56 protein-coding genes and 4 pseudogenes are annotated in these 52,466 nt (G+C 64.2%); 29 read left to right on the top strand and 31 right to left on the bottom strand.

The genetic code is table 11. The annotated features are described in order from the left end of the window. Positions 1-458, top strand: a pseudogene (locus AS156_RS18775) (hypothetical protein); the annotation flags it as partial. 106 nt (positions 459-564) lie between these two features. On the opposite strand, the gene AS156_RS18770 reads toward AS156_RS18775, so the two are convergent. Both AS156_RS18770 and AS156_RS18760 read right to left on the bottom strand, forming a co-directional pair. Next, the gene (locus AS156_RS18770) at positions 565-780 is read right to left on the bottom strand and encodes a hypothetical protein (RefSeq protein ID WP_066507327.1); all 216 of its coding nucleotides are present in this window, start codon (positions 778-780) and stop codon (positions 565-567) included. Positions 781-1,071: 291 nt separating this feature from the next. Beyond that, positions 1,072-1,638: a L,D-transpeptidase gene (locus AS156_RS18760; RefSeq protein ID WP_136626296.1), complete on the bottom strand. Its 567-nt coding sequence runs from the start codon at positions 1,636-1,638 to the stop codon at positions 1,072-1,074. 227 nt (positions 1,639-1,865) lie between these two features. On the opposite strand from AS156_RS18760, the gene AS156_RS18755 reads away from it, so the two are divergent. Then, positions 1,866-2,249: a hypothetical protein gene (locus AS156_RS18755; RefSeq protein ID WP_066507314.1), complete on the top strand. Its 384-nt coding sequence runs from the start codon at positions 1,866-1,868 to the stop codon at positions 2,247-2,249. Between the two features lie 11 nt (positions 2,250-2,260). Here the strand turns inward: AS156_RS18755 and AS156_RS18750 are convergent, their stop codons facing one another. Together AS156_RS18750 and AS156_RS18745 are read right to left on the bottom strand one after the other, a co-directional pair. Further along, complete coding sequence (locus tag AS156_RS18750; protein WP_066507311.1) at positions 2,261-3,043, bottom strand: SDR family NAD(P)-dependent oxidoreductase; 783 nt, start codon at positions 3,041-3,043, stop codon at positions 2,261-2,263. Between the two features lie 24 nt (positions 3,044-3,067). Then, complete coding sequence (locus AS156_RS18745; protein ID WP_066507305.1) at positions 3,068-3,658, bottom strand: NADPH-dependent FMN reductase; 591 nt, start codon at positions 3,656-3,658, stop codon at positions 3,068-3,070. Positions 3,659-3,849: 191 nt separating this feature from the next. Here AS156_RS18745 and AS156_RS18740 point away from each other — a divergent pair, with 191 nt between their 5' ends. Together AS156_RS18740 and AS156_RS18735 are read left to right on the top strand one after the other, a co-directional pair. Continuing rightward, positions 3,850-4,098 (top strand): hypothetical protein, encoded by a 249-nt coding sequence (locus AS156_RS18740; RefSeq protein WP_066507302.1) that lies wholly within the window; start codon positions 3,850-3,852, stop codon positions 4,096-4,098. A 169-nt stretch (positions 4,099-4,267) separates the two neighbouring features. After that, a complete protein-coding gene (locus AS156_RS18735) occupies positions 4,268-6,349 on the top strand; it encodes a methyl-accepting chemotaxis protein (RefSeq protein ID WP_066507299.1) in 2,082 nt (693 codons plus the stop codon). 44 nt (positions 6,350-6,393) lie between these two features. On the opposite strand, the gene AS156_RS18730 is transcribed toward AS156_RS18735, so the two are convergent. Both AS156_RS18730 and AS156_RS18725 read right to left on the bottom strand, forming a co-directional pair. Beyond that, a complete protein-coding gene (locus tag AS156_RS18730; protein WP_066507293.1) occupies positions 6,394-7,557 on the bottom strand; it encodes an acyl-CoA dehydrogenase family protein in 1,164 nt (387 codons plus the stop codon). Between the two features lie 259 nt (positions 7,558-7,816). Beyond that, positions 7,817-8,495 (bottom strand): annotated as a pseudogene (locus tag AS156_RS18725) (nitroreductase). Positions 8,496-8,646: 151 nt separating this feature from the next. On the opposite strand from AS156_RS18725, the gene AS156_RS18720 reads away from it, so the two are divergent. After that, positions 8,647-8,895, top strand: a complete 249-nt coding sequence (locus AS156_RS18720; protein WP_066507291.1) for a hypothetical protein — start codon at positions 8,647-8,649, stop codon at positions 8,893-8,895. Positions 8,896-9,040: 145 nt separating this feature from the next. Here the strand turns inward: AS156_RS18720 and AS156_RS18715 are convergent, their stop codons facing one another. Both AS156_RS18715 and AS156_RS18710 read right to left on the bottom strand, forming a co-directional pair. Further along, on the bottom strand, positions 9,041-9,286 hold the full coding sequence (locus AS156_RS18715; protein WP_066507289.1) for a PilZ domain-containing protein: 246 nt from the start codon (positions 9,284-9,286) through the stop codon (positions 9,041-9,043). Positions 9,287-9,398: 112 nt separating this feature from the next. Then, on the bottom strand, positions 9,399-10,274 hold the full coding sequence (locus AS156_RS18710) for an MBL fold metallo-hydrolase (RefSeq protein ID WP_066507287.1): 876 nt from the start codon (positions 10,272-10,274) through the stop codon (positions 9,399-9,401). Between the two features lie 286 nt (positions 10,275-10,560). On the opposite strand from AS156_RS18710, the gene AS156_RS18705 reads away from it, so the two are divergent. Continuing rightward, positions 10,561-11,193, top strand: a complete 633-nt coding sequence (locus AS156_RS18705; protein ID WP_066507284.1) for an LbetaH domain-containing protein — start codon at positions 10,561-10,563, stop codon at positions 11,191-11,193. A gap of 8 nt (positions 11,194-11,201) precedes the next feature. On the opposite strand, the gene AS156_RS18700 is transcribed toward AS156_RS18705, so the two are convergent. After that, positions 11,202-12,824: an ABC-F family ATP-binding cassette domain-containing protein gene (locus tag AS156_RS18700; protein ID WP_066507281.1), complete on the bottom strand. Its 1,623-nt coding sequence runs from the start codon at positions 12,822-12,824 to the stop codon at positions 11,202-11,204. Between the two features lie 158 nt (positions 12,825-12,982). Between AS156_RS18700 and AS156_RS18695 the strand changes: the two genes are divergently transcribed. Then, positions 12,983-13,426 (top strand): DMT family transporter, encoded by a 444-nt coding sequence (locus tag AS156_RS18695; RefSeq protein WP_066507279.1) that lies wholly within the window; start codon positions 12,983-12,985, stop codon positions 13,424-13,426. A gap of 35 nt (positions 13,427-13,461) precedes the next feature. On the opposite strand, the gene AS156_RS42150 is transcribed toward AS156_RS18695, so the two are convergent. Both AS156_RS42150 and AS156_RS18690 read right to left on the bottom strand, forming a co-directional pair. Beyond that, positions 13,462-13,611 (bottom strand): hypothetical protein, encoded by a 150-nt coding sequence (locus tag AS156_RS42150; protein WP_016843021.1) that lies wholly within the window; start codon positions 13,609-13,611, stop codon positions 13,462-13,464. 270 nt (positions 13,612-13,881) lie between these two features. Continuing rightward, positions 13,882-14,631 carry an SDR family NAD(P)-dependent oxidoreductase gene (locus tag AS156_RS18690; protein WP_066507277.1) on the bottom strand — a complete coding sequence of 250 codons (750 nt, stop codon included), beginning with the start codon at positions 14,629-14,631 and terminating at the stop codon, positions 13,882-13,884. A 195-nt stretch (positions 14,632-14,826) separates the two neighbouring features. Between AS156_RS18690 and AS156_RS18685 the strand changes: the two are divergent. After that, a pseudogene (locus tag AS156_RS18685) lies at positions 14,827-15,027 on the top strand (LysR family transcriptional regulator); the annotation flags it as partial. A 14-nt stretch (positions 15,028-15,041) separates the two neighbouring features. Here the strand turns inward: AS156_RS18685 and AS156_RS18680 are convergent. The 3 genes from AS156_RS18680 to AS156_RS18670 all read right to left on the bottom strand — a co-directional run bounded on the left by AS156_RS18680 (position 15,042) and on the right by AS156_RS18670 (position 17,736). Further along, positions 15,042-15,860, bottom strand: a complete 819-nt coding sequence (locus tag AS156_RS18680) for a tetratricopeptide repeat protein (RefSeq protein ID WP_066507273.1) — start codon at positions 15,858-15,860, stop codon at positions 15,042-15,044. Positions 15,861-15,892: 32 nt separating this feature from the next. Beyond that, positions 15,893-16,579 (bottom strand): substrate-binding domain-containing protein, encoded by a 687-nt coding sequence (locus tag AS156_RS18675; RefSeq protein WP_066507392.1) that lies wholly within the window; start codon positions 16,577-16,579, stop codon positions 15,893-15,895. A 122-nt stretch (positions 16,580-16,701) separates the two neighbouring features. Continuing rightward, entirely contained in the window at positions 16,702-17,736 is a 1,035-nt protein-coding gene (locus tag AS156_RS18670) for a glutamine synthetase beta-grasp domain-containing protein (RefSeq protein ID WP_066507271.1), read from the bottom strand. Positions 17,737-18,276: 540 nt separating this feature from the next. Between AS156_RS18670 and AS156_RS18665 the strand changes: the two genes are divergently transcribed. Continuing rightward, the gene (locus tag AS156_RS18665) at positions 18,277-18,477 is read left to right on the top strand and encodes a DUF2735 domain-containing protein (protein ID WP_066507269.1); all 201 of its coding nucleotides are present in this window, start codon (positions 18,277-18,279) and stop codon (positions 18,475-18,477) included. Positions 18,478-18,735: 258 nt separating this feature from the next. Continuing rightward, complete coding sequence (locus AS156_RS18660; protein ID WP_066507261.1) at positions 18,736-19,479, top strand: tyrosine-protein phosphatase; 744 nt, start codon at positions 18,736-18,738, stop codon at positions 19,477-19,479. 9 nt (positions 19,480-19,488) lie between these two features. On the opposite strand, the gene AS156_RS18655 is transcribed toward AS156_RS18660, so the two are convergent. After that, a complete protein-coding gene (locus AS156_RS18655; RefSeq protein WP_066507258.1) occupies positions 19,489-19,686 on the bottom strand; it encodes a hypothetical protein in 198 nt (65 codons plus the stop codon). Positions 19,687-19,807: 121 nt separating this feature from the next. Then, positions 19,808-20,503 carry an SGNH/GDSL hydrolase family protein gene (locus AS156_RS18650; RefSeq protein ID WP_066507390.1) on the bottom strand — a complete coding sequence of 232 codons (696 nt, stop codon included), beginning with the start codon at positions 20,501-20,503 and terminating at the stop codon, positions 19,808-19,810. A 125-nt stretch (positions 20,504-20,628) separates the two neighbouring features. Here AS156_RS18650 and fabG point away from each other — a divergent pair, with 125 nt between their 5' ends. Beyond that, on the top strand, positions 20,629-21,309 hold the full coding sequence (gene fabG, locus AS156_RS18645; protein ID WP_066507249.1) for a 3-oxoacyl-ACP reductase FabG: 681 nt from the start codon (positions 20,629-20,631) through the stop codon (positions 21,307-21,309). A 21-nt stretch (positions 21,310-21,330) separates the two neighbouring features. Here the strand turns inward: fabG and AS156_RS18640 are convergent, their stop codons facing one another. Continuing rightward, positions 21,331-21,675, bottom strand: coding sequence for a GrlR family regulatory protein (locus AS156_RS18640; protein ID WP_066507247.1), 345 nt, complete (start codon positions 21,673-21,675; stop codon positions 21,331-21,333). A gap of 140 nt (positions 21,676-21,815) precedes the next feature. Here AS156_RS18640 and AS156_RS18635 point away from each other — a divergent pair, with 140 nt between their 5' ends. Both AS156_RS18635 and AS156_RS18630 read left to right on the top strand, forming a co-directional pair. Beyond that, positions 21,816-22,502: a DUF2161 domain-containing phosphodiesterase gene (locus tag AS156_RS18635; protein ID WP_066507238.1), complete on the top strand. Its 687-nt coding sequence runs from the start codon at positions 21,816-21,818 to the stop codon at positions 22,500-22,502. Positions 22,503-22,658: 156 nt separating this feature from the next. After that, on the top strand, positions 22,659-22,967 hold the full coding sequence (locus AS156_RS18630; RefSeq protein WP_066507236.1) for a hypothetical protein: 309 nt from the start codon (positions 22,659-22,661) through the stop codon (positions 22,965-22,967). 76 nt (positions 22,968-23,043) lie between these two features. Here AS156_RS18630 and AS156_RS18625 read toward each other — a convergent pair whose 3' ends face one another. After that, on the bottom strand, positions 23,044-23,667 hold the full coding sequence (locus AS156_RS18625) for a GNAT family N-acetyltransferase (RefSeq protein ID WP_066507234.1): 624 nt from the start codon (positions 23,665-23,667) through the stop codon (positions 23,044-23,046). Between the two features lie 145 nt (positions 23,668-23,812). Further along, complete coding sequence (locus AS156_RS18620; RefSeq protein ID WP_066507232.1) at positions 23,813-24,211, bottom strand: PaaI family thioesterase; 399 nt, start codon at positions 24,209-24,211, stop codon at positions 23,813-23,815. A 181-nt stretch (positions 24,212-24,392) separates the two neighbouring features. Between AS156_RS18620 and AS156_RS18615 the strand changes: the two genes are divergently transcribed. Then, entirely contained in the window at positions 24,393-25,181 is a 789-nt protein-coding gene (locus AS156_RS18615; RefSeq protein WP_066507230.1) for a cobalamin-binding protein, read from the top strand. 138 nt (positions 25,182-25,319) lie between these two features. On the opposite strand, the gene AS156_RS18610 is transcribed toward AS156_RS18615, so the two are convergent. Both AS156_RS18610 and AS156_RS18605 read right to left on the bottom strand, forming a co-directional pair. Beyond that, entirely contained in the window at positions 25,320-26,597 is a 1,278-nt protein-coding gene (locus AS156_RS18610; protein ID WP_066507228.1) for an ArgE/DapE family deacylase, read from the bottom strand. Positions 26,598-26,650: 53 nt separating this feature from the next. Continuing rightward, a complete protein-coding gene (locus tag AS156_RS18605) occupies positions 26,651-27,376 on the bottom strand; it encodes a pyridoxamine 5'-phosphate oxidase family protein (RefSeq protein ID WP_066507225.1) in 726 nt (241 codons plus the stop codon). Positions 27,377-27,449: 73 nt separating this feature from the next. Between AS156_RS18605 and pdxR the strand changes: the two genes are divergently transcribed. From pdxR to AS156_RS18595, 3 genes are read left to right on the top strand one after another with little or no spacing between them, the layout of a single operon-like run. Beyond that, positions 27,450-28,952 (top strand): MocR-like pyridoxine biosynthesis transcription factor PdxR, encoded by a 1,503-nt coding sequence (pdxR, locus tag AS156_RS18600; protein ID WP_066507222.1) that lies wholly within the window; start codon positions 27,450-27,452, stop codon positions 28,950-28,952. Positions 28,953-28,996: 44 nt separating this feature from the next. Continuing rightward, the gene (locus AS156_RS43350) at positions 28,997-29,149 is read left to right on the top strand and encodes a hypothetical protein (protein ID WP_201456063.1); all 153 of its coding nucleotides are present in this window, start codon (positions 28,997-28,999) and stop codon (positions 29,147-29,149) included. Continuing rightward, positions 29,149-29,415 carry a DUF6719 family protein gene (locus tag AS156_RS18595; protein WP_066507219.1) on the top strand — a complete coding sequence of 89 codons (267 nt, stop codon included), beginning with the start codon at positions 29,149-29,151 and terminating at the stop codon, positions 29,413-29,415. The genes AS156_RS43350 and AS156_RS18595 overlap by 1 nt, the downstream gene beginning before the upstream one ends. 47 nt (positions 29,416-29,462) lie before the next feature. Here the strand turns inward: AS156_RS18595 and AS156_RS18590 are convergent, their stop codons facing one another. After that, a complete protein-coding gene (locus tag AS156_RS18590) occupies positions 29,463-29,858 on the bottom strand; it encodes a hypothetical protein (protein WP_066507217.1) in 396 nt (131 codons plus the stop codon). A 42-nt stretch (positions 29,859-29,900) separates the two neighbouring features. Further along, on the bottom strand, positions 29,901-30,056 hold the full coding sequence (locus AS156_RS43345) for a hypothetical protein (protein WP_201456062.1): 156 nt from the start codon (positions 30,054-30,056) through the stop codon (positions 29,901-29,903). Positions 30,057-30,550: 494 nt separating this feature from the next. Here AS156_RS43345 and AS156_RS18585 point away from each other — a divergent pair, with 494 nt between their 5' ends. Next, positions 30,551-30,778: a hypothetical protein gene (locus tag AS156_RS18585; protein WP_066507214.1), complete on the top strand. Its 228-nt coding sequence runs from the start codon at positions 30,551-30,553 to the stop codon at positions 30,776-30,778. Between the two features lie 43 nt (positions 30,779-30,821). Here the strand turns inward: AS156_RS18585 and AS156_RS18580 are convergent, their stop codons facing one another. After that, the gene (locus AS156_RS18580) at positions 30,822-31,298 is read right to left on the bottom strand and encodes a CreA family protein (RefSeq protein WP_430641803.1); all 477 of its coding nucleotides are present in this window, start codon (positions 31,296-31,298) and stop codon (positions 30,822-30,824) included. A gap of 304 nt (positions 31,299-31,602) precedes the next feature. On the opposite strand from AS156_RS18580, the gene AS156_RS18575 reads away from it, so the two are divergent. The 4 genes from AS156_RS18575 to AS156_RS18560 all read left to right on the top strand — a co-directional run bounded on the left by AS156_RS18575 (position 31,603) and on the right by AS156_RS18560 (position 35,823). Next, positions 31,603-33,417, top strand: coding sequence for a L,D-transpeptidase (locus AS156_RS18575; protein WP_066507208.1), 1,815 nt, complete (start codon positions 31,603-31,605; stop codon positions 33,415-33,417). A gap of 80 nt (positions 33,418-33,497) precedes the next feature. Continuing rightward, positions 33,498-34,067 (top strand): glutathione peroxidase, encoded by a 570-nt coding sequence (locus tag AS156_RS18570; protein ID WP_066507206.1) that lies wholly within the window; start codon positions 33,498-33,500, stop codon positions 34,065-34,067. A 172-nt stretch (positions 34,068-34,239) separates the two neighbouring features. Continuing rightward, positions 34,240-35,244, top strand: coding sequence for a polysaccharide deacetylase family protein (locus AS156_RS18565; RefSeq protein ID WP_066507204.1), 1,005 nt, complete (start codon positions 34,240-34,242; stop codon positions 35,242-35,244). Between the two features lie 21 nt (positions 35,245-35,265). Beyond that, positions 35,266-35,823, top strand: a complete 558-nt coding sequence (locus tag AS156_RS18560) for a dihydrofolate reductase family protein (RefSeq protein ID WP_082747583.1) — start codon at positions 35,266-35,268, stop codon at positions 35,821-35,823. A 47-nt stretch (positions 35,824-35,870) separates the two neighbouring features. On the opposite strand, the gene AS156_RS18555 is transcribed toward AS156_RS18560, so the two are convergent. Further along, positions 35,871-36,323 (bottom strand): DoxX family protein, encoded by a 453-nt coding sequence (locus AS156_RS18555; protein WP_066507197.1) that lies wholly within the window; start codon positions 36,321-36,323, stop codon positions 35,871-35,873. 194 nt (positions 36,324-36,517) lie between these two features. After that, positions 36,518-38,827 carry an NADP-dependent malic enzyme gene (locus AS156_RS18550; RefSeq protein ID WP_066507194.1) on the bottom strand — a complete coding sequence of 770 codons (2,310 nt, stop codon included), beginning with the start codon at positions 38,825-38,827 and terminating at the stop codon, positions 36,518-36,520. A 233-nt stretch (positions 38,828-39,060) separates the two neighbouring features. Between AS156_RS18550 and AS156_RS18545 the strand changes: the two genes are divergently transcribed. After that, on the top strand, positions 39,061-41,046 hold the full coding sequence (locus tag AS156_RS18545; protein ID WP_066507192.1) for a hypothetical protein: 1,986 nt from the start codon (positions 39,061-39,063) through the stop codon (positions 41,044-41,046). A 155-nt stretch (positions 41,047-41,201) separates the two neighbouring features. Here AS156_RS18545 and aspS read toward each other — a convergent pair whose 3' ends face one another. After that, positions 41,202-42,977 (bottom strand): aspartate--tRNA ligase, encoded by a 1,776-nt coding sequence (gene aspS, locus AS156_RS18540; protein WP_066507190.1) that lies wholly within the window; start codon positions 42,975-42,977, stop codon positions 41,202-41,204. A gap of 195 nt (positions 42,978-43,172) precedes the next feature. Between aspS and AS156_RS18535 the strand changes: the two genes are divergently transcribed. Further along, positions 43,173-44,645 (top strand): protein adenylyltransferase SelO, encoded by a 1,473-nt coding sequence (locus AS156_RS18535; RefSeq protein WP_066507388.1) that lies wholly within the window; start codon positions 43,173-43,175, stop codon positions 44,643-44,645. 186 nt (positions 44,646-44,831) lie between these two features. Here AS156_RS18535 and AS156_RS46040 read toward each other — a convergent pair whose 3' ends face one another. Next, positions 44,832-45,071 carry a zinc-binding dehydrogenase gene (locus AS156_RS46040; protein WP_066507188.1) on the bottom strand — a complete coding sequence of 80 codons (240 nt, stop codon included), beginning with the start codon at positions 45,069-45,071 and terminating at the stop codon, positions 44,832-44,834. Positions 45,072-45,135: 64 nt separating this feature from the next. On the opposite strand from AS156_RS46040, the pseudogene AS156_RS40845 reads away from it, so the two are divergent. The 4 genes and pseudogenes from AS156_RS40845 to AS156_RS18515 form a co-directional block, all read left to right on the top strand. Then, positions 45,136-45,397 (top strand): annotated as a pseudogene (locus AS156_RS40845) (NADH-quinone oxidoreductase subunit B); the annotation flags it as partial. Beyond that, positions 45,395-45,937 carry a YciE/YciF ferroxidase family protein gene (locus tag AS156_RS18525; RefSeq protein ID WP_347336633.1) on the top strand — a complete coding sequence of 181 codons (543 nt, stop codon included), beginning with the start codon at positions 45,395-45,397 and terminating at the stop codon, positions 45,935-45,937. The pseudogene AS156_RS40845 and the gene AS156_RS18525, both read left to right, overlap by 3 nt. A gap of 603 nt (positions 45,938-46,540) precedes the next feature. Further along, entirely contained in the window at positions 46,541-47,845 is a 1,305-nt protein-coding gene (locus AS156_RS18520) for an SLC13 family permease (RefSeq protein WP_066507186.1), read from the top strand. A gap of 1,101 nt (positions 47,846-48,946) precedes the next feature. Further along, on the top strand, positions 48,947-49,885 hold the full coding sequence (locus AS156_RS18515) for a class I SAM-dependent methyltransferase (protein WP_066507183.1): 939 nt from the start codon (positions 48,947-48,949) through the stop codon (positions 49,883-49,885). 141 nt (positions 49,886-50,026) lie between these two features. Here AS156_RS18515 and AS156_RS44580 read toward each other — a convergent pair whose 3' ends face one another. Next, complete coding sequence (locus AS156_RS44580) at positions 50,027-50,239, bottom strand: LysR substrate-binding domain-containing protein (protein WP_283807931.1); 213 nt, start codon at positions 50,237-50,239, stop codon at positions 50,027-50,029. A gap of 29 nt (positions 50,240-50,268) precedes the next feature. Further along, positions 50,269-50,895, bottom strand: a 627-nt coding sequence (locus AS156_RS18510; RefSeq protein WP_245312938.1) for a LysR family transcriptional regulator, incomplete at its 3' end; no start/stop codon positions are given. 118 nt (positions 50,896-51,013) lie between these two features. Between AS156_RS18510 and AS156_RS18505 the strand changes: the two genes are divergently transcribed. Beyond that, complete coding sequence (locus AS156_RS18505; protein ID WP_066507382.1) at positions 51,014-51,949, top strand: AEC family transporter; 936 nt, start codon at positions 51,014-51,016, stop codon at positions 51,947-51,949. A 104-nt stretch (positions 51,950-52,053) separates the two neighbouring features. Here the strand turns inward: AS156_RS18505 and AS156_RS18500 are convergent. Then, positions 52,054-52,466 (bottom strand): transposase (locus tag AS156_RS18500; RefSeq protein ID WP_201456007.1); only part of this gene is annotated, 413 nt, incomplete at its 5' end.

Raw genomic sequence — 52,466 nt, 5'->3', positions numbered from 1 at the left:
CGGCGCCAGCGGCCGCACCTGCTGCGCCTCCAGCAGTCGCAGCCGCGCCGGACCAGACGCAGTTGCTGCAGTCGATGGCGCGCGATATCGCGTCGATGGGGCAGCAGATCGAGCAGCTCAAGGCGAGCATCGATCAGCTCAAGGCAAGCCAGGACCAACTGTCGCAGCGCGTCGTGCGGACGACTGAGACCAGGGCCGCCGAACCGCGACCTGCCGCCCCGCGCCCGCGCACGACGCAGCCGCATGCGGCGGTCGCTTCCCCGTCGCGCGCCGCCGTCGCACCGCCGCCGATCCGCCGGCCGACACAGGCTTACATCCCGCCGCCGCCTCCGGCTGCGCCATTGCAGGCGCCTCCGCCGCAGGCTGCCGCACCGCTGCCGGTGCAGTCGCAGCAGCCGGCCGTGGTCGACGCCGACGACGATGGACCGGTGGTTCGTCCACCGATGCCGGTGCGGTGAAGCTGACCGGGTAGCGGACAAGCATCCGCAAAGAGACGTATGGCGGATGACTAGACGTCATCCGCTATGTTGCTGCGAGCGAAGGCTGTTTCCACGCGATCTTTTGTCAGACGGATTTGGACTTGTCGGGTAACTCGCTGGCGGTCGCGCCAGTCGCGGTCATGAAGGCTTCGCGGGTCACCTCAACCACTTGAAACGGAACTTCCGAATCCAGGCTCGCATAGAGCTCGACGTCCAGTGTCCCGTCGCCGTTGGCGGTCGGGTAAAGCTTGGCGACGTGGCGAATGTTTATGTGACCGTGGCGGGTCGTCCTCAGAAACATCGTTCCATTGCTCCGTTTGGTCGGTGGTTGGTTCTTTACGGTGGTGACCGGGATACATCGAGACACACCTAAAGTGTGTTTGCCCCTGTCCCGTTCCAGATGTCGGGGACATGACTGAATTGTCCCTGCTCCAGAACGTGTCCCGTTTCATCAATGGGCAGACCCACATGCGAAGCAACGGAGCGGTGCCACTGCTCCGCTATCGGGATACCGACTCGGTCCGGCGTAGCACCGTCGTCCCAGGCTTGGTCGAGCGCTTTCGCCGGGGACAACAATCGATGCCGCTGTGAGCTAGGCGCTCTGTCCCGGCGGCAGCACAACCACCGTCGCTCCCGGCTTCACGCGCTGGTAGAGATCGATGACATCAGCATTGGTCATCCGAATGCAGCCCGACGAGATCGCCTGCCCGATATATTCGGGCTGGTTGGTGCCGTGGATGCGATAGAGCGTGTCCTTGTTGCCCTGATAGAGATAGATGCCCCGCGCGCCGAGCGGGTTGGCGGGTCCACCGGGGACGCGCGCCGGATACGGCCCAAGCCGCGCCTGGATATCGGGCGTCGGAACCCAGTCCGGCCATTCGGCCAGGCGGCCGACAGTCGCGACACCGGAGAACGCCATCGCTTCCTCTCCGACCGCGACGCCGTAACGGATCGCCTTGCCGCCCGGCAGCACGTAATAGAGGTAGCGCGCATCGGTATCGACCAGGATCGTGCCGGGCTTCTCACCGCGCCGGTAGTCGACGATGTGGCGCTGGAACTGCTCGGGGATGCTGGCCCGCGCATAGGGTGGATGTGCGAGCAACTGCCGATCGCGCGGCGTCATCGATGCATCCGATACAGGCGAAAGCGTCGCTTGCATGCAACCGCCGAGCGCGAGCGATCCACCCAGCAACACGGCAAGCCCCAACTTGGACACGATTATTCTCCCCTGCGACAACCTGTGCCACATGCTGCCGAAATCGTGCTGAAATCGTGGCAGCCCGACCTGGAACACATCCGTTTGATCGGTTCTTTCCGCGAGTGTGTCCTGACGGTTGCAGTGAGTTCCCGCAGACGCTAGCCTTACGGAAAAACCGGGAGGATTTGATGCGATATGCACTGATTTTGGCGGGCGCGATCGTGGCCGCAACGCCGGCTCATGCAGACGACCCACGCGAAGCCTATGTCACGATGGTGCTGCAGGCGTTTGCCGCGAAGGTTGAATGCCCCAACACCGATCTCGTCTATCAGGATCTCGTGCAGAAGGCGCAGGAGATGCACCTCCCTGACGGCACGACCGAACAAGTGCGCAAGGCGATCGCCTATATGCACACCGGCGGCAAGATGGGCGAAAAGCAGTCCGACGACTTAATGACCGCGGTCGCGATCGCAACGCAAACCACCGATCTCGATCAGCGCCGCCTTGGCATGACGACCTGGTGCCACGAGCAGAAGTCCCGGCTCGCGGGCTATATCAGAACGAAGGACTAGGCAGTTCTCCCTCAGTCCAGCTCCGGCGCCACGAACCAGTTGGTCAGCGACAGACCGCCATCGACCACGATCGATGTACCGGTGACGTAGCCGGAGAGCTTGTTCGACAACACCGCGAGCGCCATCGGCGCGAGATCCTCGGCGTTTCCGAGCCGGCCGAGCGGAATGTGTTTTGCGAGCGCGGGATCGGCGACGAAGCCGCCGGCCGCGACCGCGCCGGGCACCAGTGCATTGACGCGGATGCCGTAGCGGCCCCAGCTCTTGGCAAGCTCCTTCACCAACATGGCCATGCCGGCCTTCGCAGTCGAGTAATGCGGCAGATTGCGCGGCGTGCCGGCATGCAGTGACGTGAGCAACAGGAACGAGCCTGGCGCCTTCGCGGCGATCAGCTTGCGTGCAAGCTCACGCGCCAGATGAAAGCCGGCATCGAGATTGACCGCGTGCATCCGTCGCCAGATATCATCGTCGACCGCCATCGCGTGATCGGCTTCGCGCCGTGGCGGCGAGGCGCTATGGACGAAGTGCGTCACCCGACCGACCGTCGATTGCGCATGCGCCAGCAGAGCATCGCACGCTTCACGGCTGGCGAGATCGCCGACCCACGGCACCGCGAGCTCCGGGCGCGGCGCGGTCTGAATTGCAGCCGCGATCCGATCCTCGTGCAGATCGGCAAAGACCGTGCGCACGCCCTCGCCGACCAGAGCTATCGCGATGGCGCGGCCGATACCATTGCCTGCGCCTGTCACCAGTGCGGCTTCGTGCGCCGGATCGAACGCTGAATTGAAGAGGCTCATGATCGCCGATCTCCGCGCGCTGTGTCAGTAAGGCGGCGCCCTGCGCGCCCGCTGCGCCTTGGCGGCTTCCATCCACCAGGCAAGGTCATCGGCGAAGCGCGGAAAGGCGCGCTCCAGCGCCTTGCCGCCCTCGCCGATCGGCTTGCCTTCGGCGGACAAACTCTGCGCGATCTGACCCGCGGCGATGGTGCTCGATGTCACGACCATCCCCATTTCCGAGAGCGTGCCGTGCCAGGCCGTCGCGGCGCGCGCGCCGGCGAACCGTCCGGCCGAATAGCTCGCGATCGCGGCCGGGCGCCAGAACCATTCCTCGAGGAAATGATCGGTGAGATTCTTCAGTCCGGGCTGGACGCCCCAATTGTACTCGCCGGTCACGAACAGGAAGCCATCGGCCGCCCGGATCTTCCCGGCCAGCGTCTCGAGCGCGGCCGGCGCCTGCCCCTTGGGATATTCCTTGTACATCCGGTCGAGCATCGGCAGGCCGACTTCCCTGGCATCGATCAGCTCGACATCGTCGCCGCGCGCGCGAAGGCCGTCGACGACGAAATGAGCCAGCCGAATGCCCATGCGGTCGGAGCGATAGGAGCCGTAGAAAACGAGGACGCGATTAGCCATGACCGATCCTAGCACCGTGTCGTGACAGCGTCTGCGGCGCTGCGCGAGGGGCGCTCGCATTCATAAGCCTTAACCGCGATCCTCGGCCGTTTTCCGGCCATTAAGCAATCCCCCGCCGGCTGCTCACGGCGGCCCAAAATCGCCAAATTCCTTTCCAGATATGCGGACGCTTCGAGAAAGGAGAACCCGAGATGCGGATCGCAAAGCTGGTTTTCGCAGGTTCGCTCGCAGCCATCGCTGCGATTGGCGCCCCTGTGCTGGCGAAGAGTTCCGACCACCAAAAGGCCGACGACGAAAAATCCAGCCCGTCTGCTGCCTGCCAGGCGTATCAGCAGGCCGTTGACGGTACCTGGACGCAGCTTCCCTGCGGCGAGGAAGGCTCGAACGGAGCCACGCAGCATCGCAACGCGACCAAGAGCGCGGGCGAGGACGAGCGCTAGTCTCAAGGCTGCGTAGGCCGGCGCGCCCCCGCGACCGCCTGAATTCGACTTTCGGCCTATCCCCGAGATGGCCGAGATCCGGCATCGCGCCGGATCGTCAACCCAAGCTTAATGTGCACCCGGTACGGTTGAGGCTCCCACCTCTCTCGTCCAGAATGGCGCACAGCACATGAAAATCGGTACTCTCCTGACGGCCGCGATCGTCTCCCTCTCCGCGGTCGGCGGCGGCCTTGCGGCCTATGTCGCGGTGACGAAGTACCAGACGATGGACAAGGTCTCGATCGCGCAGAGCCGGCTCGAAATCGTCCGCGCCGTCGGCAATATCCCGCGCTACATGAACTCCGAGCGCGGCTATTCCACCAACCTCCTGTTCGGTACCGGCGCGATCGATCAGGCGCAGTTGGCCGGTCTCGACAAGCTCCGCAAACTTACGGACGGCGCGCTCGCCAAGGTCAATGAGGTCCGCAGCACCCTGCCCGGCTCGCTCGACGACGGCGAGGCGGTCGCGAGCGCGATCGACGCCTTGAAGGCGAAGTTCGCCGCACTCCGCGATTCGATCCAAACCGCGATCGCGGGCCCGGTCGATGCCCGCCGCGCCGCTGCCACCAAGATCGTCGCCGACAACTCCGTGTTCAACGCCGGCGTGACCACGCTGCTCGACGAGCAGGTGCGCCGCCTTGCCGGCCTCGACGGCAACGCCTATCGCCAGGCCAATTACGCCAACGTCGCCTGGACGCTGCGCGATATCGGCGGCCTCGATGCCAGCCTGCACAAGGCCCTGGTCGGCGCCAAGCGCGTCGGCACGGAGCCCGAGAAGATGGAGCTCTACCGCAGCACCGGCAGGACCCAGCAGATCCTGTCGACGCTGCAGGAACTCCGCAACAATCCCGCCACGCCCGCAAACGTCATGACGGCGCTCGGCAAGATGCAGTCCGACTATGTCGAGCGCTTCGGCAAGGCGCTGAAGCTCGCCAAGGAAGGCGCGCTGTCGGGCAAGTATGAGCAGGACGTCGACACTTACTATGCCGAGTCGCAGATCGGTCTGGCCTCGATTATCACCGTGCGCGATGCCTTCTACGAGAATGCGGAGCAAGGGCTTGCCGCCGCCTATTCGTCGGCGCGCTTCAGCTTCGTCGTGGCGTTGATCGGCTTGATCGCCGTCGCCGCGCTCAGCGCCGGCCTCATCGTCATGGTCCGCCGCCGCATCCTCAATCCGATCGCCGCCCTCACCGGCCGCATGTCACGCCTCGCCGCCGGCGACGTCGCCGAGGATATTCCAGGCGTCGCCCGCAACGACGAGATCGGCGCGATGGCCGCGGCTGTGCAGGTGTTCAAGGACAACAAGATCGAGGCGGATCGTCTCACCGACGAGAAGGAAGCCGAGAACGACATCAAGATGCGCCGTGCGCGCGTGCTCGACGATCTCACGCGTGCATTCGAGGCCAAGGTCACCGAACTGGTCGGCGGATTGTCGTCGGCCTCCTCGGTGATGGAGGATACCGCGCAATCGATGTCCTCGACCGCCACCATGACCAATCGCCAGGCCGCCGTGGTCGCGGCAGCCTCCGAGCAGACTTCGACCAACGTGCAGACGGTGGCGAGCGCGACTGAAGAGCTGACGTCGTCGATCTCCGAGATCGCCCGTCAGGTCGCGACCTCGACCGAGATCGCCGCGCGCGCGGTCGACCATGCCCGCCGCACCGGCGATACCGCTCGCTCGCTGGCCGAAGGTGCGCAGAAGATCGGCGACGTCGTGACGCTGATCCAGAGCATTGCCGCGCAAACCAACCTGCTCGCGCTCAACGCCACGATCGAGGCAGCCCGCGCCGGCGAGGCCGGCCGCGGCTTCGCCGTCGTCGCCTCCGAGGTGAAGTCGCTCGCCGGCCAGACCGCGAAGGCGACCACCGAGATTTCCGAGCAGATCACCGCGATCCAGACCGCGAGCGATGAGACCGTCACCGCAATCAGGAATGTCGTCGACGTCATCACCGAGATCGACCAGATCGGCACCGCGATTGCGGCCGCGATCGAGGAGCAGGGCTCGGCGACCAAGGAGATCTCGCGCAGCGTTCAGGAGGCCGCGCGCGGCACGCAGGAGGTCAACTCCAACATCTCCGGCGTCCAGCGCGCCGCTGACGACACCGGCGCGGCTGCCACGCAGGTGCTCGGTGCGGCCGAGCAGCTCTCCACGCAGTCCAAGGATCTTGCCGGCCAGGTCAACCGTTTCCTCTCCGACGTACGGGCGGCCTGAAGCCGTCGCGGGGCATCGCCCCGCGACACACGGCCGAGCAAGCGTCAGGTGCCGCGCAGCCCGAGCACGCGGCGGGCGATCGCCTGGCGATGGACCTCGCTCGGGCCTTCGTACACCCGCATCAGCCTCGCCTTCTGCCAGAGCGCGTTGAGCGGCAATTCCAGCGTCACGCCGAGCGCGCCGAGCGTCTGCATGGCATGGTCGCAGGCCTCATAGGCCATTTCGGTCGCGAACACCTTGATCATCGAAGCTTCGTGCCTGATGTCCTCGCCGCGATCGGTCTTGTCGGCGGCGTCGCGCACCATCAACCGGCAGGCATGCATGCGGGTGGACATGTCCGCGATCCACCACTGGATCGCCTGGCGTTCCGCGAGCCTGACGCCGAAGGTTTCGCGCTGCTTGGCGTGCTCGCACAGCATGTCGAGCGCACGCTTGGTGATGCCGATGCAGGTCGATCCCATCTCGAGCCGCCGCGTGCGCAGGCGGAGCTGCATCGGCGCGTAGCCCTTGCCGACCTCGCCGAGCACCGAGTCCTTCGGGATGCGGCAATCCTCGAACACGATCTCGTAGGTCGAGCCGCCGCCCAGCATCGGGATCTCGCGCTCGATGATGAAGCCCGGCGTGCCCTTCTCGACAATGAACGAGGTAATGCCACCCTGGCGCTGATCGCTGCCGACGCGCGCCATCACGATGATGAAGTCGGCGGCACGTGCGTTGCTGATCCAGATCTTGCGGCCGTTGATCACCCATTGCTCGCCCTCGAGCACCGCGCGCGTCTTCATCCCTGCGGGATCACCGCCGGCGCCGGGCTCGGAGATCGCGATCGCCGATGCCATCCGTCCCTCGATATAGGGCTGCAAATATTTCTTCTTCTGCGCCTCGGTGCCGACCGCCTGCAGCATGCGCAGGTTCGGCGAGTCCGGCGGCAGCACGAAGGGCACGCAGCTGCGGCCGAGCTCCTCATGCACCGCGGCCATCGTGCGCGTCGGCAGATCGTGGCCACCGAGATCCTCGGGGGCATCGAGGCCCCACAATCCCAGCTCTTTCGACACGTCGCGCAGCCGCTTGCGGTGCTCGCCGGTCAGTTCCGGATGACCGCTGCCGGGCAGCCTCGATTTCAGGTATTGCGGCTCGAGCGGCATAAGCTCGCGATCGACGAATTTCGCGACCGTCTCGCGGATCATGGCTGTTTGTTCATCATCGCTCATCCGACATCCTCGCCTGTGCTGTTGTGTTTCAAAAAACCAGTAGCGCACTTTGGATTGGCGAAGACAGAGGAAAACGCTCGCCACCATTGCGTGGCCTGCGGAGGTCTCACGTTGCGGAATTCAATATCCCGCAACACGGTCAATGATCGCGCAACCGCTCCGACCGTGCAGGCCCGCCGAACAAATCATCGCGCCGCACGAGGGTTGTTCTGTACGAATTGAGCACGCGATTGATGATCTGCGCGCGGAGAGCTCTGCCTCAGTCGGCAAAGCCGACATAGTGGACAAAGTCGCTGTTGGCCTCGCGATCCGACCGCACCGCATTGGCGGCGAAACTGTCGTCCGGATAGCCCATGGCGACGCAAGTCATGATGACCTGCTCTTCGGGGATGTTGGCGACCTCGCGTACGATATCGGAGCGCATGATGCCCTGGCCGTTGATCACGCTGCCGAGGCCGCGATCCCAGGCCGCCAGCACGATCCCGTAGCAGAGCGCGCCGAGGTCGAAATGGCAGACCCGCGCCGGGATCAAGGATCCGGTCATAGGCCAGCACCAGCGAAACCGGCGCGTCGAACTGGCGGAAGCCGCGCAGCACCCAATCCTGCCGCATCGGCTTGTCGTCGCGGGCAATCCCCATGGCACCGAACAGCTTCTTGGCGATGTCGACCTGCCGGCCGCGGTGCACGCCCTGGTACTCGCCATGGCTGACGATATCGCGCTTCGGCTTGGCCCCGGCGCTCATCTCCTCCATGTTGCGGCGCCGAACCTCTTCCAGCGGCTCCCCGGCCAGGACGTGGACGTGCCAGGGCTGAGTGTTCATCGAGGATGGCGCGCGCTTCGCCACCTCGATGATCTCCTCAACGGTTGCCCGAGAGACCGGCTGCTTCTTGAACCCGCGCACGCTTTTGCGTGTCTGTACCAGGGTCTCGAACTCCATTCCGCGCTTCCTCCATTTTGTTCCCCGCCAAATGAGAGAATTTTGTCCCATCGGCTAGGTATTTTATCGTCAAAATCGGCCATGGGAACTTGATCGGCCCAAGAATCCGATATCCAATCCGGCCACTGGTTCGGTTTAGGGAGAAACCCAGATGAAGCGGATTTTCTTGGCTGCGGTCATCGCGACCTTCGCGACCGGCGCGGCGTTTGCCCAGGACGCCACCTGCGACAGCAAGGCCGTCGGCAAGGACGGCAAGCCGCTGGCCGGCGCAGCAAAGACCTCTTTCATGAAGAAATGCACGCACGACGCCTGCGAGACGAAGGCAGTCAGTTCGGACGGCAAGAAGCTCTCCGGCGCGGCCAAGAATTCCTTCATGAAGAAGTGCGAAAGCGGCGCCTGAGGCTCCCGTCCGCTGCTCTCCAGCATTGTCAGTCGAGACCAACCTGCGGGCCGTATCAGCGGCCCGTGGGAACGTAGGGGCGCCGCTATGAACTTGCGGATGCAATGGTTCACAGCAATCGGCGTGCCATGATCACGCGCCCGCGTCAGAACGAAACGCCGACGCGGAGCCCCCTGCTCCAGACGCGCCGACAGCGTTTCTTGATGTTTCCGTGAAACATTTCGAAACGTTCGGGGAGTACCAAGGCTTTCGGCAGTTCGATGCACGCGCCGCCGGCTGAATAGTCCACCAACCTGCATTCGATCAGCGGCGCCTTCGGCTCAAGCAGCAGCTTGACCGAATTGGGGACACGACCTGTCGGACGAACACGCGCAAACCGCCGGGGATGCATCACCGCTGCCTCAGATGAACAGGACAATAGGCTCGTCGGCGGCCGTTAAGAATCCGTTCCAACGCTGCAACGCCGCGCACTCAAGCTGTAAATTGCAACCACCACGTGACCGTTACTCGCGCTTGAACCGATAATCGAACCGATCACCGTCCGCCTTGATCAGGCCGACGGTCGGGGTCGGGAAATGAATCGGCAGGATCAGCGTGTCGGTCTCGGCCACCGACGAGAAGAACTTCCGTCGCGATACGGCCGATTGTTTCGGATCCCAGTCCGGCTTGGCAGACCACTCCGGCTCGCGGCACTGGATCGCGTGGTGCATCAGATCGCCGGCGACGACGGCGCGCTGTCCCTTCGAGAAGATGTTGACGCAGCAGTGACAGGGCGAATGGCCCGGCGTCGGCGTCAGCGTGACGGTGTCGTCGAGCGCATAGTCGTCGTCGACCAGCAGCGCCTGTCCCGCCTCGACGATCGGCAGGCAATTGTCGCGAAACACCGTGCCCGGCGGATTGGCGCCCTTGGCATTCTCGGCTTCCCAGGCGGCGTATTCGCGCTTGTGGAAGACGTACTTCGCATTCGGGAAGGTCGGCACCCAGCGTCCGTCGCGCAGCGTCGTGTTCCAGCCGGTGTGGTCGATGTGCAGATGGGTGCAGAACACGTAGTCGATCTGCTCAAAGGAGATGCCGAGCGCGAACAGCTCGTTGCGCCAGCGCTCCTTGCCCGGGAAGTCGAACGGCGGCGGATGGCCCTTGTCCTCACCCGTGCAGGTATCGACCAGGATCGTGTAGCGCGGCGTGCGGACCACGAAGGTCTGATAGGTGATCACCATCATGCCGCGCGCGGCGTCGAATACCTCGGGCTCCATCGTCCGCAGATGATGCTTGAACACGGCGTCGTCATAGGCCGGGAAGAAATCCTGCGGCCTTCGCCAGGGCCCCTCGCGCTCAATCACCGCGTCGATCGTGATGTCGCCGATCCTGATCTGTCTCATGGCCGTATCGCTCCCGCTTTTCTGCAAAACGTAGCCGCGGACATCGGGCCTCACAAGCTGAGCAGCCTGCGGCGTGCCATGCGCCTTTGCATTGCTGGCGCGGTCGTCTTGAGGAGGTGCCGCCGCGGAGGTGCCAGGTTGTCGCGCGGCTCTCGGTCCCGGCCGGCAGCGAGATTGAGACGATCGCCCACCTCACCGGCCGGTAGACTACGGCCTCCTCCGCTTGTCATCTCGCCGTGATAGATAGCGCGCGACTCAAACAGCTCGCCGCATCGAGGACAAAGCTATGACTGAACCCAACCCGATCCGCCCGAAGCTTGCCGAAACTGTCATCGAGCCGACGGTCAAGCTGCGGGAGGTCCAGGTTGGACGTTGCTGTGAAGTCCTCGGCGACACCTCGATCGAGTACACAGAGCTCGGCGACTTCTCCTATCTCGGCAGCGGCTGCATCGTCGCCGACGCGCAAATCGGCCGGTTCTGCGCGATCGCGGCCCAGGTCCGCATCGGCGCGCCCAATCATCCGCTCGAGCGCCCCTCGCAGCATCGCTTCACCTATTGCCCGGAATACTACACGGAGACCGCCGAGCGGGACCGCGGCTTCTTCAGGGATCGCCGTGCCGATCGCGTCGTGATCAGAAACGACGTCTGGATCGGCCATGCCGTGATCGTATTGCCTGGCGTGACCGTAGGCGACGGCGCCGTGCTGGCGGCAGGCGCTGTCGTCTCGCGCGACGTCGCCCCCTACACCATCGTCGGCGGCGTGCCGGCCCGTCCGATCAAGGAGCGGTTCAATCGCAGGATCGCCGCGCAACTCTCGGAGATCGCGTGGTGGAATTGGCCACCGGAAACGATCTGGGAGCGGCTGCCGGAATTCCAGTCGGGAGATGTCGAGGCGTTCTGCGCGCGGTGGGGAAGCTGAAAGGGACGCTAGCTCCGCAATCCCGGAGCCTCCTGCCCGGTGCGCTCGACATATTCGGTGTAGCCGCCGCCATATTGGTGGATGCCATCAGGCGTCAGCTCCAGCACGCGGTTCGAGAGTGCGGCGAGGAAATGCCGGTCGTGGGAGACGAACAGCATCGTGCCCTCGAACTCGCTGAGCGCATTGATCAGCATTTCCTTGGTGGCGAGGTCGAGATGGTTGGTCGGCTCGTCCAGCACCAGAAAGTTCGGCGGGTCGAACAGCATCTTCGCCATCACCAGCCGCGCCTTCTCGCCGCCCGACAGCACCCGGCACTTCTTCTCGACATCGTCGCCGGAAAAGCCGAAGCAGCCGGCCAGCGCGCGCAACGACCCCTGCCCCGCCTGCGGGAACGCATCTTCCAGCGACTGGAACACGGTGCGCTCGCCGTCGAGCAGGTCCATCGCGTGCTGGGCGAAGTAGCCCATCTTGACGCTGCCGCCGATCGTCACCGCACCGTCATCGGGATCGGCTGAGCCTGCGACCAGCTTCAACAGCGTCGACTTCCCGGCGCCGTTGACGCCCATCACGCACCAGCGCTCCTTGCGGCGGATCATGAACTCAAGCCCGTCATAGATGCGCTTGTTGCCATAGGCCTTGTGGACGTTCTTGAGGCTGACGACGTCCTCACCCGAGCGCGGCGCCGGCTGGAACTCGAACGCCACCGTCTGCCGCCGCCGCGGCGGCTCGACCCGCTCGATCTTGTCTAGCTTCTTCACCCGGCTCTGCACCTGGGCGGCATGGGAGGCACGCGCCTTGAATCGCTCGATGAACTTGATCTCCTTGGCGAGCATCGCTTGTTGCCGTTCGAACTGCGCCTGCTGCTGCTTGTCGGAGAGCGCACGCTGCTGCTCGTAGAACTCGTAATTGCCGGAATAGGTCGTGAGCTGGCCGGCATCGATCTCGACCACCTTGTTGATGATGCGGTTGATGAACTCGCGGTCATGCGAGGTCATCAGCAGCGCGCCCTCATACCCTTTCAGGAATTGCTCGAGCCAGATCAGGCTTTCGAGATCGAGATGGTTGCTCGGCTCGTCGAGCAGCATCACATCGGGCCGCATCAGGAGGATGCGCGCCAGCGCCACGCGCATCTTCCAGCCGCCCGAGAGCTTTCCGACGTCGCCATCCATCATCTCCTGGCTGAAGCCAAGGCCCGCCAGCGCCTCACGGGCGCGGCCGTCGAGCGCATAGCCATCCAGCTCCTCGAAACGGTGCTGGACCTCGCCATAGCGCGCGATGATGTCGTCCATCTCGTCGGCTTTGTCGGGATCGGCCATCGCGGCCTCGAGCTCCCTGAGCTCGGCCGCAACCACGCTGACCGGCCCCGCCCCGTCCATCACCTCGGCGACCGCGCTGCGGCCCGACATCTCACCGACATCCTGGCTGAAATAGCCGATCGAAACGCCCCGATCGACCGAGACCTGGCCCTCATCGGGCACTTCCTGGCCGGAGATCATGCGGAACAGCGTGGTTTTGCCGGCGCCATTCGGGCCGACGAGGCCGATTTTCTCGCCCTTCTGGAGCGCCGCGGAGGCTTCGATGAAGAGGATCTGGTGGCCGACTTGTTTTGAGACGTTATCGAGGCAGATCATGCAAACATGGGGAAATGGGAGTTTGCGGCCTCTTATTCGATCTGGAGCGCTGGTGGAAGCCCGTTCCGTGCGTTTCGCGCAATGCCCGGGCGCATGCCCCACATTGCCAATCGAACGAGACCGGGAATACTGCACCGATCGTTGTTTTGGGGCCTCACATGCAAGCCTGGTTTCTTTATCTGCTCGCGCTCGGCGCGGGCATCTCCGTGTCCGTCCAGCAGGTCCTGAACGGCAATCTGCGTTCCGCCTTGAACTCGCCGGCCTGGGCCGGGTTCGTCAGCTATCTCGGCGGCCTCTTGACGATGGCGGTGGTGCTGGTGGTGCTCCGCGAGCCGGCGCCGTCCTTGAAGCTGGTGACGGCGACACCGTGGTGGGCCTGGAGCGGCGGCATCCTCGGCGGCGTGTTCATCCTGCTGATGATCCTGTTATTGCCTTCGCTCGGAGCGGCGACCTTGCTGGCTTTGGTGGTCGCCGGTCAGATGCTCGCGGGCATCGCGATGGATCATTTCGGCGTCTTTGGGCTGCCACCTCATCCCGTGTCAGTTTCACGACTGATCGGCATTGCGCTCGTCATCGGCGGCGTTCTGCTGATCAGGGATTGAGGTCATCGTTGGCCGCCGTGAGCGCGCACGCAACGTCAATGCCGCTTGAAGTACTGCACGTCGCGCTCGTGCTTTTCGGCGGCGGCGCGCGACTTGAAAGTACCGAGATTACGGCGCTTGCCGGTCTTCGGATTGACCTTGCGGGAATAGAGCCGGTACTCGCCGGACCTCAGCTTGCGGATCATGACATCGCCTCGCTGCTATCTGCCTGAGGTCAACGAGCATGCCGCCGCAAGCGTTCCAACGGAGCAAGGGCCAGGCGATCGCTACATCGCGATATTTGATGAGGTTCTGAAACACGAGCGCTGCCCGTGCCTCGAATTGACGATGAGGACGGGAATATTTCTGGTGGCAAAGAGGCGGGCGAGCGTCCCGCACCCGCCCTGCGCCGATGACCGCGTATGCCGCCCTGCTCTCCAGATCGACCGCTGCAGGAAATTGGCTTGGGAGTTTCGTCAGACGTTGCTGACACCGCCGTCGACAAGCATGTCCGAGCCGGTCATGAACGAGCTCTCGTCTGAAGCCAGGAAGAGCGCGGCGTTGGCTAATTCTTCGGGCTGTCCGAGTCTCAGCATGGGCGTGTAGCTGGCGTACATCTTGCGAATGGCGGCGGCCTCTTCGGACGTGGTCGCCTGGGAGTCGAGTATCGGCGTGTCGACGACGCCGGGGCTCAACAGGTTCGCGCGGATGCCGCTGTCCTTGAATTCGGCCGCCCAGGTCCGGACATATGAACGCACCGCCGCCTTGGTGGCGGCATAGGTCGAGTGGTTCGCCAGGCCCATGCTGTGCATGGCCGACGACACCAGAATGATCGATCCTCCAGCCCCCATCATCGGCAGCATCTTCTGCACCAGGAACAGCGGCCCCTTGGCCATCAGGTTGAACGTGCGGTCGTAATGCTCCTCCGTGATGTCGCGCAGCGGCACCTGCTCGGTGAAGCCGGCGTTGGACACGACGACGTCCACCTTGCCTTTCGCCTTGCGGACCGTATCGGCAACGCGATCCAGGTCATCTAGCTTCGACGCGTCCGCCTGGATCGCCGTGACTTTGCCGTCGATGCGCTGCACCGCCTCGTCGAGCGCCTTCCGGCGCCGGCCGAAGATGAAGACGTGCGCACCCTCCTTCGCGAACCGCTGCGCGATGGCGAGCCCGATGCCGCTGTTGCCGCCGCTGATCACGGCCGCCTTGCCTTCCAATCTCGACATGATGCTTCCCTCAATTTGCGTACCCGGCTCGTCCGGGAACCTCGAGGTAGGTCGGCAGGCATCAGCCGTTCAGTGCGAAAGTGCGCACAGCGGTGGTGCGCCAACGATCCGGACGCCGGGTGCTGTTGGGATTGTGGCGCTGGCTGGCGCAGCGCTGCGTTTTCGACCAGCCCGGATTGGTTTTGCCGCGGCGTTATGCCGTGCTTCGTCGGAGATTCCAAGCCGCTGCTGGTGCGGGTGCCCGGCACTGGCCTGCACATGCACGTAACGCTCTGGCTCCTCACGCAAGGCGAGACACGCAAGACGAAACGCGTGCGGCTGTTCACAGAATTCCTGTCGCGCAGGCTTGCCGCGTATGCGCCGCTGCTGGCGGGACTATCCCCGTCCAGCGACTGACAAGCGCCAGGTCGCTAGAAGCACAGATTGGTCACCGCGTTGCCGCGCTTGTCCTTGATGACATAGGGGCAGCGGGCGCGCTCCAGCGCCTTCTTGGCGTCCGCGTCGCCGAGCGCCGTGGCGCGCTCGTAAAAGGCTTTCGCCGCGTCGGTGTCTTTCGGACCGCCACGGCCGGCCTGCGCGAAGGCGCCCATCCGCTCAAGCGCGCCTGGGTGGTTCTGTGCGGCGGCCTTTTCGAACAGCGCCCGCGCGCCGACGTCGTCCTGTGCACCGCCCTTGCCGTCCGCCAGCATCATGCCGAGCTGATACTGCGCCTCCGCATTGGTCTCCGCGGCCTTGGCCAGCAGTTCGCGCGCCCGCACCGGATCGGAAGCCGCGCCGCCACCGAGCGCCGCAAGATTGCTGACGCCGCGCGCATTGCCGGCCTGCGCCGCGCGCTCGAACAGTTTGCGCGCTTGCGCCTGATCCTTCGCTACGCCTGCGCCGGTGCCATAGAGCACGCCCAACTCCACCATCGCCGAGGTCGAGCCCTTGTCGGCGGCCTTGCGCCAGGCCGCAGCCGCTTCCGTTAGCTGACGGTTCGCGGCGTAGGCGCGGCCGAGGTCGTACATCGCACGGCGCGAGGATCTTGCAGCGATCGCGCAATATTTGATCGCGGTCGAAATATCCGACGACGCGATCTCAGGCACGCCTTTGACGTCGGCGGGCTTGTCGGGATCGGAGGGATCGGCGGCGACGCGGTCGCACAGCACGAGATCGGCGGATTGCATATGCGCAAGCGACGGTACAGCCAGGACCGCGACAACGAAGATTGCATGAAACCGTTTGATCATGCGCGGCACGTTGCGTCGCCGGGCCGGTAAATTCAAGGCTCGAGCCCGGTCCCGCGCAACACAGCCGCGACTGCCCCGGATGAGAGGAAGCGCAGCAAGTGATCGGCCGCATTCGCTCTCGGCGCGGCTGTCATCCAGCCGGCGGAGAACACGGCCGGCGTCTGCAAGTCGAGAGGGATCGGACCGACGACCTCGATCCCGGCGATCTGCTTCAGTTCGCTGATCTGCTGGACCGCAAGATCGGCCTCGCCGGTGACGAGCTTCTCCGCCGTGAATCCAACGGGAATGATCACCGCCCGGGCGTTGATTGCCTCCGCGATGCCGAGTTGCTCGATCAATTGCGCGAACAGGATACCGCTCGCGCCGAGCCGCGAATACGCCACCGCCCGCGCATCCAGCAGCGTCGCGCGCAGCGCGGCTTCGGTCGCGATGTCGGGATGCGCTGCGCCCGACTTCACGGCAAGGCCGACATAGGAGCGCGCGAGATCGACCGCACTCTCCGGCGCTACGCGGCCTTCGCCGATCATGGCGTCGAGCCCTTCGCGGGTCAGGATCACGAGATCGGCCCCCTCGCCGCGGCGTAAGCGGTCGAGCAGCGCGAGCGTCGGCGCGAAATCCGCATCGATCCGGACGCCGCTTGCCGCCCGATAGGCCTCGGCGAGCCGCGCAACGGCGCCCTTCAGCGCCAATGTCGAGAGCACGCGAACCGAATTGTCCATGACTTGCGCCTTCCGCATCCGTTTGAGCCGAAGCGGTGCCATCAAATGCGAAGGTCCGCCAGAGTTTCCTCTGACGGACCGGATTGCAGTACCGGATGTCTTCATCCGGATCGAAGCTCGACTTAGGCCGCGGCCTTCGCGCCGGTCGAAACCTCGGAGATCGTCTTCAGGATCTGCGACGCGATCTGGTAGGGGTCGCCCTGGGAGTTCGGACGACGGTCTTCCAGATAGCCCTTGTAGCCGTTGTTCACGAAGGAGTGCGGGACGCGGATCGAAGCGCCGCGGTCCGCAATACCGTGACTGAACCTGTTCCAGGGCGCGGTCTCGTGCTTGCCGGTCAGACGCTTGTCGTTATCCGGACCGTAGACGGCGATGTGATCCATGAGGTTCTTCTCGAAAGCCGCCATCAGCTTCTCGAAGTACTCCTTGCCGCCGACTTCGCGCATGTACTTGGTCGAGAAGTTGGCGTGCATGCCCGAGCCGTTCCAGTCGGTGTCGCCGAGCGGCTTGCAGTGGAATTCGATGTCGATGCCGTAGCTCTCGGTGAGGCGCAGCATCAGGTAGCGGGCCATCCACATCTGGTCGGCAGCGGTCTTGGAGCCCTTGCCGAAGATCTGGAATTCCCACTGGCCCTTCGCCACTTCGGCGTTGATGCCTTCATGGTTGATGCCGGCGGCGAGGCAGAGGTTGAGATGCTCTTCCACGATCTTGCGGGCGACGCTGCCGACGTTCGAGTAACCGACGCCGGTGTAGTACGGGCCCTGCGGCGCCGGATAGCCGGCTTCCGGGAAGCCGAGCGGACGGCCGTCCTTGTAGAAGAAGTACTCCTGCTCGAAACCGAACCAGGCGCCGTCGTCGTCCAGCACGGTGGCGCGCTTGTTGGACGGATGCGGGGTCTTGCCGTCGGGCATCATGACTTCGCACATCACCAGCACGCCGTTCTCGCGCGCAGCGTCGGGATAGCAGGCGACCGGTTTCAGCACGCAGTCAGAGCTGTGGCCTTCAGCCTGCTGGGTGGACGAACCGTCAAAGCCCCACAGCGGAAGCTGTTCGAGGGTCGGGAACGACGCGAATTCCTTGATCTGCGTCTTGCCGCGCAGGTTCGGCGTCGGCGTATATCCGTCGAGCCAGATATACTCGAGCTTGTACTTGGTCATTGAGCCTCTCTGTTGATGATGCAAACCGTGAGGAACCGATAGCCAATCGGTCGCCCCACGCGTACCCGGCCACCATCGGCCGGTTCCTGCTAAGCAAGTAAAATGCCAGTCGCTGCACTGCGGCACCCGCGCTTCCCGCGGGTGTCCACAACGGACATTGCATTTTTTGCTGCGACATAGGAGCGCGGCTGCCATGCGTCGGGGTCGGTCAGAATCTTCTTTGGAAGCCCGCAGCCGCCTGATTCCCCGGCAAATCGGCGCAGGATACCGGTTTCCGATCAAAAGCGAGGCAGCGTCGAGTGGCGGTTGGCGTCTCGATGGCGCGCCCGCGGCAACCATCACCCCGGCACAAGCATTGATCATCTGCACCCTGCCTTGCGAAGGGCAAACCAGATTCTGCCTACGAACTAGTCAGAATGTGATTATTTCTTAGTCATCTTGCGACCTGTGAGGGCTCCGCCAATATCGAAAACAGGTAACCACGCGCGAAGGAGTCGGGCGCACCATGGAGGCTCGCGTTTCCGACTGAGGAGATTTGCGATGATGCGTTCAGGCTTAAATCAGGGATCTGCCAAGATCTATCAATTCCCGGCCGGGGGCCGCGCTGCGCTCGGCGGACGCCGATATGGCGAAGTACGGACGGCGCTCGAACTTGAAGCGCAGGTCGAAACCTCGATCTGCAGCGAAAGCTGGTATCATCAGGCTGCGATCGACGACACCAAGCCGGGTCGGGATCACTGATGCCGGCGCGACAGACAGGCGTGACGCCGCCATGTCAGGCGGCGTCGGAACGGTAAAGAAGGGTCGGAACCAGGCGTTTCGGCCCTTTTTTGTGGCCATGCTGTCACGCGAGCAATCTCACGCGTCCAGGCGCGGCTGCCAAACGCGCCGCAGCGAATTGCGTGGGCGAGAATGCAGCCCCGCCATAAGTCATATTCTCCCCCGCACTGGCCGGTTATAGAGCTGCGCTGAGACCCTCAGCTGCAACAGGCCCGCCCGATGTCCGAAGCCCCCGCCCGTCATCTCAATCTCGCCGGCGCCAGCAATTTTCGCGACCTCGGCGGCTACCAGACGCGTGACGGGCGGAGGGTACGCTGGCGGCAGATCTTCCGTTCCAATCATCTTGCGCATCTGACCGAGCAGGACGTGACCGTGGTGCGCGGGCTCGGGGTCAAAAGCGCCTTCGATTTCCGCGGCATCGTCGAACGTGCCGAAGCACTCTGCGGCATGGCCGACGTCACCGTGCATTCGCTGCCCGTCGAGCCAACGGTGGTGGCCGCCTTGCGCGCGATCGCCGAAAGCCGGCAGCTCTCGAAGGCCGATGCGGTCGACGTGATGCGCGACTCCTATCGCGGCTATGTGCAGGACAACACGGCGCGCTACCGCACGCTGTTTGCGCATCTGCTGGAAGACCGCGCCCCGCTTGTGATCCACTGCACCGCCGGCAAGGACCGCACCGGCTTTGCCTGCGCGCTGATCCTGCACGCGCTCGGCGTGCCCGACGACGTGATCGCGGACGATTATCTCCTGACCAACCAGTTCTACAAGCGAGACCCGTCCGCGAGCACCGAGCTTCCCGACGACGTCAAGCAGGTGCTCGGCACCGTGCAGCGGCCGTTCCTGGATGCTGCGTTCGAGGCGATCGATACCGATTACGGCAGCCTCGACGGATATTTCCGCGACGGCCTTGGGCTCGGACAGCCCGAGCGCAAGATGCTCGAAGGCCGCTATCTGCAGGCCTGATCGCTCCGCTCAGGCCGCGGCGTCGAGCTCCGCATCGAGATCGGCGATCACGTCCTCGAATGCCGAGATCGCCTGCTGGATCGCCGCGATCTGCATCAACTCCCAATTACTCACCGGCGCTTTGCGATTCTGCAGCGCCACCACGAGTTCGCGCCGCTGCTCCTTGAGCTGAACGAGCGGTAAACCGTGATCGGGTAGATTTCCCATAGTCGATCCCCTGCCTTGGTCGGCCTTCGCTTTTACGGACAGGAATCTGCAATCGACTTACAGAACTGCAGCAAATTTTACCGATCAGGCCCACCCCCGTAGTCTTACGTAATCGCCAGCCTTACGAAATAGACTCGGGCGCCAGGGCTTCATCGATCGCGCCGAACAATGCCTGGGTCACGCAGTTGGTCGCCCACTCGCTGGTGTGAAGATGCTCTTGCGCGCCGTCATCGAGCTCGGCCAGCGGAATCCCGTCGTCGACCCACCGCTTCATCAACGCAAAGCGACGGAACAGATTCACCTGCTTGCGCGCGGCGACCTCGGCGATCATCGGCATGATGATGTTGGCGAGCTTGAGTGCGTCAGGCGTGCCTATGATCGCCGATGTGTACTGGGAGTCCATCACCACGACGTCGAGCGAAAGCGCGGCCAGCACATCGAGTCCTGCCTCGAACGTCGCTTTCACCTCGGCCGGATTGTAACTCTTGTAGACGGCGTTGGTGCCGACCTGCCAGATCACCAGCGCCGGCGCTTCGGCAGCGACATCGGACTCGATGCGCGAGAATTCCTCCGGTGCCTCCTGCCCGCCGATCCCGCGGTTGATCACGTCGATCATGCGGCCGAAGAAGCGTTGCCGCAGCAGCTCTTCGAGCCGCGGCGGAAATGGCAGGATGTTGTCAGCGCCCGCGGTCGACGACGATCCGAGCGCCACCACCTTGACCTTGCGATGGGACTTCAGCGCCTCTGCAAAACGCGGCAGTCCATGATCGAACCTGACGATATCGGGATGGGTTTCGCATGTCCTCGGCCCGGGCATCGCAAACATCCTTTGCGTGAATGAACGGATGAATACCCGCACTAGGCGGCGAAAATCGCGGCATTGCAAATGAAATCCGCCTGATCATAGTGGGCTCATCTGCCCTTGCGTGTACGGAGACCGCCATGAACGGAAAAGCCATCGTCATCACCGGCGCACTCGGCGCCCTCGGCAAGGTGGTCACCGAGGAGGCTCTCGCGCGGGGCGCGCGCGTCGCGGGCATCGATCATGCAACGTCGCAATTTGCGGCAACGCCTGACCGCATCGAGCTCGGCGGCGTCGATCTCACCGACGCGGCGCGGGCCAAGACCGCGATCGATCAGGCTGCCGCACATTTCGGCCGGCTCGATGCGCTGATCAACATCGCCGGCGGCTTCACCTTCGAGGCGGTGGCTGATGGCGAGCCCGCGACCTGGCAGCGCATGTACGCAATGAACGTGATGACCGCGTTGAACACATCGCACGCCGCCATCCCGCATCTCACCAAGTCCGGTGCCGGACGCATCATCAATATCGGCGCACTGGGCGCATTGCAGGCGGCCGCCGGCATGGGCCCCTATGCCGCCTCCAAAGCTGGCGTGCACCGCCTGACGGAGTCGCTCGCCGCCGAGCTCAAGGGCAAGGTCACCGTCAACGCCGTGCTGCCGTCGATCATCGACACCGCGGCCAACCGCGCCGCCATGCCGAAAGCCGACGTCTCCAAATGGGTGACGCCGAAGGAACTCGCCGACGTGATCCTGTTCCTCGCCAGCGACGCCGCCAGCGCCGTCACGGGCGCGTTGTTGCCGGTCAACGGCCGGGTTTAGACGGCTCCGCCATCATCCCGTTCAATCCGGGATCAGCAGTCGCAGCTTCGACCTGAAGCGGATGCTCTGCTTGCCGGCGAGCGCGATGCCGTCGCCTTCGGCGGCCTCATCGGTATAGGTGCCGGTGAATCCAATGGTCACGACCTTGCGTTCCCAGATCGGCCGCTCGCCATAGGTCGGCGAGTGTTCCTGGTTGGTGACCTCGCCCTTCCATTTGCCGTCGGCCGCGGTGTAGCTGCCGAAGGCGTAGAAGAACGAGTCGCCGCCGCGCATCTGGCCGTCACGCAGCACCATGACGCCCTGATTGCCGCCTTGAACTCCATCAAGGAATTCCACGGTGATGTGATAAAGCCCGTTCCGGATCATCGAATGGTCGCGCCCCGTCCCGTCGATGACAATAGCCGTCCGGGTCCGTCCTGAGCAAATCCCCTTCGCGTCGGAAAGCGCGATTCCGGGCTATGCTGCAGCAATGAGTCGCGGCCGGAGGCGCCGCTGGAGCCTGCCCGTTGGAAACCGCGCTTTATCTGCCCGTCAAACGCTTCCTTGAAAAGCTCGGCTTCACCGTCAAGGGCGAGATCGGCGGCTGCGATCTGGTTGCGCTGAGCGGCGACGATCCACCGGTTGTGGTGATCGGGGAACTCAAGCTCGCCTTCAATCTCGAACTGATCCTGCAGGCGGTCGATCGTGCCGGCGCCTCGGATGAGGTTTGGATCGCCGCCAAGATCTCGGTCCGCGGCAAGGGCCGCGAGAGCGATGCGCGCTATCGCAATCTGTGCCGGCGGCTCGGCTTCGGCATGCTCGGTGTCACCGCAACCGGCGACGTAGAGGTCCTGGTGAAGCCGCCGACCGCGGCCCCGCGCCGGAATCCCAAGAAGCGGTCGCGCCTAATTGCCGAGCACCAGAAGCGCAAGGGCGATCCGGCCATGGGCGGCTCGACGCGCGCGCCGATCATGACGGCCTATCGACAGCAGGCGCTTGCCTGTGCTTCGGCGCTATCCGAAGGGCCACGGCGCGTGCGCGATCTGAGAAGCGACATTCCCGATGCCGGTAAGATCCTGCTGCACAATGTCTATGGCTGGTTCGACCGTGCCGAGCGCGGCATTTATATACTCACCGATGCCGGCCGCGCCGCGCTGAAGCGCTGGCCGCAGCAGCAGGCCGATCTGTCAGGTGCTGCGGGAGCAGCACCGTAGGAGCGTCAATGGAGATGCCGCGGTCCTGATCGAACTTTCCGGCACTCACAAGATTGAGAGACTCTGGTTGCATGGCTGGATTGCCATCACACTTTCATATTGCAATGCAACATAAGGCCACCTACGTATCTCCCGCGATTCAAATATGAGGCGGCGATGAGCGGAGACTGGAATACCAAGTATGGCACCCGACGCGTACGGCATGACCCGCCGACGCTCGAGGAGGCAATCTTCGCAGCCGTCGGTATTACCGATGATCTCGAAGCCCAGGCCGAGATCGCGTCGGCCCTGATGGGCCTGCCTTACGAAGACGTGCTGGCCGAAGTGAAGAAGACCGCGCGCGTCAGCGCTCGCACCGGCACCGCCACCCGCGTGATTGCCGGCGAACAGGGCGCGCAGCGTTCCGTCGTGGTCGAGCGCCGCGTGGTCCGGCGTTTCTCGACGGACAAGCGCACCGGCACCTGAAAAAACCGATTGCTGAAAAATAAAAGGGCAATTCGCTAAGCGAATTGCCCTTTTTGCTGTTGGTCTGGTGAACCGATCAGGCCGCCCGCCCCCAGCCGGACATCTGCATCACCATCCGCCAATAGGCGCGATTCATGTCGACGATCGCGCGCGCGGCGTCGACCGGTGAAACCGCGGCTGCTGCGGCCGGTGCAGGCTCGGCCTGGCTATGGTCGCTGAGGTCGATGCTGCCGGTGGACTCGCCGTGACGGAAGGTCAGCTGCGCGCCGAACTTGGTGGCGAGCGCCCGCATCGCGTCGTTCTGCGCGCCGGTGGTGATGCGCAGATTGGCGTAACCCTTGGCATGTGCTTCCGCGATCAGCTTGCGAAACAGGATGCTGCCGACGCCCTTGCGGCGCGCTGGCCGCTCCACGCTGAACGCGATCTCAGGCTGCGCGTCCGGCGACTGCTCCGGCGGATGCAGCTCGGCCGCACCGCGAACCACGCCATCCTCGAAATAGGCGATGATCACGGTGCCGTCATTGGCGCACCGCTCGGCGTAGCGGCGGATGAAACTGTCGTCGGTGAAGCCATGAAACCGATCATGACGGCTGGTTCGATCCAGTCTCAACAGATGATCGCGCAGCAGGGGAAGCTCCTCCTGCTGGCTCAACGTCCGCACGGTGCCCTTGAGCGTCGAACGGATGGAATGGTGGTTCATTTCATAACTCCTCTTGGTAGCCCTCGAGGAGGCGTTGAGTCCCTAGCACCCCAATGTTGTGCATCGCACCATATAATTCAAGCTTCTAGATTCACTTAATTGCCACATATTTGAATTTGTTGGAGAAATTCGCCGCAAATAGCTATCATAATACCATCTGCGTCTGAGTGACGACCGCGACCAGTTTGCCATCCTCGGTCTCGAGCCGGGTCTGCCAGACCTGTGTCCGCCGCCCCCGATGAACCGGCGTCGCTGTAGCGATCACCGCAGTCCCTTCCTTGGCCCCACCGATGAAATTGGTCTTGCTCTCCAGCGTCGTCGTCCCCTTGGCATCCTCAGGCAGGTTGATCACGGTCGCGGCCGCCCCGACCGAATCCGCAAACGCCATCACCGCGCCGCCGTGGATGATGTGATTGAGGGTGCAGAGTTCCGGCCGCACCACCATCCGGGCGACCACGCGATCCTTGTCGGCCTCCGTGAAGATGACACCCTTGAGTTCCGCAAACGGCATCTTCATCGACTGGATCTTTTCGAGCAGCGTCATCAAGTCCTCCCGTTCGTCTCTGGGGCGTCTAGGCGCGCCTGACCCGCGTATCCATCGTTCCTCGCGAGTGTTCGTGGCATGATGGATTGCCGGGGCAAGCTCGGCAATGACGTCCGAGGTAATGGTGCTGATAACGTCATGGCCGTGTGACAATCGCTGACGAGTCTGCATAGCTTCCGCGATGCGCGACTTCCCTCCCCGCCGGATCGTCTGCCTGACCGAAGAGACGGTCGAGACGCTGTACCTGCTCGGCGAGCAGGACCGCATCGTCGGCGTCTCCGGTTACGCGGTGCGGCCACCGCAGGTCCGCCGCGAGAAGCCGCGCGTGTCGGCCTTCATCTCCGCCGACATTCCGAAGATCCTCGCACTCGCCCCCGATCTCGTGCTCGCCTTCTCCGACTTGCAGGCCGCTATCGTCGCCGACCTCATCCGCGCCGGCGTCGCAGTTCACGTCTTCAACCAGCGCGACCTCGCCGGCATCTTCGCGATGATCCGTACTCTCGGCGCGATCGTCGGTGCCGCCGATCGCGCCGAGCGGCTCGCGACAGACTTCGCGCAACGGCTTGCAGCGATCGCGGCGACGCCCCGGCCCTCAGCTCGGCCAAAGGTCTTTTTCGAGGAATGGGACGATCCCCTGATCAGCGGCATCGGCTGGGTGTCCGAACTGATCGAGATCGCCGGCGGCGAAGACGTGCTGCCGCATCTGCGCGCCTGCAAGGCGGCCAAGGACCGCATCATTTCTCCGGACGTCGTGCGCGACACGATGCCCGACGTGATCCTGGCATCCTGGTGCGGCAAGAAGGTCGTGCCCGACCGCATTCGTAAGCGTCCAGGCTGGAGCGACATCCCCGCCGTGCGCAACGATCGCATCGTCGAGATCAAGTCGACGATCATCTTGCAACCCGGCCCCGCCGCGCTGACGGACGGGCTCGATGCGATCGTCAAGGCGTTGTGGCCGGAGCGGCCCTGAGCTTTCGCCACCGTCATTGCGAGCGAAGCGAAGCAATCCAACTCACCGCGTGCTGTGCCGTGGATTGCTTCGTCGCTTCAGCGCAAAATTGCTTTGCAATTTTGTCGCGAGCTCCTCGCAATGACGTGGAGAGTACGGCTACGCCTTCTCCACCCCGCACCATTCGGTGACGAACAGCGCGATGGCCTTGGTTGTCTTTCGCAACGACTCCAGGTCGACATATTCGTTGAAACCGTGCATCGCCTCGCCGCTGGCGCCGAAGCAGAGGCTCGGGATGTTGTAGTTCAGGCCATAGAAGCGCGTGTCGGTCAGCGCGGTGAAGGCGCGGTCTTCCACCGTTCCGCCATAGACGGTCTTGTGCGCCTTGGCGAAGGCCGCCTCCGGCGCTTCGGAATTGGTGAGTTCATAGCCTTCCGACAGGAATCCCGACCATTCCACCTGCGGCGGATTGTTGGAGAGGAAGCGGTGGTCGCGCGCGGCGGCAGCGACGCAGGCAAGGATTTCCTTCTGGCACTCCGATATCGACCAGCCCGGCAACACCGCGATCCGGCAATCCACGTCGCACCAGGCCGGCACGCTGGAGGCCCAGTCGCCGCCCTTGATGATGCCGGGGTTGAAGTTGATGGGATGATTGACGTCCTTGAAATGGCGATCCGCCTTGGCCCGTTCGTTCCAGGCGATCTCGAGCTTCTGCAGCGCGTGGACAAGATGATACGTGGCCATGATCGCGTTCGCGCCCGCGCCGGCCTCGAACACATGCACCGGGAAACCGCGCACCTTCAGGCGAAACCAGATCACGCCGACCTGCGAGCGGATCATCCTGCCGCTGGTCGGCTCCGGGATGAAGCAGGCATCGGCACGATAGCCGCGCTGCAAGGTCGAGAGCGCGCCGACGCCGGTGCTCTCCTCCTCGATCACGGACTGGAAATGAACCCGCCCCGTCGGCTTGAGCCCGGCCTTTTCGATCGCATCAAGCGCATAGAGCGCGGCAATCGTGCCCGACTTCATGTCGCAGGCGCCGCGGCCGTACATCCGGCCGTTCCTGATGACCGGCGAGAACGGCGGCGTCTCCCACATATCGAGCGGTCCGGTCGGCACCACGTCGCAATGGCCCTGCAGGATCAGCGATTTGCCGGCATTGCTGGCTGGACGGTAGGTGCCGACCACGGTGCGCGCCTTGGAGAAATCGTGCTCGATCGGGCCGAAGCCGCGCAGATCCTTGAGCTCGTCGAGATTGATGTGCCAGTCGTCGACCTCGTAGCCGCGTCGGCGCAGCAGGTCGCCGATCATGTCCTGGCAAGGGCCCTCGGCGCCGCGCGTCGAGGGGATCGAGACGAACTCCTCGGTCGTCGCGAGCTGCTGATCGAACCCTTCGTCAACGGCATCAAGGATTCGTTGTTGCGTATCGGCAGTCATGCAGCAGCTCCATCGGGGATATTGAGAGGCGGGAGCGTCAGCGTAACCCGATTTCAGCCGGCCGGGTATTCTGCAAAATAGGCATCCCGCAATGCATCGTCGAGCAGACGGCCCTCCGAATAGCCATCGAGCGTCGAAGGCCGCGCCACGCCGTCGAGCAGCCGCGGACACGGCTCGGGCGCGCCGAGGACGGTGCGCACCGGGATGCGCTCGGCATAGATCGGCAACTCGTAATCCTCGTCATCATCGGCGACGCCCTTGGCGCGAATCTTGGCCGAGGCCTCCTCGATCTCCATGGCGATGAACGAGGTCGCCTTGATCTCCTGCGTGCTGCTCGGCCGCAGGCTCGCGGTGCGATCGGGGAAGAAGCGATCGACCATCGCGACCAGCGCGCGCTGCTTCTCCTCGGGATCGGTGACGAGATAGGCTGAGCCGAACGCCATCACGGCGCGATAGTCGGCCGAATGGTTGAAGCCGCAGCGCGCCAGCACCAGGCTGTCGAGATGCGCCACCGTCAGGCAGACCTTCTGCCCCTCCGCCTGGTGCTCCAGCATCCGGCTCGCGCTCGAGCCGTGCCAGTAGAGCCTGGTGCCTTCGCGCCAGAAGAAGGTCGGCGTGCAATAGGGTTGGCCGTCGATGACGTAAGACACGTGGCACAGCATCGAGGCATCCAGGATCCGGTGCACGGTCTCGTGGTCGTAGAAGCCGCGGTCATGGCGGCGCTTCACCCGGTTGCGGGACGACTTGGGGTAGGACGGAGCGGATGCACCTTCGGTCACGGCAATGCCTCGCGAAATTTGGAATCTGACGACAGTTGTAGCGGTCCATTTGGTCTGCGATAGTGCCAATTCCATGCGAAAAATTCCGACCAATTCACCGAAGCCGTCGCCGCGCAAGGCAGAACTCCCGCTCGACCTCGCAGGTCCGCACGTCACGCAGGGCGCGGCCTCGCAGCACCGGCTCTATCAGGCGCTGTGCCACGCCATCGTCGGCGGCATCGTCAAGCCGGGCGAGCCGCTGCCGCCGTCGCGCGCGCTGGCGAAACAGACCGGCTTCCGCCGCAACGCGGTGACCACGGCCTATGAGCGGCTGATCGCCGACGGCTTTGCGGTTGCGACCACCGGCTCCGGCACCTTCGTTGCGGCACGCATCCCGGCGCAGGCCGCGGCATCACGGCGCGCGAAGATCACCATCGAGCCGCCGCAGCACAGCGCGCTGTCGCTCGGCTGCACGCATATCGACGAGCGCGCGCTGCAACGCTTCCGGGCCTTTGCCGGCCGCCGGCTGCGCGCGTTCGGGCCGGAGCATCTCCACTACGGCGACCCCAGAGGCAATCGCGAATTGCGTGCCGCGATCGCAGACCACCTGTTGTCGGCGCGCGGGCTGCGCTGCGACCCCGAACAGATCATGCTGGCATCAGGTACGCTGCACGCGCTGCGCATCGTGCTGAGCGCAATCCTGAAAGCCGGCGATCAGGTCTGGTGCGAGGATCCCGGCTATCCGGCGGCGCAGCGCGCGATCGAGCATTGCGGTTATCGTCCGGTGTCGGTGCCGGTCGATGCATCCGGCATGATGGTCGGCAAGGGACGCGTGTCGGCGCCGGCAGCGCGCGCTGCCTACGTGACCCCATCGCATCAGTTTCCGCTCGGCGTGCAGATGTCGATGCCGCGCCGGCTCGAATTGCTCGACTGGGCGAAGGACGCCGGTGCGTTCGTGTTCGAAGACGATTACGACAGCGAGTTCCGCTATGACGGCGCGCCGCTGCTGTCGCTCGCGGGCATCGATCATTTGCGCCGCGTGATCTACATGGGCACCTTCGCCAAGACACTGTTCCCGGGGTTGCGCATCGGTTACTGCGCCCTCCCCGAACAATTGATCGGCCCGGTGACGGCGGCACGCGCCGCGCTCGACCGCTTTCCCGGCACGCTCATGGAAGGCGCGGTTGCGGATATGCTGAACTCCGGCGCCTTTGCCGCCAATTTGCGCAAAGCGCGCAAACTCTACCGCGAGGCCCGCGACGTGCTGGCCTCTACCCTCGCTGCGGCCTCCGAAGGCGAGCTCACGGTTCCCGTGCCGTCGCAAGGCCTGCATCTGGTGGCGCGGCTCGATCCGGCGACCGATCCGCGCGTTGCATCGGATGCGAAAGCGGCCGCCGGTGTCGGCGGCTGGCTGCTCGCGGAGACCTATCATCGCGCACGTCCGCTGCCGGGATTTGTGCTCGGCTTCTCCGGTCATCCGGTCCCACAACTCGTCGCGTCGGCGGAGCAATTGGCGAAGGCGATGCTCGTTGCGTTGCGCGCCACGCGCACGGTGTCGGCCAAGCCGCGCCGCCCTATGAGAATCGCAGCCGCCTGACTAAGGTCGCTCGCACGCAACCGCGCCAGCCAGGGAGATACCGGATGCCCGGCAATCGCAACATCCTGTATCTGATCATCGGTGCGCTGGTCGTCGTCGTGGGCGTGCTCGGTTACAATCTCTATCAGGCCAAGAAGCAGCCCGACGGCCTGCAGATCAATGTCGGTCCCGGCGGCGTGAAGATCCAGAACAAGTGATGAAGGAGACCGCGATGCGGCGCTTTGGATTCGGCGCGCTGTTCGGCGCCATTGCATTGGTGACAGCGGGCGCGCCTGCCCTTGCGCAGCAGGCGCAGGCGGTTTCGCGCGAACAGGACATCGGTGGTCTACGCGTCGGTCAACGCGTGCTGGTCGATGACGGATCGTGCCCGTCCGGTCAGATCAAGCAGGTAATGGGGTCGCAGCTGAAAGAGACCGGTGTGGTACGCACCCGCACCTGCGTGCCGCGCCTCGCGAGAAGGTAATTATCTCCCTCGCCGGCAATTTCATCATCGTCGGAGGAACGGACCGCTCAGTTCGTCGACGGCTCGAACATGCATTGTAGCGTCGGCTTGGCGATCTTGGTGAAGGTCGGGCCGATCTCGGACTGCTTGGAGGGCGGCACCCAATCGGTCTCGATCGTCGGCACGCCGGTCTCGCTGATGCCGCGCAGCAGCGCCTGACGCAGGTCGGGATCTTCGATCGTCGCCGCGGCGTGATCGTGCAGGCAGCCGCATACGGCCTCGGGGTGCGCCCAACGGCCGAGCATGTGAGGCGCGCACGCCCGCACGAATTCATCGCGCGGCTCGGGCATCTTGAACAGCGTCCGGATCTGCATGGATTCGAGGGGGAGCTGCGACTGAGCCTGCGCTGAGCCGGCCAGGGCGAGGGATGCGAACATCGCGGCGGAACAGATACGGAGCAACATGCGGGGCCTTTTTCCGGCAATTTTCTCGTTTGCGTGTTGCGGTCAGTTGGCCGCCACCACCATCGACGACGCGGGCATGATCGGCGAGCCATTGTAGGAGAAGGTGCCGATGCCGGGCAGACCACCGTCCGCCGATCCCGCCACCGATGGACCGGCCATCACGAAGGCGAAAGCGAGGATGAAGCTGATCGTCCGCATTTGACCGTCTCCGCTATGGCGCTCGTCGTCTGCGCCGTTTGTTGACAGTTTGATAACTAATCGGCGTTTCCGGAGTTCTGCGGCAAAAGCGGAAAATGGTTTCGTCGGCACGCGAATTGTTTCGTCGGCCAATGCGCGACGAAACATTCGCCGGAAAAGACCAATGTTTTCAGTGACCGCCTCGTAACACGCGCGAAGTCAAAAACGCGCGGGGGACGTACGCGCCCGCTCCTCATCACGACGGAGGTTGCCCAACACGCCACGCCAACATGCGCGCGCGGTCGACGGCATGACAATCCACCAGCCAGCGTCGATGATCGAATATACGCGTGAATTGAGCGGCCTACGGCGCTTTCTTAACTTTCCTCTGCTGAGACATGCGGCAGCATCGCATGACCGATGGTGAACCTTGCAGCGGTTCCTGCCGACTCACGCGTGCACCGTGCAACCAACTCCGCGGTGGCACGTTGTCGTGATCCCCAATCCAACGAAGGATGTCAGTCGTGGGCAATGGCAACATGGGGAATGAGTCTGCGACCCGCAAAACGGGACAACAGCAGATGACGGGAGCGATGCCGCAACAGGGCACCCACGTGATGGGCGACAATGAATGCGCACCGCAGAAGCTGGTCCGGCTCGTTGGTTGCCGCGACACGAACGTACGGCCCGAACAAGCACGCTTCGAGTCACGTGCGAAGCAGTTCGGCCAGACCAAGCGATAGATCGTCCATCGCCTCAGCTTCGCTGCTCAAGCCATTGTATCAGCTACTGAATGAACTCACCGCATTTCTGCACGTTGGCGTCGCTCGCGCCCCAGGGCATGATCGGCACCGACGAGGTGGAGTTCTTTGGCGAGCCCTCGATCAGCCTGTCCGAATAGACCATATAGACCAGCACGTTGCGCTTGGCGTCGCAGCCGCGCACGATTTGCATCTTCTTGAAGAACAGCGAGCGCCGCTGGCGGAACATATCGTCGCCCTGGCTCATTTTATTCTTGAAACGAATCGGTCCGATCTGCCGGCAAGCCAGCGAGATGTCAGAGACTTCCTCGGCCACACCGAGCCAGCCCTTGAAGCCGCCCTTCTCCGGCACCGTGAAATGACAGGCCACGCCTTCGACCTCGGGGTCGTCGACACCGTAGGTGGCGAGCTTGTCGTTCGGGCTGAGCCATTTGAACACGGTCGAGCGGCGGAAGATCAGGTCCGGTTCGTCCGCCGCTGCGACAGGAGCCGCCTGTGCCATGGCCACGACGAGAAGCAGCAACGCGCACCCCCACGGATACAAGGCACGGATGTCACACAGGCTCACACTTCTCGACGTCATGGAGGTCTCCGCTGATAAGTCGTCGCGTATGTAGTGCGGAACAGCCGCACGGAAAGGCGCTGACAGATTGGTGATCTGTCAGGCCGCTTTAACCTTCTGTGAGGCTTTTTTGTTACGCTTTTTGCGAAAAATACGGGATCACGGAAGGGTTAGATCGCTCGCGCTGGTGAACGCTTTCCACGTCTGCGACAACCAATGGATAGTTTGGACTGGGATTCGGAAAATGCGCGCAAGCGAACGTCGGCATTCGATTTTTGATTTTGCGAATGAGCGGTTTTGGCAGTTTGCGATTTTGACGGCGGCCGGCACGATCGGAGCCTCCACCCAGGCCGACGCAGCACTGTACTACTGGAACGGACCTGACTCCGCCTATTACGGCGAGCCCGAACCGATGCTGCCTCCTCAGCCGCACCGGCAGAAAGTGCGACGCAATCCGGTCAAGAAGGAGCCCGTTGCCGCCAAGGAAACCGCCGCCAAGCCGCAGGGTCCGCTTATCATCGCGATCTCGATTGACCAGCAGAAGGTGCGCCTCTACGACGTCAACGGTCTGTATGCCGAGAGCCCGGTATCGACGGGCATGAAGGGGCATTTGACCCCGATGGGCGTGTTCAGCGTCATCCAGAAGCAGAAATACCATCGCTCCAACATCTACAGCGGCGCGCCGATGCCGTACATGCAGCGCATCACCTGGTCGGGCATCGCAATGCATGCCGGCGTGCTGCCCGGTTATCCCGCGTCCCACGGCTGCATCCGCATGCCCACCGGGTTCGCGGTCAAGATGTACAACTGGACCCGGATGGGCGCGCGCGTGGTGGTCACGCCCGGCACCATCACGCCTGAGAATTTCTCGCACCCGCTGCTCGTGACGCAGAAGGTCGTGCCGTCGCAGCCGGTCGCCGACGATCTCCTGAAGAAGGATGCGCCGCTCGGCGTGAAGGGCGACAAGGGCGCGGACAAGCCGGAGACCAGCATTGAACTGCGCTCGACTGTCGGCCATGCCGACCAGCCCGGCTCGCTGCGCGACAACACCCACACTGCCGACGCCAGCGGCACGATGCCGTCCGCGAGCGCATCGGTGACGATGTCCGATGTGGCCGGCGCCGCGATTGCCGACAAGTCCGAAGAGGCAAGTGCGGCGACGGCCGGCGATGCAAAGCCCGATGCGCGGGCCGCCTCGGACAAGCCCGAGACCGCCGCGGACAAACCGGCCGATACCAAATCCGCCGATGCCGCCAGCAACGACAAGACGGTCGGCGAAACCTCCGTGACGGGCAGCGTCGAAAGCGCGAACTCAGAGGTCTCGGCAAGCGACCGTGTGAAGGCCGAAGTGAAGGCCGATGCGCCGAAGCCGGACGCCAAGGTTGCCGGCGCCGACGCGCCGAAGGTGGATGCCACCAAGGCTACGGTGACCGCCGATGCGCCGAAGGCGGATGCTGCCAAGGTGGCCGACAAGACTGCTGATAAGCCTGCTGACAACGCCAGCGATAAGCCGGCCGCGCCGGCGACTGCAGCGGATGCGCCCGATGCGAAGAAGGACCCGACGCGGCTGCCGGGCGTTGCAAGCATCGACGTGCCGAAGCGCACCGGCCAGATCGCGGTCTTCATCAGCCGCAAGGATTCCAAGCTCTATGTGCGGCAGAATTTCGCGCCGCTGTTCGAAGTGCCGGTGACGATCGCACCGAGCGACCGGCCGCTGGGCACGCATATCTTCACGGCGGAAGCCGACAAGAAGGATCCCAATGCATTGCGCTGGTCGGTGATCTCGCTGCCGATGTCGGCGCGCAACGCTGCGCGTGTCGAGGCGCGGGAGCGCATCTCGCACCGCCGCAAGATGGCCGGCGCCGCAGAGATCGAGGCAAAGCCGCTGCCGCTGTCGGACAGCCCGGCCGAAGCACTCGACCGCATCACGATTCCCGCCGACGCGATGGCGCGGATCAACGATGCACTCGGCACCGGCGGATCGATCATCGTCTCCGACCTCGGTGTGAACCAGGGCGAGACCGGCGAAGGCACCGATTTCATCGTGCCGCTGCGTTAGACCTTGCTCATAACGGCTTCTTGAAGGCCCGGGTCCGCCGACTGGATTATCATCCCTGCGGATTATCCGGGGACATCACCATGATCGACCGCAGGACACTGATCGTGGCGGGACTGGCCGCGACCGCGGGATCGCGCGCTCTGCATGCGCAAGCGCCCGCGATCAGCCGCATCACGGCCTATGCCTTCTCGTTCGCGGCGCTTGCCGGCGGCGAGATCCGCCTCGCCGACTACACTGGCCATCCCATGATGATCGTGAACACGGCCTCGCTGTGTGGCTTCACGCCGCAGTACGCCGGCTTGCAGCAATTGTGGACCGAATTTCGCGATCGCGGCTTCGTCATCATCGGTGTCCCCTCCAACGACTTCGGCGGCCAGGAGCCGGGCGGCCCGACCGAGATCGCCGAGACGGCGCAGCACCAATACGGCGTCACCTTCCCGATATCAGCCAAGGCCGTCGTGAAGGGCGCCAACGCGCACCCGTTCTACAGATGGGCCGCGGAGGCGCGGCCGAAGGACGTGCCGCGCTGGAACTTCCACAAATACCTGATCGGTCGCGACGGCTACATCGCCGACGTCTTCCCTGAGTCGGTCGTGCCGGAGGACACACGGATCAAGACCGCCATCGCGCGGACGCTGGCGGTGGCCTGATCGCGCCGGTAATCCCCGGAATTAACTCAACAAACGGGGATATCATGGCCAGGCCGCCACCTTCGTTGCCTTGGCGGACCCAATCCAACTAGGGTACTATCGGTTGGGGGTGGAAGCGGCCCGGCAACGGCCAAGCGCCGACACCGGGAGCGGGATCAGCAAGGAACACGCCATGCGCATTGCTGCAGGTCTGATTTTCGCGGGGACGGTCTCGTTGCTCGCGTCGAGCGCGGCTTGGTCGCAGACTCCACCGGTCAAGGGCGGCGCTGCTACGCCCGCAGCCGCGCCACAGGCCGCCGCTGCCCCCGCACCTGCTGCGGCGGCGCCCGCGCCAGCCGCGGCCATGACACCCCCGGTCCCGCCGCAGCAACCGCCTCAACCGGCCCGCGCGGCCTGCAACAACCCGAACGCGCTCGGCGTCAGCCGCACGGTCGAGATCGACACCACGGGCGGTCCGGGCTTCGGCTTCGAGCACTTCAAGCAGCTCGACTTCCTGCGCGACCACGAGGTGGTGCTGACCTTCGACGACGGTCCGTGGCCGGTCAACACGCCGGCCGTGCTGAAGGCGCTGGCGGATGAATGTACCACCGGCGTGTTCTTCCCGATCGGCAAGCACGCGACCTACCATCCGGAAATCCTGCGGCAGGTCTATGCGGCCGGCCACACGGTCGGCTCGCACACTTGGTCGCATGAGAATCTGAACAACAAGAAGCTGACCGAGGACCAGAAGAAGGACGAGATCGAGCGCGGCCTGGCCGCCATCAAATGGGCGCTCGAGGTCTCGCCGGCGCCGTTCTTCCGTTTCCCGGCGCTGCAGCATCCGCCGGAGATGGTGACCTATCTCGGCAACCGCAACATCGCGATCTTCTCCTGCGACCTCGACTCCTTCGACTTCAAGTCGAAGAACCCGCAGCAGGTGATCGACACCGTGATGAAGAAGCTCGGCAAGCTCGGAAAGGGCATCATCCTGCTGCACGACTTCCAGAAGCACACCGCGGAAGCCCTGCCCACGCTGCTGCAGCAGTTGAAGGCCGGCGGCTACAAGGTGGTGGCGATGCGCGCCAAATTCCCGGCGACGGTGCTGCCGCAATACGAGCAGGAGCTCGCCAAGGACGTCAAGCTGCCGACCGTGAGCTCGCGGCCGGTGAACAGCGTCGTCACCACGGTCAACCAGTAAGCGGCGGCGGCGACGATCTCTGTGCCGGCGTTGCGTATCGAGGGCTTTGTCATCGTCTCCGCCGACGGCCGGCTGGCCAATGCGCGGAACGTGATGCCCGACGATCTCAAGATCGAGGGTGACAAGCGGTTCTTCACCGCAGCCCTCGACGGCGCCGACCTGATCGTGCACGGCCGCCACTCCCAGGAGGAGCAGCCGAACGCGCCGAAGCGGCGGCGCCTGATCCTGACGCGTAAGGTGCAGGCCACCGCGCCCGATCCATCCAATCCGAAGTCGCTCTTGTGGAATCCCGCCGGCTGTTCGTTTGACGATGCAAGCCGTGCGGCCGGCGTCACGTCGGGCATGGCCGCGATCATCGGCGGCCCCGGCGTGTTCGGGATGTTCATGGACCGCTACGACACGTTCTGGCTGTCGGTCGCATCGCGCGTGCAGATCCCCGACGGCGAGCCCTGCTTTCCCGGCGTCCCTGCCCGCTCGCCGCAACAGGTACTCGCCGCGCACGGCCTGCATGCCGGCGAGCCGCAACTGATTGACGCCGCGCAAGAGGTCAGCGTGACGCCGTGGCGGCGGATCGCTTGATCATCGCGGTCGGTGCGATGACGGCCGAACGCTGAACTTTCGCGCCCCTACACGTCCCCGTAAGACGGGTCGTTCCTGCTCGGCCCGCGGCCGTAGCCGGCGATGATGAACAGCGCGCCGATCAGCGACAGGTTCTTCAGCGCCTCGATCAGGGTCTTGAGGTTGTCGGGCGCCGGCTGATTCCAGAAATCATGGAAGTAGAACGTCGTGAAGCACACGAAGATGATCAGCAGGATCGCGAAGAACCGCGCCAGCACATTCACCGCGATCATCAGACCGGCAATGATCTCGAAGGCTCCGACCACGATCGCCAGCAGCTGCATGAACGGCATGCCAGCGAAGGTTTCGATCTGCTGCGTATAGGGCGCGACCACAGCGGGGATGGTCACCTTGGCCGCGAGCAGATCCGCCGTCGCCTGGATGCCGAACAGCTTGGTCGCCCCCGAATAAAGGAACAGCACGGCGAACAGGATTCGCCCGAAGACGATGAATGCTGGCATGGGGTCGGCCTCACTGATTGGCGGGCGTCGGACGAAGCAGGCGGCGCGATTATGGTCGCTCCGCCTGCTTCGATCAAATCGAATCCGTCTCGCCTGTATCAGGATGCGATGACACGGAATCGCATCGTGATCTCATCTCATTGTTCGAGCATGATCTTTTCGGAGAACCGCTTCACACTTTTCCGGATCATGCCCTAGCCGAACAGCGTCGGCTGCGCGCGGCCGGCGCGCTCCTGGGCTTCGACCGCGGCGACCGCGGTCATGTTGAGGATGCCGCGCGCCGTGACACCGGGGGTGAGGATGTGCGCCGGGCGCGCCGGACCGATCAGGATCGGGCCAACCGGCAATGCATTTCCCAACACCTTGATGGTCTGATAGGCGATGTTGGCCGCATCCAGCGTCGGCATGATCAGGATGTTGGCCTCACCTTCCAGCCGCGACTGCGGCAGCACGGCCTTGCGCGCGATCGCCGACAGCGCCGTGTCGGCCTGCATCTCGCCGTCGGCCTCGATCTCCGGATGCTTGTCCTTCAGGAGCTGGGTCGCGCGGCGCATCTTGCGCGCCGAGTCCGTATCGTAACTCCCGAAGTCGGAATGTGACACGAAAGCGATCTTGGGCTTGAAGGCGAAGCGCTGGGCGTGAACCGCCGCCAGCGACGCCACCTCGGCAAGCTCCTCCGCACTGGGATTCGGGCGCACCTGCGTGTCGGCCAGGAAATACGCCCCCTTGGTGGTGATCATCAGCGACATCGCTGCGTAGTCACCGACCCCCGGCAGGAAGCCGATGATCTCGCGAACATGGCGCAGATGGCTCATGAAGCGGCCCTCGACCCCGCACAGCATGGCATCGGCCTCGCCGCGCGACACCGCCAGCGCCGCAATCACCGTGTTATTGGTGCGGACCACCGTACGCGCCGCGTCAGGCGTTACACCGCGCCGCCCGGCGACGTCGATATAGGACTGCACATAGGAGCGGTAGCGCGGATCGTCCTCGGGATTGATGAGGTCGAAATCGCGGCCGGCCTGGATTGCCAAGCCGAAGCGCTTGATCCGGGTCTCCACCACCGACGGACGCCCGACCAGGATCGGCCGCGCCAGCTTCTCCTCGAGCACCACCTGGGTGGCGCGCAGCACGCGCTCGTCTTCGCCTTCGGCGTAGATCACGCGCACCGGCTGGGTCTTCGCCTTGGCGAACACCGGCTTCATGGTGATGCCGGAACGGAACGCGTAGCGCTGCAGCTCGGCGCAGTATTCGTCGAAGTTCGTGATCGGCCGGGTCGCGACGCCCGACTCCATCGCGGCTTTCGCCACGGCCGGCGCGATGCGCAGGATCAGCCGCGGATCGAACGGGCTCGGGATCAGCGACCCAGGACCGAACCCCTGCGTCTCGCCGGGTTCAAAGCCGTGGGCCACGGCGTCCGACGGCGGATCGCGCGCGAGCTGCGCGATCGCGTCGACCGCCGCGTGCTTCATCGCCTCGTTGATCGCGGTGGCACCGACGTCGAGCGCGCCGCGGAAGATGAACGGAAAGCACAGGACATTGTTGACCTGGTTCGGGAAGTCCGACCGTCCGGTGCAGATCATGGCATCAGGCCGCGCCTGGCGCGCCTCGTCCGGCATGATCTCCGGCACCGGGTTGGCGAGCGCCATCACCAGCGGCTGGTCCGCCATCTGCTTGACCATCTCCGGCTTGAGCACGCCCGGCGCCGACAGGCCGATGAAGATGTCCGCTCCCGGAATGACGTCCGCCAGCACCCGCGCGCTGGTCTTCTGCGTGTAGACCGCCTTCCAGCGATCCATCGTGGTGTTGCGGCCGTCATAGACGACACCGTCGATGTCGCAGACCCAGATGTTCTTGCGCTGGGCGCCCATCGAGACCAGCAGATTGAGGGTCGCGATCGCCGCCGCCCCCGCGCCGGAGCAGACGATCTTCACGTCAGCAAGCTTCTTGCCGTTCAGCAGGAGGCCATTGACGATTGCGGCCGTGACGATGATGGCGGTGCCATGCTGGTCGTCGTGAAACACCGGGATCTTCATGCGCTCCTTGAGCTGCGCCTCGATCTCGAAGCACTCCGGCCCGCGGATGTCCTCGAGGTTGATGCCGCCGAAGGTTGGCTCCAGCGCTGCGACCGTCTCGACCACACGCTCGATGGTATCCGCCTTGATCTCGATGTCGAACACGTCGATGCCGGCGAACTTCTTGAACAGCACCGCCTTGCCTTCCATGACAGGCTTCGAGGCCAGCGGCCCGATATTGCCGAGGCCAAGCACCGCGGTACCGTTGGAGACCACCGCCACCAGGTTGGAGCGGGCCGTCAGGGTTGCGGCCTCGGCGGGGTTCTTGGCGATCTCGGTGCACGCGGCGGCGACGCCCGGCGAATAGGCCAGCGCCAGGTCGCGCTGGTTGGCGAGCGGCTTGATCGCCTGGATCTCGAGCTTACCAGGCCGCGGGAGCCGGTGGTAAGCGAGCGCCGCGTTATGCAGTTCTTCCGACGATGACGACATGCGTGCTCCCGCGTTTCCGGCCCTTAAATCTTGTTTCTATGCTAATCTAAGAAGAGTCAGTTTCCGGCAAATCGAACTGGATGTGAAGCATGCCCAACCGCTTGGATGCAACATCCGATAAGGTCCCCGTCAACAGGCCAGCGGCGGCACGTTCGTCGAATGCCGCCCTCTCCCCGTGGCATCCCACCCGGGAATAGCAAATTTTGTTCTTTGCACGATCCGGAGCTGACCGAATGAAGAAAATCCTGCTGGGCCTGGTCGCCGTCATCGTGATTGCGATCGGCGGCTTCTTCGGCTTCGACCTCTATACCCAGCGGCGGATCACCAGCGCCGTGGAGGCCGTATTCGACCAGGTCCGCGCCGAGGGCGGCACGGCGAGTCACGGCCGGATTTCATTCGACCTGATGCAGCGCACCCTGACCATCGGGGATATCGCCATCGACACCGGCACGCAGCCGCCGTTCAGGCTGAAGGCAGCCACCGTGATGGCCTACGGCGTCGACCGATCGGACACCTCGCGCTTTTCCGCCGGTAGCCTTGAGGCCCGCGACGTCGAGATCGATGCCACGATGGGCGAGAAGCAGGCCTTCACGCTCAACTACAAGCTGCCGCAGGTCACGGTGAAGGATTTCATCGGCCCCACCGGCGTTCGTCAACTACGGAAGTCGGCGTCCCTGTTCGATCTCTACGGGTTCGGCCTCGTATATCTGGCCGGCGTCAGCGCTACGTCGATCACGGCCCCCAGTCTGACCGGCACGATCAAGGTCGCCACGCCCGGCGCCGAGGGCAGCGGCGGCGAGTACACTTATTCGAACCTTGTGCTTGATAACATCAAGGACGGAAAGATCACCTCTTCCAGGAGCGACGGCGTCGTCTACATCTTCAACTCCCAGGCGGCAGGCAAGGCGGTCAAGATGACCGGCAATCTCGCCAATGTCGTCGCAAGCGACATCGATATCGGCGCGATGGCTGCGATCTTCGATCCGGGCAAGAGCGACGATGCGAGGGACTATCGGGTTTACCGGCACGTCTCGGCCGGCCCGTATGAGGTGACCTCGACGCGGGGCATGAAGATGCGGATCGAGGGCATAACCGTCGATGACGTCGGGTTCAGGCCATCGCAGATGCAGCTGCCGGCGCTGCTGGCGATGATACCGCCGCCGGGGAGCCCGCCGCCGTCTCCCGCCCAGGCGCGCGAGCTGATGGACAGGCTGGCCAGCCTCTATCAAGGCATCCGGATCGGAAATGCCGAGATGCACGGACTCTCGATCGAGACGCCGCAAGGCCCGCTCAAGCTCGCCTCGACGCGGTTTAACCTCGATGGCGGCAAGATCGGTGAGCTTGCAATCGAGGGACTCGATGCGCGCGCGCCGAAGGGCCCCATCAAGGTCGGACGTTTCGCGCTGAAGTCGCTCGATGTCGCCAACTTCGTCCGGCTGTCGGCACAGTTCGCCGCTCAGAAGCCGTCGCCTGAACAGGCGCTGGCGCTGTTCCCGCTGCTCGAGGGCGTTGAGGTCAAGGATTTCGCGTCGCCGTACAAGGCCACCGGCAAGCCGGTCAACATCGATGTCTTCAGTCTCGACTGGGGTCAGTTCGTCGGGTCGATCCCCAGCAAGCTTCGGCTGATCGCGAAAATGGCGGCACCGCTGGATGCAGCTGATCCCCGGCAGCAGGCACTCGTCGCAGCCGGGATCAACCCGATGGCCATCGATGCCGATCTCGGCGCTGCCTGGACCGAGGCGTCACGCTCGTTCGCGCTCGAGCCGGTCAAGCTCGACATTGCGGGCCTCCTCAATGCATCGGCGAAGGTCTCGCTCGCCAACGTGCCGCGCGAGGCATTCTCCGCCAGCGCCGCGGAGGCCATGGGCGCGGCCGCGCAGATCGAAGCCGGCACGATCGAGCTGACCGTGCACGATCTCGGCGTCATCGATATCGCGATCGCCCAGTACGCCCGCACCCAGAACGTCAGCCGCGACGAAGCGCGCAACGCCATCCTCAACAGCATCAAGGCGCAGGGCGACGCGAGCGGCGGAGCCGATCCGGATGCCACCGCCCTCGTCACCGCGATCAGCCAATTCATCGAGACGCCCGGGCAAACGCTGGTCATCAAGCTGACCCCGCGCGCCAAGGCGCCGGCGCTTCAGCTGATGCAGTTGCTCAAGACCGATCCGCCCAGTGCGCTGGCGCAATTCAAGATCGAGGCCTCGACGGGGTTGTGATCTCTTCTCCCTCGCCCCGTTCTCTACGGGGAGAGGGTCGGGGTGACGGGCTGCCTCCGCAAATTCGAAAGATGAGCGTGCGCGGAGAGAAACCGCTCACCCGGCGCTTCGCGCCGACCTCTCCCCGCAAGAGCGGGACGAGGTGACTGCCAAGGCTAGCCCTTCGCCGGCAGGTTGACCTTGATGTGCAGCTCCTTGAGCTGCTTGGCCGTTGCCTCCGACGGCGCGCCCATCAGGAGGTCCATGGCCTGCTGGTTCATCGGGAACAGTGAGATCTCGCGCAGATTGTTGGTGCCGCACAACAGCATCACGATGCGATCGAGTCCGGCCGCCATGCCGCCATGCGGCGGCGCGCCGTACTGGAAGGCGCGGTACATGCCGCCGAACCGCTCGACGACTTCCTGCTCGCCATAGCCCGCGATCTCGAACGCCTTCACCATCGCTTCCGGCTTGTGGTTGCGGATGCCGCCGGAGGCGATCTCGTAGCCGTTGCAGGCGATGTCGTACTGGAATGCCTTGATCGTCAGCGGATCCTGCGTCGTCAGCGCGTCGAGGCCACCCTGCGGCATCGAGAACGGGTTGTGCGAGAAGTCGACCTTCTTGTTCTCCTCGTCATACTCGTACATCGGGAAGTCGACGATCCAGGCGAGCTCGAAGCGGTCCTTGTCGATCTGGTTCAGCTCCTCGCCGAGCTTGGTGCGGGCAAGGCCTGCGAACTTCCAGAACTTCTCCGGATCGCCGGCGACGAAGAACGCGGCATCGCCCTCCTTGAGGCCGAGTTGCTCGCGGATCGCAGCAGTGCGTTCCGGTCCGATGTTGTTCGCGAGCGGACCAGCGCCCTCGCCGCCTTCGCGCCACATGATGTAGCCGAGGCCGGGCTGGCCTTCGCCCTGCGCCCAGGAGTTCATGCGGTCGCAGAACGCGCGGCTGCCGCCGCCCGTGCCCGGGATCGCCCAGACCTGGTTCTTCGGGTCTTCCAGCATCCGCGCGAACACCTTGAAGCCGGAGCCGCGGAAGTGCTCGGAGACCTCCTGCATGATGATCTTGTTGCGCAGGTCGGGCTTGTCGGAGCCGTATTTGCGCACGGCTTCCGCAAACGGAATCCGCGGCCAGTTCCTGGTGACCGGCTTACCCTTGGCGAAATCCTCGAACACGCCGGTTATGACCGGCTCCATCGCCGCGAACACATCGTCCTGGGTGACGAAGCTCATCTCGACGTCGAGCTGGTAGAACTCGCCCGGCAGACGGTCGGCGCGCGGATCCTCGTCGCGGAAGCACGGCGCGATCTGAAAGTAGCGGTCGAAGCCCGACATCATCAGCAGCTGCTTGTACTGCTGCGGCGCCTGCGGCAGCGCGTAGAACTTGCCGGGATGGATGCGCGACGGGACGAGGAAGTCGCGTGCGCCTTCCGGCGATGACGCCGTCAGGATCGGGGTCTGGAATTCGAAGAAGCCCTGCTCCTTCATCCGCCGGCGCATGGAATCGACGATCGCGCCGCGGGTCATGATGTTCTGATGCAGCTTCTCGCGGCGCAGGTCGAGGAAACGGTACTTGAGCCTGATATCCTCGGGATATTCCTGCTCGCCGAACACCGGCAGCGGCAGCTCGGCGGCGGGCCCGAGCACCTCGATCTCCTTGATGTAGATCTCGACCATGCCGGTCGGCAGTTCCGGATTGTCGGTACCTGCGGGGCGGCGGCGCACCTTGCCGTCGATCCGCACCACCCACTCTGAGCGGAACTTCTCGACCTCGGCGAATGCCGGCGAGTCCGGGTCGGCCACGCACTGGGTGATGCCGTAATGGTCGCGCAGGTCGACGAACAGCACGCCGCCATGGTCGCGGACCCGGTGGACCCAGCCGGAGAGCCGGACCGTCTGGTCGATATCGCTCTCTCGGAGCGCGCCGCATGTGTGTGACCGGTAGCGATGCATGGGTGTCCCAAAAACTGATGTCGGAGGAAACGAATCGGACGGCCCGAGGCACGTTCCGAAGCTGCGGAGGGTTTACCCGAGGCAACCGGGGGCGGCAACCAAGGGAACGCCCGGTTTTTCGCCCAAATGGTGAATTTTCCGGGCGGCTGGCGCCCGATCGTTTGCCTATTCGCCCCGCGGGCCTATCTTCTGTTCATGACCATCCATTTCCCGTTCCAGAACACCTATTCGGCGCTGCCGGCGAACTTTTTCGCCCGCGTCGCGCCAACCCCGGTGGCCGCCCCCCGGCTGATCAAGCTGAACCGGCCGCTGGCCATCCAGCTCGGGCTGGACCCGGACCTGCTGTCGACGCCGGAGGGCGCCGAGATCCTCGCCGGAAAGCGCGTGCCTGACGGGGCCGACCCGATCGCCATGGCCTATGCGGGCCACCAGTTCGGGCAGTTTGTGCCGCAGCTCGGCGACGGCCGCGCCATCCTGCTCGGCGAGGTCGTCGACAGAGACGGCGTCCGCCGCGACATCCAGCTCAAGGGATCTGGCCCCACCCCGTTCTCCCGCCGCGGCGACGGCCGCGCCGCGCTTGGACCGGTGCTGCGCGAATACATCGTCAGCGAGGCGATGTTCGCATTGGGCATCCCGACCACACGCTCGCTTGCCGCCGTCGTCACCGGCGAGGCCGTGATGCGCGAGACCGCGCTGCCCGGCGCCGTGCTGACCCGCATCGCCGCGAGCCATATCCGCGTCGGCACGTTCCAGTTCTTCGCCGCCCGCGGCGACACCGACGGCGTGCGCGCGCTCGCCGACCATGTCATCGCTAGGCACTACCCCGATTTGAAGGCCGCCGCTCAGCCCTATCACGCCCTGCTCGCAGCCGTCGTGGCGCGGCAGGCCGATCTCGTCGCGCGCTGGCTTTTGGTCGGCTTCATCCACGGCGTGATGAACACCGACAACACCTCGATCTCAGGCGAGACCATCGACTACGGCCCTTGCGCCTTCCTCGATGCCTACAACCCGGCGCAGGTGTTCTCCTCGATCGACGAGATGGGCCGCTACGCCTACGCCAACCAGCCGCGCATCGCGTTGTGGAATCTGACCCGGCTCGCCGAATGCCTGCTGTCGCTGTTCGCCGACGAGCAGGAGAAGGCGATCGAACAGGCGCAGACGATCCTCGGCGAATTCCCGGAAAAGTTCACGGTGGCCTACAATGCCGGCCTGCGCAAAAAGATCGGCCTGTTCACCGCGCGCGACGGCGATGAAGCGCTGATCCAGGACCTGCTCGACACGATGGCCAAGAACGAGGCCGACTTCACGCTGACCTTCCGCCATCTCGGCGACGCCGCGGCCGATGACGCCGCCGACGTCCGCGCACAGTTCACCGATCCCGCAGCCTTCGACGAATGGGCCGGCCGCTGGCGCGCGCGCCTCGCGCTGGAGCCGCAAACGTCGGCCGAGCGCAAGGACGCGATGCGCGCCGTCAACCCTGCCTTCATCCCGCGCAACCACCGCATCGAGGCGGTGATCCAGGCCGCCGTCAACAATGACGACTACGCTCCGTTCGAGGAACTGCTGACCGTGCTCGCAAAGCCGTTCGAGGACCAGCCGGAATACGCGGCTTACGCCGAGCCACCGCTGCCCGAGCAGTTGGTGACACAGACGTTCTGCGGGACGTAAGGTCCTCGTAGATGGTAGAGCGCAGTGAAACCCATCATGCCTCCACGCGCGAGATCGATGGGTTTCGCTTCGCTCTACCCATCTACGCACGGCTCGTGAAGCTTTGTAGGGCGGATTCGCGAAGCGTAATCCGCCACCTCTGCGCATGCGCCGCGGCGGATTACGGCNGCTTGCGCCTGACCCTCCCTACGTAATCACACCGTCACCGAACTGCGCGTTCGATTCCAGGAAGCGGTGCGCGTCTGCGATCTCGTCGAACCGGAACGTCTTCGCGATGACCGGCTTCAAATCAACGCCAGCGGCCCCACCGCTCTCGATTTTTAGCAACGATTTCTTGCGCTGATCGTTTGCCGGATATCGCGGGACGCCTTCCCCGCCCTCGTCGAGGTTCCGTTCCGCTTCCAACGTGGACTGTTCCAGCGCCATGCCGCTGAAGCCCCGAGGAACTGCGATGACGATGACGGAGTCTCAGACCTGGTTCGAGGGGCGGCACCACGAGCTCGGCGACCACGGCTATTTCGTCGCCCCGCTCGACGACCTGGTAACGTGCGCGGTCGGGATCCCTGATGTGGACGACGTTCGGGCTCGCTTGCTGCGCGATCGAGCAGATGCAGGTGTCGATGCCGCGCTACGACGTGGAGCGTTTCGGCGCGGCACCGCGCGCTTCGCCGCGGCAATCGGACGTCATGATCGTCTCGGGAACGCTATGCAACAAGATGGCCCCCGCATTGCGCAGGGTCCACGACCGGATGCGCATTGAGCAAACGCTCCCGCGCCGAAACAAGAAAGGTCCCAGCATGAAAATCACGACCTTCAAGGACATGTATATCGCCGAGCTTCAGGAACTGGTGAGCGCCGAGAGCCAGCTCGCTGCAGCCCTGCCAAGTATGGCGGAAGTCGCATCGCATCTGTCGCTGAAGGACGCATTCAGCCGCCATCAGCGCGAAACCGTTGTACAGGGCGAGCGGCTGAAGGCGCTGCTGCGGATGCATGGTGCTGACCCGAACCTGCACACCGACCAGGCCATGCAGGCGCTGATCGGTGAGACCGCCAAGATGGTCTCGATATTGCCCAATGACGACCTTCGCGATGCCGCTCTGATCGCTTCGGCGCAGAGGCTCAAACATTACGAAATCGCGGCCTATGGCAGCGCGGCTGCGCTTGCCGGCCAGCTTGACCTGCGGGACGACCAGCGATTGCTGCACGATAGCCTCGAGGAGAAACGGCATGCCGATATGCTGCTGACGGCACTGGCCAAGGGCGAGATCAACCAGGATGCCCTGGCGGCATGATCGCGCCACGAGGCTTCCTTCTCGGATGAGACTTCGATCGGAGGCACCCGCAAAATGCCGCCGATCGAGCAGCGCGCGAGATTCCGCGACGCGCGGCATGTCGTGAGCATTAACTCACCTTCCACCATGCTCCGCACCCGTGCGCGGTAACCATGTGACTTAACAAGTCGTCAACACTCCCCCAACAAGTCTAAATGTTTCCAATGGGGGAGAATGAGCCGTGGACGCGTTTGCCTTTGAATTCGTGGGAATGGCAATGATCGGGCTCTGCCTCGTCGTGCTGGCGATGCCCGCGGCACGCCGGCCCACGAACAACATGCACCACGAGTGAGCAGCCTGACGCTGCATCACCGGAGATCGCATCGACAACAGTTTGTGTGAGTCCCCTCACTGCTCCCGCGCCGGGAGCGCCCGCCTGCATGTGTTCGCGTTGCCCGTTCCACGCGCCCCGGCGTGACGCGCGGCGCAGTATCCATATTTCGGCACCTCAGCCCTGCCCACCTCAGCCATACAGCCGGCCCGCGCGGTGTTAACGTCGGCGACAATGCCGAGTCGGCGTGCAGACATCGCCGATTCCTCCTGCCGCGCTTCTGATCCCGCATCATGACCGAGACCGCCTCGTCGCTGATCCATCCCGGCTGGTTTGCCGCGATCGCCATCCTGCTCTGGGCGACCAGCCTGCTGCCGGAGTATCTCACCGCGCTGTTGTTCTTCGCGGCCGTCGCCGTGTTTCGCGCCGCGCCTCCGGACGTGCTGTTCTCCGGCTTCCAGTCGGAGGCGTTCTGGCTGGTGCTCGGCGGTTTCGTTATCGGCTCTGCGATCCGCAAGGTCGGGCTCGCCGACCGGATCGCCGGCAAGCTGGCGGGCCGGCTCACCGGATCCTGGCTCCGCATGGTGGCCGGCGTCATCGCGATCACTTATGCACTGGCATTCGTGATGCCGTCGAACATGGGCCGCATCGCGCTCTTGATGCCGATCATCATGGCGCTCGCCGATCGCGCCGGCCTCGCACAGGGATCGCCGGGCCGCAACGCGCTCGCGCTTGCCGTGGGCTTCGGCACCTACCAGCTCTCGGCGTCGATCCTGCCCGCCAATGTCCCGAACCTGATCATGACCGGCGCCGCCGAGCGCGCCTACAATGTCCAGTTCGACTACATGTCCTATCTGCTGCTGCACGCGCCGGTGCTCGGCATCCTCAAGGGCCTCGTGCTGATCGGCTGCCTGGTCTGGATGTTTCCGGCATCGCCGCGGCCGATCGAGGACCGCGCCGAGACGACCGGATTGAGCGCAGCGGAGTGGCGGCTTTCGATCATCCTGCTCGTGACCCTCGCCTTCTGGATGACGGATACCTTGCACGGCATCCGCCCGGCATGGGTCGGACTGGTGTCGGCGTGCCTCTGCCTGCTGCCGCGGATCGGCTTCCTCAACGGCGAGGAATTCGCCGCCGGCGTCAATGTCCGCACCTGCATCTATCTCGGCGGCATCCTCGGGCTTGCGGCCGTCGTCGCCTGGTCCGGTCTCGGCAGCGCGATCGGCGACCTCATCATTCCGCATCTGCCGCTCGATCCGGCGCGGCCCGCCGCGGATTTCGCATCGATGATCGGGCTTGCGAGCCTGTTGAACTTCGTCGTCACCGCAAACGGCGTCCCTGCCGTGTTCACGCCGCTGGCGTCGTCGCTCGCCGCACACACAGGCCTAACTCTTCCGACCGTGCTGATGTCGCAGGTCTTCGCCTATGCGACGCCGCTGCTGCCCTATCAGGCCGCACCGATCGTGGTCGCGGCCGGTATGGCCAGGGTGCCGACCGGCGCCACTGTCAAGATGTGCCTCACGGTCGCGCTAATCTCGTTCGTGCTGCTCGGCCCGCTCTATCTGCTCTGGTTCAGGCTGCTCAACTGGATCGGCTGAGCGACGGCCGTTGCACAGGGAGTGTGCTCATAAATCGCCACGTCTGCTTCGCTGTCGGAAGTTGACCTTGGAAGGCGCGAGCGACCAACGCCTGGCCGTCATGTCGATGGCGAGTCAACGGCAGACATCGTTTCAACCCTAGGTGGCTCCGTTCGGAACTTATGGTGGTACCGTGCATCCATCGGGACGGCATTTCCGTCCCGAATTTGGGAGGGCATGTCATGAGATTGTCGTCTAGCTTTGTCGCGCCTTCAGCCGTCGCTGTCCTATCAACTGTCTTGCTGTGCGGCCCGGCCGCGTCGCAAACCGCAACTGACTCGAGCAAACAGCTTCCCAGCATCACGGTCGAAGCGCCGAAGTCGGTAGCAACGCCAAGCAGTCCGAAGCCGACGGCAAACGCAGTGGCATCGCACCGGAGATCGAGAACCGCTCAAACGTCATCCTCGACCGCGCGAACGCCGTCGCCAGATTCACCACTGGGGAGAATTGCCAGGCTGGAGAAAGTCGCCAGCAATTGCAACGGTGGTTGTGAATCAAGTCTACCACACGGCAATTTGCCTTGGGTCGGGTGTAGCGAGTCTGCTGGCGGACAAGCACATGGACCCTTCTCGGTCACGTGCCGAGACAACCTCACCTACAAATCCTACGTGGATTGCGTCGAGACCAAGGTGTTCTTGGGCGACTACCGAAACAGGGCCTACTGGATTTGCAGCAGCCTGGACGCTGCCGGGAAGTTTCAAGTCGCCGAGCTCAAGCGATCGAGACGTCCGCACTAGGTCAAACCTCGCGCAGGCTCTCCGTACCAGTTGAACTTCGGTCCTGATGTCGTCTGCGCTTGTCGCCGCTGTTGCCCTATCATCGACGTTGAAGCCGACATGGCCGCATGTCGGCTTCGCGCCATTTCCGCGCTTATGCGGCGTACGCGTGAGCTCCAGTAGCCTTCTCAGCCGCGCGATTGCGAAGGTTATTGTCTGTCTGTTCGGCAAATGGGCAGCTTTTAAATTGTTTTCAGGTTAGTCTTTCGTCCGTCGTGACAGATCGCCCACAATACCGAGCCCTATTCCGCCGCGGCAAAGACAAGTCGTCCCAGGAAGGATCGCGATGATCGAGTCATTGCCCAGCCGCACCGCGCTGGTGACGTCGCTCATGAGAGCGGTCCATTCGCGGTCCGACCCATTTCCTCTTTTGGACGACCCTTGGGGCGATCGACTCGTTCCGCAATCCGAACGCGAAAGAATGGCCGAGCGAATATTGGCCCAAATGGATTCGGACGCGCGTGCCCGCGCCCTGCGGACGCCCGCTTCATTGTTGGACGAGTTCCTGCTGACCAACACCTCCCTCCCTGGAGTGGTGATCCGCTCCCGCTATGCAGAGGATGCGCTGCGGGAGGCGACAATGAGGGGCATTAGTCAGTATGTCCTGATCGGCGCTGGATTGGACAGCTTCGTGCTTCGCCGCCCCGCCTTTTCCGACGCGCTAACGATCTTCGAGATAGACCATCCTGCGACGCAGGCCATGAAGATCCAACGCATTGAGGAATGCGGCATGTCACTTCCGCCGTCTGTGCAGTTCATAGCTGCCGACCTCGCAAATGAGGATTTGGCGTCGGTTTTGGCGCGCTCCCCCTTCCGCACGGACGAGAAAGCATTCTTCTCGTGGCTCGGCGTTACGGTGTACCTCACGCGCGACGCCAATCTGGCAACCTTGGGGGCAGTGGCAACCTGCGGTGCTCCGGGGAGCGAACTCGTATTCACCTATGTCGACCAGGCCGAGTTCGCCCCGGGCGCATCGCGATCACCCCAGAATGAGAACGCCAAGGTGGTAGCGCAAATCGGCGAGCCTTGGATTTCAGGATTTAATCCCGATGAGATCGTCAACGATCTCGCCTGTGTTGAGCTTGAGCTGATCGAAGATCTGGACGGAAAGGCGATGTGGAAACGCTATCGCGGAGCAAGCACCACGCTCAAGCAACCGCCTGCCAGCTTGCACATAGCACTGGCGCGCGTGAGTAAGGGACAGCGCATTGGCGAACGCCGCTGAGCAGCGCTCTGATGTCGGCTTCGGGTCCATTAGCCCGTCGATGAAGGCCAAGCTGGGCAACCTCGACTCTTCGTCAGAAGCCAACACCTGTGAGCACACGCCTTGTGACTCGCATCCACCCGCCACAAAATCCCTCGCCTGCTATCCCGGGCCGCCCCGCGCTTCCGCGAGGAACGGCCGTAACGCCGGGTTGAGATTGCCCGGCCGCCACGCGATCACGTGCTCGATGGCGGGCGCGTCTTCGAGATCACGTTGCACCAGATTGGCGATGCCGAGCTTCCCCATCGATTCCGGCACCAGCGCGACGCCGAGGTTTTCGGCAACGAGGCTGACGATCGTCTGCTGCAGCTCCACTTCCAGCCGGATCGTCGGCTCGAACCCGNCCCGCCGGAACGGCAGTAGCGGACGATCGCCTCGCGCAACATCGGCGCCGCCTCGGTCGGGGTTGCGATCAGCGGCTCGCCCTTGAGCTGTTGGGCCCCGACCATCGCGTGAGCGGCGAGCGGATGGTCCGGATGCAGCGCCAGGCACATTCGCTCGCGATGGATGATCTCCGTCTCGAGGCCCTTGATCGGGCCGGGGTTGAACATGATGGCGGCGTCGAAGCGCCCGGTCAGCACGGCGTCGGCAAGCGCGCCGGGCACGACCTCGCGCAGTTCGACGTGCACCTCGGGGTGACCGGCCATGTAGCGCCGCGCCAAATTGGGCAGGCTCGTATAGGCGGCGTGCATCATGAAGCCGACCGCAAGCTCGCCGAGCTCGCCGCCCTCGGCGAGGCGCGCGTTGCGGCAGGCCTGGTCGAAGCTCATCAGCACCGCCCGCGAGTCCTCCAGGAAGCGACGGCCGGCATGGGTGAGCGTCGGACGCCGCGACTGGCGCTCGAACAGGCGGACGCCGAGTTCCTTCTCCAGCGCGGCCATCTGCCGGCTCAGCGGCGGCTGGCTGATGTGGAGGCGCTCCGCCGCCCGGCCGAAGTGCAGGGTTTCCGCGAGCGCCACGAAATAGCGCATTTGCCTGATGTCGATCATTGATACCGAAAAGGTATGAATGGGTACGCCAATCAGTATTGGATGATAACAGAGCCGCTGGATAGAGCTAATGCGCTGCCCCATCAAGTCAGGCCTGCCCGTGTTCTCGCCCCTCACCGCCGTCCTCCCCATTTTCTCCCTCATTTTCGCCGGATGGATCGTCCGCCGGACCGGCGTGGTCGGGCCCCAGGCCTCGGGGGAACTCAACCGGTTCGTGGTCTATCTGGCCCTTCCCGCACTGCTGTTCGACGTCATCGCCCATGCCCAATGGGCCGACGTCTGGCAGCCGAGTTTCATCGCCGCCTTCGGCATCGGGGCAGCGCTGGTGTTTGGCCTGACCATCGCCGTACGCTGGCGCGGCCGCCGGCACCTGGTCGATGCCGCCATCGACGGCCTCAATGCGGGTTACGCCAACACCGGCTTCGTCGGCTTTCCGCTGGCGGTCGCAGCGCTCGGCCGCGAGGCGCTGGCCCCGACGCTGATTGCCACCATCATCACGGTCTGCGTGCTGTTTGCGATCGCCATCGTGCTGATCGAAACCGGCCTGCAGACCGAGAAGCGCCGCAGGCACGTCATCATCAAGGTTGGCCGCTCGCTGCTGCTCAATCCCTTGCTGGTCGCACCGGCGCTCGGCGCGATCGTTCCGCTCGCGGGCCTGAGCGTCCCTGCGCCAGCGGAGAATTTCCTGAAGCTGCTTGGCGGCGCTGCGTCACCCTGCGCGCTCGTCGCGCTCGGCTTGTTCCTGGCAGCGAAGCGCGAGGCATCCGAGCAGGATATCGGATCGGCGGCCTTGCTCGTCGGCTTCAAGCTCGTGCTGCAACCGGCCGTCACCTGGGTGATGGCGACGCTGGTGTTCGGCCTGTCGCCGCTGCTCACACATACCGCCGTGCTGCTCGCCGCGCTGCCGACCGGCACGGGCCCCTTCATGCTGGCGGAGTTCTACCGGCGCGAGGCCAACGTGACGTCCAACGTGATCCTTGCGTCGACCATCGTCTCGGTGGTCACGCTGAGCTCCTATCTCGCGCTGGCCAGGTGACGCCGCGGAAACGCCAATCACTGAGTTGCCCGACGGCGCCGGGTGGCGTCCGGGAAGTGGTTGGAATTGGTGTGGCGCGTCTGCGGGTTCATGAAGCTATCTGATCATGCGACGAGGTCAATTGGCTGATCATCGGGTTTGGTGTCGAGCGTCCGCCAGCCATCGACTTTGCGCAGATTGATCTGGCCCGAGGCGAGCAAGGCCCAAAACAACATGGCGGCGGTGTCTGCCGATGGCAGCACGCTCTGTGTCTTGATCCGGCGTTTGAACTCCTCGTGCAGACGTTCAATGGCATTGGTGGTGCGCACGCTCTTCCACTGGCTCGGCGGCAAACGTGCGAAGGTGAACAGCCGCTCGCCAGCCTCCTCCAGGCTGTCGGCCACGGCGCGATGTTTGAGCCGCCATTTGCGGATGAAGGCCCTGCGCCGGGTGGCGATCTGCTCGGGGGTCGTGGCATAGATCATGCCGTTGTAATCGGCGGTGATCTCCTCATGCAGGCGCTCGGGTGCGTGCGCCA

Origin of the sequence: Bradyrhizobium macuxiense, assembly GCF_001542415.1 — a bacterium.
Lineage (GTDB): Bacteria > Pseudomonadota > Alphaproteobacteria > Rhizobiales > Xanthobacteraceae > Bradyrhizobium > Bradyrhizobium macuxiense.
Note: the sequence above shows the minus strand (reverse complement) of the source record. Positions and strands in the feature narration are given on the sequence as shown.

What these genes read in the sequence shown, in the direction of transcription:
- AS156_RS18700 (WP_066507281.1), bottom strand. Translation starts at nt 12,824, where the DNA reads ATGATCTGCCTCGATAACGTCTCAAAACAAGTCGGCCACCAGATCCTC.
- AS156_RS18660 (WP_066507261.1), top strand. Translation starts at nt 18,736, where the DNA reads ATGTCCGAAGCCCCCGCCCGTCATCTCAATCTCGCCGGCGCCAGCAAT.
- AS156_RS18630 (WP_066507236.1), top strand. Translation starts at nt 22,659, where the DNA reads ATGAGCGGAGACTGGAATACCAAGTATGGCACCCGACGCGTACGGCAT.
- aspS (WP_066507190.1), bottom strand. Translation starts at nt 42,977, where the DNA reads ATGCATCGCTACCGGTCACACACATGCGGCGCGCTCCGAGAGAGCGAT.
- AS156_RS18525 (WP_347336633.1), top strand. Translation starts at nt 45,395, where the DNA reads ATGCGCATTGAGCAAACGCTCCCGCGCCGAAACAAGAAAGGTCCCAGC.
- AS156_RS18695 (WP_066507279.1), top strand. Translation starts at nt 12,983, where the DNA reads ATGCAAGCCTGGTTTCTTTATCTGCTCGCGCTCGGCGCGGGCATCTCC.
- AS156_RS18680 (WP_066507273.1), bottom strand. Translation starts at nt 15,860, where the DNA reads ATGATCAAACGGTTTCATGCAATCTTCGTTGTCGCGGTCCTGGCTGTA.
- AS156_RS18760 (WP_136626296.1), bottom strand. Translation starts at nt 1,638, where the DNA reads ATGCAAGCGACGCTTTCGCCTGTATCGGATGCATCGATGACGCCGCGC.
- AS156_RS18520 (WP_066507186.1), top strand. Translation starts at nt 46,541, where the DNA reads ATGACCGAGACCGCCTCGTCGCTGATCCATCCCGGCTGGTTTGCCGCG.
- AS156_RS18550 (WP_066507194.1), bottom strand. Translation starts at nt 38,827, where the DNA reads ATGTCGTCATCGTCGGAAGAACTGCATAACGCGGCGCTCGCTTACCAC.
- AS156_RS18625 (WP_066507234.1), bottom strand. Translation starts at nt 23,667, where the DNA reads ATGAACCACCATTCCATCCGTTCGACGCTCAAGGGCACCGTGCGGACG.
- AS156_RS18735 (WP_066507299.1), top strand. Translation starts at nt 4,268, where the DNA reads ATGAAAATCGGTACTCTCCTGACGGCCGCGATCGTCTCCCTCTCCGCG.
- AS156_RS43345 (WP_201456062.1), bottom strand. Translation starts at nt 30,056, where the DNA reads ATGCGGACGATCAGCTTCATCCTCGCTTTCGCCTTCGTGATGGCCGGT.
- AS156_RS18575 (WP_066507208.1), top strand. Translation starts at nt 31,603, where the DNA reads ATGCGCGCAAGCGAACGTCGGCATTCGATTTTTGATTTTGCGAATGAG.
- AS156_RS18570 (WP_066507206.1), top strand. Translation starts at nt 33,498, where the DNA reads ATGATCGACCGCAGGACACTGATCGTGGCGGGACTGGCCGCGACCGCG.
- AS156_RS18770 (WP_066507327.1), bottom strand. Translation starts at nt 780, where the DNA reads ATGTTTCTGAGGACGACCCGCCACGGTCACATAAACATTCGCCACGTC.
- AS156_RS18555 (WP_066507197.1), bottom strand. Translation starts at nt 36,323, where the DNA reads ATGCCAGCATTCATCGTCTTCGGGCGAATCCTGTTCGCCGTGCTGTTC.
- AS156_RS42150 (WP_016843021.1), bottom strand. Translation starts at nt 13,611, where the DNA reads ATGATCCGCAAGCTGAGGTCCGGCGAGTACCGGCTCTATTCCCGCAAG.
- AS156_RS18640 (WP_066507247.1), bottom strand. Translation starts at nt 21,675, where the DNA reads ATGATCCGGAACGGGCTTTATCACATCACCGTGGAATTCCTTGATGGA.
- AS156_RS18595 (WP_066507219.1), top strand. Translation starts at nt 29,149, where the DNA reads ATGAAGGAGACCGCGATGCGGCGCTTTGGATTCGGCGCGCTGTTCGGC.
- AS156_RS18590 (WP_066507217.1), bottom strand. Translation starts at nt 29,858, where the DNA reads ATGTTGCTCCGTATCTGTTCCGCCGCGATGTTCGCATCCCTCGCCCTG.
- AS156_RS18720 (WP_066507291.1), top strand. Translation starts at nt 8,647, where the DNA reads ATGAAGCGGATTTTCTTGGCTGCGGTCATCGCGACCTTCGCGACCGGC.
- AS156_RS46040 (WP_066507188.1), bottom strand. Translation starts at nt 45,071, where the DNA reads ATGGCGCTGGAACAGTCCACGTTGGAAGCGGAACGGAACCTCGACGAG.
- AS156_RS18515 (WP_066507183.1), top strand. Translation starts at nt 48,947, where the DNA reads ATGATCGAGTCATTGCCCAGCCGCACCGCGCTGGTGACGTCGCTCATG.
- AS156_RS18690 (WP_066507277.1), bottom strand. Translation starts at nt 14,631, where the DNA reads ATGTCGAGATTGGAAGGCAAGGCGGCCGTGATCAGCGGCGGCAACAGC.
- AS156_RS18620 (WP_066507232.1), bottom strand. Translation starts at nt 24,211, where the DNA reads ATGACGCTGCTCGAAAAGATCCAGTCGATGAAGATGCCGTTTGCGGAA.
- AS156_RS18565 (WP_066507204.1), top strand. Translation starts at nt 34,240, where the DNA reads ATGCGCATTGCTGCAGGTCTGATTTTCGCGGGGACGGTCTCGTTGCTC.
- AS156_RS18580 (WP_430641803.1), bottom strand. Translation starts at nt 31,298, where the DNA reads ATGGCACAGGCGGCTCCTGTCGCAGCGGCGGACGAACCGGACCTGATC.
- AS156_RS18615 (WP_066507230.1), top strand. Translation starts at nt 24,393, where the DNA reads ATGCGCGACTTCCCTCCCCGCCGGATCGTCTGCCTGACCGAAGAGACG.
- AS156_RS18745 (WP_066507305.1), bottom strand. Translation starts at nt 3,658, where the DNA reads ATGGCTAATCGCGTCCTCGTTTTCTACGGCTCCTATCGCTCCGACCGC.
- AS156_RS18675 (WP_066507392.1), bottom strand. Translation starts at nt 16,579, where the DNA reads ATGGACAATTCGGTTCGCGTGCTCTCGACATTGGCGCTGAAGGGCGCC.
- pdxR (WP_066507222.1), top strand. Translation starts at nt 27,450, where the DNA reads ATGCGAAAAATTCCGACCAATTCACCGAAGCCGTCGCCGCGCAAGGCA.
- fabG (WP_066507249.1), top strand. Translation starts at nt 20,629, where the DNA reads ATGAACGGAAAAGCCATCGTCATCACCGGCGCACTCGGCGCCCTCGGC.
- AS156_RS18705 (WP_066507284.1), top strand. Translation starts at nt 10,561, where the DNA reads ATGACTGAACCCAACCCGATCCGCCCGAAGCTTGCCGAAACTGTCATC.
- AS156_RS18650 (WP_066507390.1), bottom strand. Translation starts at nt 20,503, where the DNA reads ATGCCCGGGCCGAGGACATGCGAAACCCATCCCGATATCGTCAGGTTC.
- AS156_RS18670 (WP_066507271.1), bottom strand. Translation starts at nt 17,736, where the DNA reads ATGACCAAGTACAAGCTCGAGTATATCTGGCTCGACGGATATACGCCG.
- AS156_RS18665 (WP_066507269.1), top strand. Translation starts at nt 18,277, where the DNA reads ATGATGCGTTCAGGCTTAAATCAGGGATCTGCCAAGATCTATCAATTC.
- AS156_RS18740 (WP_066507302.1), top strand. Translation starts at nt 3,850, where the DNA reads ATGCGGATCGCAAAGCTGGTTTTCGCAGGTTCGCTCGCAGCCATCGCT.
- AS156_RS18585 (WP_066507214.1), top strand. Translation starts at nt 30,551, where the DNA reads ATGTCAGTCGTGGGCAATGGCAACATGGGGAATGAGTCTGCGACCCGC.
- AS156_RS18750 (WP_066507311.1), bottom strand. Translation starts at nt 3,043, where the DNA reads ATGAGCCTCTTCAATTCAGCGTTCGATCCGGCGCACGAAGCCGCACTG.
- AS156_RS18655 (WP_066507258.1), bottom strand. Translation starts at nt 19,686, where the DNA reads ATGGGAAATCTACCCGATCACGGTTTACCGCTCGTTCAGCTCAAGGAG.
- AS156_RS18545 (WP_066507192.1), top strand. Translation starts at nt 39,061, where the DNA reads ATGAAGAAAATCCTGCTGGGCCTGGTCGCCGTCATCGTGATTGCGATC.
- AS156_RS18755 (WP_066507314.1), top strand. Translation starts at nt 1,866, where the DNA reads ATGCGATATGCACTGATTTTGGCGGGCGCGATCGTGGCCGCAACGCCG.
- AS156_RS43350 (WP_201456063.1), top strand. Translation starts at nt 28,997, where the DNA reads ATGCCCGGCAATCGCAACATCCTGTATCTGATCATCGGTGCGCTGGTC.
- AS156_RS18610 (WP_066507228.1), bottom strand. Translation starts at nt 26,597, where the DNA reads ATGACTGCCGATACGCAACAACGAATCCTTGATGCCGTTGACGAAGGG.
- AS156_RS18715 (WP_066507289.1), bottom strand. Translation starts at nt 9,286, where the DNA reads ATGCATCCCCGGCGGTTTGCGCGTGTTCGTCCGACAGGTCGTGTCCCC.
- AS156_RS18730 (WP_066507293.1), bottom strand. Translation starts at nt 7,557, where the DNA reads ATGAGCGATGATGAACAAACAGCCATGATCCGCGAGACGGTCGCGAAA.
- AS156_RS18535 (WP_066507388.1), top strand. Translation starts at nt 43,173, where the DNA reads ATGACCATCCATTTCCCGTTCCAGAACACCTATTCGGCGCTGCCGGCG.
- AS156_RS18710 (WP_066507287.1), bottom strand. Translation starts at nt 10,274, where the DNA reads ATGAGACAGATCAGGATCGGCGACATCACGATCGACGCGGTGATTGAG.